The following is a 57671-nucleotide window of genomic DNA, read 5'->3' as shown; positions in this document are numbered from 1 at the left end:
CAGGAACACGGTGAGCACGCTCGTCGAATAGACGGAGCACGCCCAGTCGTAGAAGTACCAGCCGCGCTGCTCGCGCCTCAGCTCCGCGGCCCCGTCGGCCGGCGGTGTGCGCACGGTGCCGTTGCCCACCCGTGCCCTCGCTTCCCCGTGAACGCGCAGAGGGACGGGTGCGGGGCCTCAGACCCAGACGCCGCGGTCCTCCATGACCTTGCGCAACGTGTCGATGTGATCGGTCATGATGCCATCCACGCCCAGGCCGAGAAGCCGGTGCATGCTCTCCGCGTCGTTGACGGTCCACACGTGCACCTGGAGCCCGCGCGCGTGGGCGGCGTGCAGGAAGCGGCGGTCCACGACCCGGACGCCGCAGTGGATCTCGGGGACCTGCGCGGCCACCGCCGAGCGGCGCACCGCCGCCGGCAGCCCCCAGGAGCGCAGCCGCAGGCCGAACACGCCCCGTGTGCCGTACGACGTGGCCAGGCGGGGGCCGGCCAGCCGCCGGGCGCGCACCACACGCGCCTCGGAGAACGAGCCGAGGCAGATCCGGTCCCAGGAGTCCGTCCACCCGGCCAGGTCGAGGAAGGGCAGCAGAGCGGCCTCCGCCTTGACGTCCACGTTCCAGCGCACGTCGGGGAAGGTCTCCAGGAGTTCCTCGAAGAGGGGCAGCGGTTCCTCGCCCGCCACCCGCGCCTGCCGTACCTCCCGCCAGGGCAGGTCGGCGATCCGGCCCGCGCCGTCCGTCACCCGGTCCAGGGTCGCGTCGTGGAAGGCGACGAGTTTCCCGTCCCGGGTGGTGTGGACGTCGGTCTCGATGTACCGGTAGCCGGCCTCCACGGCACACCGGAACTGCCGCACGGTGTTCTCCAGGCCGTCCGCGGCCCCACCCCGGTGGGCGAAGGCGATCGGGCCGGGGTGGTCGAGGTAGGGATGGCGTATCCGCGGGGTCACGGACGCAGTATCGCCCCTCGGGGCCGACCGGCGGCAACGGCCGTGCTGACGCCGGCTGCCGGGGGGACGGCGAACACGCGCAGGAACGCCTGGGCGAGGGGGCCGATCGCCAGGGCGTACAGGAGGGTGCCGATCCCGACGGTGCCACCGAGGGCGAAGCCGGTCGCCACCACCGTGAGCTCGATGCCCGTACGGACCAGGCGGATCGAGACGCCCGTGAGCTGGTGGAGGCCGGTCATGAGGCCGTCCCGGGGGCCCGGGCCGAAGCGTGCCGCGATGTACAGGCCGGTCGCCGCGCCGTTCAGGACGATGCCCGCCGCCATCAGCGTCACGCGCGTCGCCCAGCCGTGAGCGGCGGGCATCAGGGCCAGCGTCGCGTCCATGGCCATGCCGATGACCAGCACGTTGGAGATCGTGCCCAGGCCCGGCCGCTGGCGCAGCGGGATCCACGCGAGGAGTACGGCGGCGCCCAAGAGGGTCAGCACGACGCCGATGGACAGCCCGGTCCGCTCGGACAGACCCTGGTGCAGCACGTTCCACGGCTCCAGTCCGAGCCCCGACCGGACGAGCAGCGCCGAACTCGCGCCGTACAGCGCGAGTCCGCCGTAGAGCTGGATGAGCCGTCGGGTGAGATGCCCCCGCGTGGACATGATGTGCCCCCCTGGTGGTAGTGGACTGCTGCATGACACCCTGTGGCTTGGATGGAGAGGCCATCCATGGCCAATCCGGGGAAGGTGGACTGATTTCGATGGCGGAATGGACCTCGGCTGTGGGAGCGGCGCAACTCGCCCGGCTCCTCAGCTCCCAGCAGGACCGCCCGGCGGGGGCCGGCACGCGCCGGCCGCCGGCCTACCGCGCGCTCGCCGACGGCATCCGTCTGCTGGTGCTCGAAGGACGGGTCCCGGTGGCCGCCCGGCTGCCCGCCGAGCGCGAACTCGCCCTCTCCCTGTCCGTCAGCCGCACGACGGTCGCCGCCGCGTACGAGGCACTGCGCGGCGAGGGCTTCCTGGAGTCCCGGCGCGGTGCGGGCAGCTGGACCGCCGTCCCGGCCGGGAACCCGCTGCCCGCGCGCGGGCTGGAGCCCCTTCCGCCGGAGGCCCTCGGCTCGGTGATCGACCTCGGCTGCGCCGCGCTGCCCGCCCCCGAGCCCTGGCTCACCCGGGCCGTCCAGGGAGCCCTGGAGGAACTGCCGCCGTATGCGCACACGCACGGTGACTACCCCGCCGGGCTGCCCGCGCTGCGGGCGATGATCGCCGAGCGGTACACCGCGCGCGGGATCCCGACCATGCCCGAGCAGATCATGGTGACGACCGGGGCGATGGGCGCGATCGACGCCATCTGTCATCTGTTCGCCGGGCGGGGCGAGCGCATCGCCGTCGAGTCCCCCTCGTACGCCAACATCCTTCAGCTGATGCGGGAGGCCGGGGCCCGGCTGGTGCCCGTCGCCATGGCCGAGGGGCTCACCGGGTGGGACATGGACCGCTGGCGGCAGGTCCTGCGGGACGCCGCGCCCCGCATCGCGTACGTCGTCGCCGACTTCCACAACCCGACCGGGGCGCTCGCCGACGAGGACCAGCGGCGGCGCCTGGTGGACGCGGCGCGGTCCGCGGGGACGGTGCTGATCGCCGACGAGACGATGAGCGAGCTGTGGCTCGATCCGGAGGTGCGCATGCCGCGGCCGGTGTGCGCGTTCGACCCGGCCGGGTCCACGGTGATCACGGTGGGGTCGGCGAGCAAGGCGTTCTGGGCCGGGATGCGCATCGGATGGGTGCGGGCCGCGCCGGACGTGATCCGCAGTCTGGTCGCCGCCCGGGCCTACGCCGATCTCGGTACGCCGGTGCTGGAGCAGCTGGCGGTGAACTGGCTGTTCGGGACCGGGGGCTGGGAGCAGGCCGTGGAGGTGCGGCGGGAGCAGGCGCGGGCGAACCGGGACGACCTGGTGGCCGCGGTGCGGCGGGAGCTGCCCGGCTGGGAGTTCGAGGTGCCCCGGGGTGGTCTGACGCTGTGGGTGCGCACGGGCGGTCTGTCCGGGTCGCGGCTGGCCGAGGCGGGGGAGCGCGTGGGAGTGCGGGTGCCGTCCGGGCCGCGGTTCGGGGTGGACGGGGCGTTCGAGGGGTACGTGCGCTTGCCGTTCACCGTGGGCGGGCCGGTGGCCGAGGAGGCGGCGACGCGGTTGGCCGCGGCGGCGAGGCTGGTGGAGAGCGGCGCGGTGGGAGGTGCGGAGGCGCCGCGCACGTTCGTGGCGTGAGGACCGGGCGTGGTCGCCGGGGGCTGCGCGCCCCCGGCGACCACGCACCTCCGGCTATGTCTCCTTGGTGAGGACCGGCACCGGGTTCGGCAGGGGCTCCCTGGTCAGGACGGGCACCGCTGCCGGCTCTGGAGCCGGCGCTTCCGGCGTCACCGGGACCGGCGCCGCTTCCTGCTCCCGTTCCTGTTCCATCGGTACCGGCTCCGGCTCGCCCGCCGACTGGTCCTGCTCCGGGATCGTCTCCCCGTCCGCCGGGGTCGTGCGCGGCGGGAGAAGGTCCAGGACCGCCTGGCGCAGGGCGTCGGGCGTCGCGTCGTCGTAGGGGTTCGGGGTGGCCGGCACCTGGAGGCGGTGGACCGGGCCCGTGCCCAGGCGGGCGTATCCGCGGCCGGGCGGGAGCTCGTCGATCGGAGTGGTGTGCGGCGGTGCGCCCAGGACCGACTCGAGCTGGTGCGGCGTCGCCGGGCCCAGGACCACACGGGCGCGGGTGTGCCGGCGTACCGGATCGCTCAGGGCGTCCATGGCGTCCAGCTGGTCGGCCACGACCACCGTCACGTTCGCCGGGCGGCCGTGCCGGAGGGGGACCTGGAGGAGGGACTGCGGGTCCTTGCGGCCGTCCGCCGCGGCCAGGTGGGTGAACGCCGTCGGGCGGTCGAGGAGGATCCACAGCGGTCGCTTGGTGTCGTCGGGCGGCGGGCGGCCCGCCTGGTGGGCGCGGTTGGCGGCGATGAGTCGGCGCTCGGTCTCGGTCGCGGCCCACTCCAGGCTGGCCGTGACCCCGGCGAGGCCCGCCTCGACCGCCAGGACACCGTCCCGGCCGGTCAGGCAGGCGTACTCGCCGGTGCCGCCGCCGTCCACGATCACCACGTCGCCGTGCTGCAGGGCCTGCAGCGCGATGGACCGCAGCAGAGTGGAGGTGCCGCTGCCCGGCTGGCCGAGAGCCAGCAGATGCGGCTCGGTGGAGCGCAGGCCCGTGCGCCAGACGACCGGCGGTACGTCCCGCTGCCGTTCCCCGTAGGTGAGGGGCAGGGTGCGCTGGACCCGGGTGAGGTCGGTGACGCCGAGGACCGTCTCGCCGGGGGTGGTGACGAACCGCTGGGCGGTGATGTCCACGGGTAGCGGCTGGAGCACGCCCACCGTCAACTCGTTGCCCTCCTCGTCCCACATGAAGTGGTATTCGCGGCCCCGGCCCGACTTGGCCGCGAGGACGTGCTCGATCCGGGCGCGGGCCTCGGCCTCGCCGTCGGTGAAGTACGCCGGGTAGCGGACCACCAGCTGCGAGATCCGGCCCCCGCCGTCGAACGCGTAGGTGGGGAAGACCTTGTCCCACGCGCCGCCGTGGGAATACAGCGGCTCGGGGTCCTCGGCGGCGGAGAAGTACGGTACGAGCGCCTCGTACAGCGACTTCAGCCGCTGGCTCTGCGACTCGTCGGGCCCGTCGGAAGCCGCCGGAGAGCGGTCCCGGCCCTGCCAGGCCGCAGCCGCCATCAGGGTGATGGCGGCCAGCAGCGGTCCGTACGGCACCAGCGCCACGACCAGGATCACGGAGGCCACCAGGAACAGCAGCGCCCCCCGTCGTTCCTTGGGGGTCTCGGTCCATCTGCGCCGCCCGGCGGCTGCCAGCCGGCGCAGACCCCGCGCGATCGTGATCAGCGGGTGGAGGACGTCGGTGGCGCTGTCGGCGGCCGTCCGGGCCAGCTCCCGGCTCCGGGCGAGCTGTGTGCTGCCGCTGCTCAGAATGCGGGGGAGGGGGCGCCGGGCCACTACTGCCTCCAGTGAGTGCGTACGGGCGGGATGCGTACGGGGGCGGGGCGTCAGAACTTGATTCCGCCGAGGAGGCTCGCCAGGCTCTCCCCGCCCGCCTTGATGCTCGGGGCGATGGCCGTACTCGCCAGATAGAAGCCGAACAGCATGGCGACCACGGCATGCGACGCCTTCAGCCCGTCCTTGCGGAAGAAGATGAAGACGACGATGCCGAGCAGGACCACGCCTGAGATGGAGAGGATCATTTGGGTTCTCCTGGTTCGCGGGGACAGTCACCATGAGTACTTCCAGGCTCACAGGATGTATCCATACGATAAAAGGTGCAACTGGGTGAAATTCGGACGATTTCCCCCGCGTGGCGGCGTGGTCCCGGGCCCGGTGGAGCCGGGCTGTTGCGCTTGTCCGGGTCTGTGCTGATCTTTACCTCGGGCACTTCGGGTCATGTGCCGCGAGAGCCAGTACCCTGGCGATTCACTCGTACGGCTGCGTCTCCGCAGGCGTACGCCCTGAGGAGACGCGAAGTGGAGAGGCGGTCCGGCCGATGACCGAAGTCCCCGACCCCGAGGTCGTGGAGCTGGCGACCAAGATCTTCGATCTGGCCCGGCGGGGACAGACCGAGGCGCTCGTGGCGTACGTCGACGCGGGTGTTCCGGCCAACCTCACCAACGACCGCGGCGACTCACTCGTGATGCTCGCCGCCTATCACGGCCACTCCGGCGCGGTCCGTGCGCTGCTGGAGCGTGGCGCCGAGGCCGACCGGATCAACGACCGGGGCCAGACCCCGCTCGCCGGAGCGGTCTTCAAGGGCGAGACGGACGTGATCAAAGCCCTTCTGGAGGGCGGCGCCGACCCGTCCGCCGGCACGCCCTCAGCGGTCGACACCGCTCGGATGTTCGGCCGGACGGAATTGCTCGAACTGTTCGGCGAGCACTGAGCCGACCGGTCTGACCAGCAACGACACGGAAAACGGGGGAGGCGGTACAGGGCCGCCGAAATTTCGGTCGCGGCAGACGAGAGTGCCGAGTCATCATGACGACGTGGTTCACGGACGTGATGGTTGGGCAGGTGTTGCCGCACCGCGCGGGCCGTGACGCGGTCCGCAAGGGCCACCGACGAGAGGCAGAGGAAGATGGTCTACAGCAAGCAGGAAACGGCGGGCACTCCGACGTGTTGTCGCGCGGCCAGGTAGTACACGTCCCCGGTTGCGTCGACGCTTGATGTGAGGCTGTTTCCCATGTTCGATCCGGTCATAGCGCCCAGCGGTACGCTGCTCGGCCTGCTCCAACGGGGCCGCGGTGACGGCACACTGCACGCGCTCACCGCCCCGCGCCCCGAGGCGCTGGCGGCGCTGAACCACTGTGTGCTGAACGATCCCCGCCACGACTGGCAGGTGGAGAACCGCTCCCTCTACTACGCCCGCCTCTACCTCGACCTCAACGGCGAGCTGGACGAGGTCGAGGCCCATCTCTTCTGCGCCGAGGACGTCCTCGACGCAGAAGAGTCACGCACCGGGCTCGCCCTCGCCGTCCTCGGGCACCTCGCCTCCTACGGCAGGCGGGACGCGCTCGAACTGCTGCGCAGGTACGCCGCCCACGGCTCCAACTGGGCCTGGGCCCTCGACGAGCTGGCCCTCAGGGACGACGACGCGGGCCTGCGCGCCCTCGCCGCGCCCGTCCTCGCCCGGTTCCCCGCCGATCCGGAGGGCGACGCCGAACTGGCCGCCACCGTCCGGGACGCCTTCGAGCCCCGGCCGTGGCGCCTGTGGGCCGAGGATCCGCGCGAATCCGTCGCCACACGGGTGCGCGCCGCTCACGAAACGGGCTGTTTCGACCGCTGGCAGCGGCAGATGCGGCCCTCCGGCCCCCGCCCGGGGTGGAGCGTGCAGGCCGTCTTCGAGTGGGCTCAGCAGGGCATCGAGCGGGGCGCCGCCCTCCATGTGCCGGCCGCCCGCTGCCTCACCGCCGTGGCGGGCCCCGAGGACCGGGCCGAGATCGTCCGGGCGGCGAAGGACGGCAGCGACGGGGCCCGGTGCACGGCTCTCAGGTACCTCGCCGACGGCAACGATCCGGAGGCCCTCGCTCTGATCGAGGGCGCCGTGGCCAACGGCTCGACGCTCGTCGTGGATGCGGCCGTCGACGCCTTCGAGCGCATGCGCTCACTGGCGGCCGTGGACCGGGCGCGCGGGTGGGCCCGGCGGCCGGACGCCCTGGGCGCCGCCGCCGGACGCGTCCTCGCCTGCCGCGGCGGGGTGCAGGACCGCGACCTGGTCCTCGCGGCGGTACGGGAGGCCGTACGGGGCGAAGGCCCCGACGCGCCGACCCTGTGGACGCTCGTCGACGGCACCGGACGCCTCGGCATCGCCTGTGCCGCACCCGTGCTCCGCCACGTCTACCGCGAGACCGCCTCCTCCCATCTGCGCGGCCGGGCCGCCCGAGCCCTCGCCGCCACCGACCCCTCCTTCGCCACGGGCTTCGCCGTCGAGTGCCTGTGGGACTGCGAGGAGACCACCCGGGAGATCGCCGCCCGGCACGCCGAGACCGGAGACACCCGCGTCGTCGAACGGCTGCGCCGGCTCGCCGCCGACCCGGCCGAGGAGGCCGAGGTGCAGACGGCCGTACGCAGCCGGATCGGTCCCGAGGAGACCGCCGTGTGACCCCCTGGGAGAACTCACCGGGGCCGCCCCAGGCCGCGTGGGTGAACGCCGGATGGCACGCGGGTCAGGAGTGCATGGACACCGCCTGACCTGCGCGGGTGCGCCTCGGAACGCTCATAGGACGTTCCTCGTCCGGAAAGATCCACGTTGACCCGGCCACGTCCGGCACGGCGACAACACAGGTATGCGTGTCGTCATCGTGACCGAATCCTTTCCCCCCGACGTGAACGGCGTGGCCCACTGCGCGCTCCAGACCGCCCGGCACCTCGTCGATCGCGGTCACGCCCCCGTCGTCGTCGCCCCGGCCCCCTCCCCCGAGGTCTCGGCTTCGCTCAAGCAGGGCGGACCCCCATCCGGCGACAAGCCCGACGCCCTCGCGCCGTGCCCCGTCGTCCATGTCCCCTCCCTCCCGCTCCCCGGCTACCCCCAGGTCCGCGTCGCCCTCCCCAGCCGGCGCCTGACCGCCACCCTCATCGAGCACCGTGCCGATGTGGTCCACCTCGCCAGTCCCTTCGTCCTCGGCGTGCGCGGCATGGCCGCCGCCGCCCGGCTCGGCATCCCGGCCGTCGCCGTCTACCAGACCGACCTGGCGGGCTACGCCCGTACGTACATGGGAGCCGGAGAAGCCGCCGCCTGGCGGCGCATCCGCTCCGTCCACGGCGCCGCCGACCTCACCCTCGCCCCGTCCAGCGCGGCCCTGCACGACCTGGAGACACACGGGGTGCCCCGGGTGGAACTCTGGCCGCGCGGCGTGGACACCGAGCGCTTCCGGCCCGGCCGGCGCGACGAGGCCCTGCGCCGCGAACTCGCCCCGAACGGCGAGCTGATCATCGGCTACGTCGGCCGGCTCGCCCCCGAGAAGCAGGTCGAACTCCTCGCCGGAGCCTGCGGTCTGGAGGGCGTCCGGGTCGTGATCGTCGGCGACGGACCCAGCCGGCCCGGCCTGGAGCAGGCGCTGCCCGGCGCCGTCTTCCTCGGCCGGCGCACCGGTGACGACCTCGCCCGGGTCTTCGCCTCGCTGGACGCCTTCGTGCACACGGGCCCCTTCGAGACGTTCTGCCAGACGGTCCAGGAGGCCATGGCCAGCGGCCTGCCGGTGGTGGCGCCCGCCGCCGGCGGACCGCTCGACCTGGTCGCCCACGGGCGCACCGGGCTGCTGGTGCCGCCGCGCGACCCGGCCGCCGTACGGGACGCGGTGCGGTCCCTGGCCGCCGACGCCGGGCTGCGGGCCGCCTTCGGCGCCGCCGGACGGGCCATGGTCGAGGGCCGCACCTGGGCGGCCGTCGGGGACCAGCTGATCGGGCACTACGCGACGGTGCTCGCCGGGCGCCGGACGGCGGTGGCGGCATGAGCGGCCCCCACTCCGGCGGCAGCGGCCGCCCGCCGCTGCGGATCGTCCGGCTCGCCAACTTCGTCGCGCCCTCGTCCGGCGGACTGCGCACTGCGCTGCGCGAACTGGGCAAGGGCTTCAAGGCGGCGGGGCACGAACCCGTCCTCGTGATCCCCGGCGAGCGTGGGAGCGACCGCGAGACCGAGCAGGGGCGGGTGATCACCCTCCCCGGGCCGCTGCTGCCCGGCACCGGGGGCTACCGCGTCCTCGCCGACAAGCGGCGGGTGGCCCGGCTTCTGGAGGAGCTCGCGCCGGACCGGCTGGAGGTGTCCGACCGGACGACCCTGAGGTGGACCGGCAGGTGGGCGCGGCGCGCCCGGGTCCCGGCCGTGATGGTCTCCCACGAGACGGCCGACGGGGTGCTGCGCACCTGGGGCGTGCCCGAGGGGGCCGCCCGCCGTGCCGCCGACGCCCTGAACGTGCGGACGGCCCACACCTACTCGCGCGTGGTGTGCACCACCGAGTTCGCCGAGCGGGAGTTCGTGCGGATCGGGGCGCGCAACGTCGTCCGGGCCCCGCTCGGCGTCGACCTGGTGCAGCGGCACCCGGCGCTGCGCGACCCGGAGGTACGGGCCCGGCACGCGCGCGTGGAGGAGACGCTGCTCGTGATGTGCTCGCGGCTCTCCGTGGAGAAACGGCCCGGCACGGCGCTGGACGCCCTGGAGGCGCTGCTGCGGCGTGGTCGCCGGGCGGTGCTGGTGGTGGCCGGGGACGGTCCGCTGCGCGCGCGGCTCGAACAGCGGGCGCGGGAGAGCGGCCTGCCGGTCACCTTCCTCGGGCACGTCTCCGACCGAGGGCTGCTCGGCGCGCTCCAGGCGTCCGCCGACGTGGCCCTGGCACCGGGGCCCGCCGAGACCTTCGGGCTCGCCGCGCTGGAGGCCATGGCCTGCGGCACGCCCGTGGTCGCGAGCGCGTCGTCGGCGCTGCCGGAGGTGATCGGCTCCGCCGGTGCCGTCGCGGCGGACCACGGGGAAGCCTTCGCGGACGCCGTGGACCTGCTGCTGGAACGGCTGGAGGCGGACCGGCGCGAGGGGGCACGCGCGCGTGCGGAGGGCTTCGGGTGGGACGCGGCGGTCGACGCGTTCCTCGCCGCGCACGACGCGGCTGTCCCCGTGCGTCCCGCTCGGCCGTTCGTGCCCGGGGGTGCGGCGTGAGGCTCCTGAGGTTCGAGGGGCCTTCGAGGTTCGACGGGCCCCCGAGGTTCGTGACCCTTGGTGACTCGCTCACCGAGGGCGTCGGGGATCCCGTCGGCGAGGGCTGTGGCGCGGCTGGGCCGCGCTGCTCGCGGGCGGGCTCACCGAGGAGCCGGTCGGGCTCACCGGCCTCGCGGTGAGTGGGTCGCGGACGTCTCTGCGTGCTTGAGCGGTGACCGGTCGGTCAGCGGCGTCGTACGGCCACGAAGCGGACCGGCGTACCGGGGGCCGCCTGGGCGGCGGCCGGGAGGTCGGCGGCGCGGACCACGGCGATCACCGGGTAGCCCCCGGTGGTCGGGTGGTCGGCCAGGAACACCACCGGCCTGCCGTCCGGCGGGACCTGCACGGCGCCCAGCACCATGCCCTCGCTGGGGAGCTCGCCCGGCCGGGCCCGCTCCAGGGCGGGTCCCTCCGTGCGCAGGCCGATGCGGTTGCTCGCGGGGGACACCCGGTAGGGCCGGGAGACGAAGGTACGTACGGCCTCGGGAGTGAACCAGCCGTCGCGCGGGCCGAGGGTCACCCGCAGCACGAGCTCGGCCGGCGGCGCCGGCTGCGGGGCGACGTCCACGCGCGGGTGCACGTCGGACGGCCGGCCCAGGGACAGCACCGTCCCGTCCGCGAGAGGGGGCGGGCCCAGCCCCGACAGCAGGTCCGTCGACCGGCTGCCGAGCACCGGCTCGACCGCGATGCCCCCGCAGACTCCCACGTAAGCGCGGAGGCCCGACACAGCGGGACCGACGTCGAGCAGCGCCCCCCCGGGCACGCGCACCGGCGCGCCCCAGGCGACGGGCCGTCCGTCCACCGTGACCGGGCAGGGCGCGCCCGCGACCGCCACGGTGACGGTGGAGCGGGGGCGCAGAGCGCAGCCGGTGAGGGTCGTCTCCAGCACGGCCGTCTCCGGCGGATTGCCGACGAGCCTGTTGACGAGGTCGGCGGCGGGCCGGTCCAGCGCCCCGGAGCGGGGGACACCGAGATGGGCGTGACCGGGGCGCCCGCGGTCCTGCACCGTGGTGAGGGCCCCGGCGCGTACGACGGCGAGCGCGCGGTCTGTCATGGACCCGCCTCGGGGACGAACCGCACGCGCGTGCCCGGCGACAGCAGTGCGGCCGGCACGCGCGCGTGGTCCCACAGCACGGCGTCCGTCGTGCCGATCAGCTGCCAGCCGCCGGGCGACGAGCGCGGGTACACGCCCGTGTACGGGCCCGCCAGGGCCACCGACCCCGCCGGGACGGCCGTACGCGGGGTGGCCCGGCGCGGGACGTCGTAGCGCGGCGGCAGCCCGGTGAGGTATCCGAAGCCGGGTGCGAAGCCGCAGAAGGCGACCCGGAACTCGGTGTCGCCGTGGATGCGGGCGACCTCGTGTTCCGGCACACCCCAGTGGGCGGCGACGTCGGCCAGGTCCGGGCCGTCGTAGCGCACCGGGATCTCCACGACGTCCCCCGCGCGTGGGGGAGCGTGCGGGAGGTCGGCGCGGGTCAGTTCGGCGGCCAGCCGGGCGGGGGCGTCGAGACCGTCGAGGAGGACCGTGCGGGCCGCGGGCACGATCTCGCGGGCCGACAGCGAGCCCTCCGCGCGGCGCCGCAGCAGCTCCGCGTGCAGGGCCTGGGCCTCGTCGCCCGAGGAGACCTCGACGAGCAGGGCGTCCTCGCCGACGGGCAGCACGTTCATGCGAAGGCCTCCACCCGGACCCCCGACGCCTCGAGCCGCTCCCGCACCCGGCGCGCCAGCTCCACCGCGCCGGGGGTGTCGCCGTGCAGGCACAGGGAACGTGCGCGCACCTCGATGCGCACCCCCGTGTGGGAGACCACCTCGCCCGAGCGGGCCAGGCTCAGGGAGCGCTCCACGACGGTGTCCGGGTCGGTGACCACGGCGCCTTCTCGGGCCCGCGGCACCAGGGTGCCCGCGTCGGTGTAGGCCCGGTCCGCGAACGCCTCGGTGACCGCCGGCAGCCCGGCCTTCCCGGCCAGCTCCAGCAGGCGCGAGCCGGGCAGGCCGAGGACGGGCAGGGCGGCGTCCGCGAGGAGTACGCCGTCGACGACCGCGGCGGCCTGTTCCTCGTCGTGCACGACCCGGTTGTAGAGCGCGCCGTGCGGTTTGACGTAGGCCACGCGGGCGCCGGCAGCGCGTGCGAACACCTCCAGGGCGCCGATCTGGTAGGCGACCTCGGCGGCCAGCTCGGCGGGCGGCACGTCCATCGCGCGCCGCCCGAAGCCGGCCAGGTCCCGGTAGGACACCTGGGCGCCGATCCGGACCCCGCGCTCGGCCGCCAGCTCGCACACCCTGCGCATGGTGACCGCGTCCCCGGCGTGGAAACCGCACGCCACGTTGGCGCTGGTGACGACGGACAGCAGCCGTTCGTCGTCGGTGAGCCGCCAGCGGCCGAAGCCCTCGCCGAGGTCGGCGTTCAGATCGATGCAGGCCATGAATCCAGTGTCTCCTGTCAGGCCACGCGGTACTGCTCGTCGCGGGCGTCGGTGAGGAACATCTGCCCCGGGGCGTGCGTGAGGGCGAACGGCGGCCGCGAGGCCATCACGGCCGCCTGCGGGGTCACCCCGCAGGCCCAGAAGACCGGGATGTCGTCCGGCTCGGCGTCCACCGCGTCCCCGAAGTCGGGGCGGCCGAGGTCGTCGATGCCGAGCCCCGCGGGATCGCCGCAGTGCACGGGGCTGCCGTGCACCGCCGGCATGAGGCTGCTCTCCCGGATCGCCGCGGCCAGCTGCCGGGGCGGCACCGGCCGCATGGACACCACCAGCGGTCCGTGCAGCCGCCCCGCCGGACGGCACCGGCGGCCGGTCACGTACATCGGGACGTTGCGGCCCTGATCGACATGACGGATCGGTACGCCCGCCTCGCCCAGCGCCCACTCGAAGGTGAAGCTGCACCCGATCAGGAACGACACCAGGTCGTCCCGCCAGTACGCGCGCACGTCCGTCGGCTCGTCCACCAGCTCGCCGTCCCGCCACACGCGGTACCGCGGCAGGTCGGTGCGCAGGTCGGCGCCGTCGGCCAGCACGGTCGTCCAGGAGCCGGCGTCCGTGACGTCCAGGACCGGGCAGGGCTTGGGATTGCGCTGGCAGAACAGCAGCATGTCGTAGGCCCAGTCGGCGGGCACCGAGATCAGGTTGACCTGGGTGTGGCCCGCCGCGACCCCGGCCGTGGGGCCCGTCAGGCCCTCCCGGAAGCGGGCCCGGGCCGTTTCGGGGCTCCACGCGTGCGCGTGCTCGTCGAGAAGGAGCAGGGGGCGGTCCTCGGTGCTCGTGCGGTTCACGCGAGCTCCTTTCCACGCGTCTCCGGCAGCCCCAGCAGCGCCAGCGCCGCGATGCCGTAGCCGATCGCGCCGAAGACCAGCGCGCCGCCGATGCCCCAGCTGTCGGCCAGGAACCCGACCGTCGTCGGGAACACGGCGCCCACCGCGCGGCCGGTGTTGTATGTGAAGCCCTGCCCCGTCCCGCGCACCGCCGTCGGGTACAGCTCGCTCAGGTAGGACCCGAAGCCGCTGAAGATCGCCGACATGCAGAACCCGAGCGGGAAGCCGAGCACCAGCAGCAGGCTGTTGGCGCCGCTCGGGATGTTCGCGTACGCCAGGATGCAGAGCGCCGACAGCAGGGCGAAGAGCCAGATGTTGCGCCGCCGGCCCAGCTTGTCGGTGAGGTAGCCGCCGGTCAGGTAGCCGATGAACGCGCCCGATATGAGGAACGTCAGATAGCCGCCGGTGCCGACGACCGACAGGTCGCGCTCGGACTTCAGATAGGCCGGCACCCAGGTGGCCAGCGTGTAGTAGCCGCCCTGGACACCGGTCGACAGCAGCCCGGCGAAGATCGTGACCCGCAGCAGACCTGGCTTGAAGATCGCCGTGAACGAGCCCTTCTGAGTGCTCTGTTCGCGCGCGGCGGCTGCCTCGGGGGCGTCGTGCACACTGCGCCGCAGCCAGACGACGAGCAGCGCGGGCAGCGCCCCGGTCCAGAACATGATGCGCCAGGCCAGATCGTCGCCGGCCACCGAGAAGGTGACCGTGTAGGCGATTACGGCCATGCCCCAGCCCACCGCCCAGGAGCTCTGGATCGCGCCGAGCGTGCGGCCCCGGTGCTTGGCGCTCGCGTACTCGGCGACCAGGATCGCCCCGACCGCCCACTCGCCGCCGAAACCGAGACCCTGGAGGGCGCGGAAGACCAGCAGCGTCTCGTAGTTGGGCGCGAAACCGCAGGCGGCGGTGAACACCGCGTAGGTGATGACCGTGACCATCAGCGCCTTCACCCGGCCGACACGGTCCGCGAGCACGCCCGCGAGGGCGCCGCCGATCGCGGAGACGACCAGCGTGACGGTCGTGAAGAGGCCGGTCTGGCCGCTGTTCAGGCCGAAGTAGGCGGACAGCGCGACCATGCTCAGCGGCAGCGTGAAGTAGTCGTACGAGTCCAGGGCATAGCCGCCGAAGGCACCGGTGAAGGCGCGGCGGCCGCGCGGGCCCAGTGCGCGCAGCCAGCCGAACGCGCCGTCGTCCGAGGTGCGTTCAGTGGTCGCGGGGCGTGTGCCGTCGGTCAGGGCCTGCGGTGGAGGGGTCGTGCTCATGGGCACCTCGCAGAGGGAGGACGGAGGGTGCTTCGGGGTGAGCCGTGCCTACGAGCCGCTGTGGGGGAGGCGGCGCCATGACAGCACCGTAGAGGATTGTTCAACGATCCCTCAATACCCATGTTGGTTCGTTCTTGTGATCTGCGATTGAATTCCGGCATGGCAGAGCAGCTGAAGGACCTCGCCGACGACCGGGCTCTCCTGGGGCGCACCAGCACCGCGGAACGGGTCTCGGACATCCTCAGGAGCCGGATCGCCGAAGGCTACTTCCCGCCCGGCACCCGCCTGTCGGAGGACAGCATCGGCGGCGCGCTCGGCGTCTCCCGCAACACGCTGCGTGAGGCGTTCCGGCTGCTCACACACGAACGCCTGCTCGTCCACGAGCTGAACCGGGGCGTCTTCGTACGGGTCCTGACCGTGGAGGACGTCGAGGACATCTACCGCACGCGCAGGCTCGTCGAGTGTGCGGTCGTCCGCGGCCTCGGCGAGCCGCCGTACCGGCTCGACGGGCTGGCCGGGGCGGTCGCGGAGGGGCGGGCGGCGGCCCGGGAGGGTGACTGGAAGGCGGTGGGTACGGCAAACATCCACTTCCACCGGGAACTGGTCGCGCTGGCCGCGAGCGAGCGCACGGAAGAGCTGATGCGGAGCGTCTTCGCGGAACTGCGCCTCGCCTTCCATGTGGTGGACGAACCGCAGCGGCTGCACGAACCCTATATCGCGCGAAATGTCGCCGTCCTGAAGGCTCTTCAGGACGGGGACCGCGAGCAGGCCGAAAGCCTCCTCGCCGGTTACCTCGACGACTCGCTGGAGCGGGTGGTCGAGGTGTACCGCCGTCGCGTCGGTGAGGACGGCTGAGGAGCCGCACCGCGCCGTTTGGGCCGATGTCAGACCCAGGACCTAGTCTGTGCACCGTGACTTCGCCTGCATCGACGGACAGCGTTCCGCCCCAGCTCAGCGCGGGGCCGCGCCCCGCGCCGGGGCCGGCCGCCGACGAGGGCCTGGCGCGGCGCCTGCGCGCGCTCGCCTGCACCGCGCCGCTGCACGACCTGGACGCGCGCAAGGCCAACCTGGCCGGCGAGTACTCGGTGTACGGCATGGCGGAGGTCGCCCTCGCGGCCATCGACCTGGTCACCCTGAACATGGACTTCGACACGGGCGCGGACCACGACCAGATCGTCGCCCGCCTCATCCCGCGCATCGCCGCCCAGGCCGAGCGGCGGCCGGCCGCCGAGCACGAGCGGGTGGCCCGCTGGGTCCTGGAGAACCTGATCAACGTCGGCAGCGTCGACCGTGGCTTCCGCGCCGTGTACGGCACGTTCGGGGCGGACGGCACCTATGTGCGCCGCGACTACGACTTCAAGCTGATCGAGGAGGTCCCCGGCCCCGGAGGCACGGTCTACCTCCGTACGACGGACGAGGCGGTCAACGTCCTCGTCGGCGCCCTCGACACGGACGTCACCAGCGCGCAGATCGCCGCCGAGGTCAAGCTGGAGGTGCTGATCAGCCGAGGCCGGCTCGCCGACGCCCAGCTCGCTGCCGAACAGGCCCGCTACCGCACCGTGCAGTACTCGGAGACCCTGCGCCGCGCCCTGGACGCGACCCGGCGCAACGTGCGCGCGGTGGACTGGCTCTCCACCGTGCCCGACATGATCGCAGAGGCGCTGGAGCACGTCGCCGACCGCTACCGCCACGAGAACGCGATCCTCACCAACATCCGCAAGGCGCGGGACGAGTCCGAGGACCCCGAGCAAAAGCGCCGCGCGGCCGAGCTCGTCGACATCGTCAAGGACTGCATCCGCCGGCACACACAGTTGCAGTCCCGGCTGCTGGAGGCCGGGCCGCTGTTCCGCGCCGAACAGGACCGGCAGGCCTTCGCCACCCCGATGACGACCTCGGGCACAGACCTGTACGGCCATCTCCTCTCGCCCGTGCTGCCACTGCCGCTGGAGCAGGCCGTCCGCGTCACCGACGCCTTCTTCGGCCGCGGCACCGGGCTGCGCACACCGGTGTCCGTCCGGGTCGGGGACCTGGTCGACATACTGCTGACGCCGCCGGTGGAGCGGGAGCATCTGGGCGCGGAGATGCCCGAGCCGGACCTCATCGCCACGCCGGACGACAGCCGGTTCAGCGAGGAGCAGATGGCGGCGGCGCAGGAACTGCTCGACCTCCCGGCTGACGCGCCGCGCCGGTTGTCGGGGCTGCTGGCGCAGGCCCGGCGGCAGGATCCCGAGCTGCCCTATCTGGTGGCCCTACTGGCGGTGCACGCCGCCAGCCCGCCGGTCGGCACGGCCTATCGGCAGGGCGAGCAGAAGCTGCTGTTCGCCGTGGACGACGGGACCGAGCTCGACGATCCGGAGTTCGGCGGTGCGGATCTGATCGTCGGCACCGCCTTGCTGGACGCGGCGGGGATGGCGGCGGACCGGACGGAAGCAGCATGAGTCAGTACGAGTGGCACAAGGAGTCCCGACCGTGAGCGAGCATGTCGAGTGGAGCGAGCCGGACGGGCCGGCCCCCGCGGCCGGTGCCGCCGTCACTCCCGCCGACGCCGCCGACGCGGCCCGGCTCGTGTCCTTCGGGCTGCAGCCCAAGCTGCAGCCCGCCCGCGACCAGGAGTACGCGGACCTGCTGCGGCGCTACCGGGAGGACCCGCCCTTCGCGCGCCTCGCGGACGCCGTGGCGACCGGTCTGGGGCTGATCGTCCTGGAGGTGTCCCCGCGCGCGGGCATGGCCGTGACCGCCGCCGAGGACTCGGTGTTCGCCGTCCGCATGGGCGACTACGCGCGTCGTACGTCCGCCGACGGCGGCGACCGGTTCCTGCACGGGCTCGCCCATCTCGCTGTCGCCGCCATGGCGTTCCCGCGCCCCGAGGACCTCGCCGACGACGGCTACATCGGCCGGGTCACGGTCAACGGCGTCGACGCCTTCGTGCGCCAGGCCTGCCGCCGCCTGGAGGAGCGCGCCGAGGAACAGGGCGAGAACACCGACCCGGCCACCGACGCCCCCGGCCTGGAGGCCGCCTGGCGGATCTGGGTGCGGCGCAGCGCCACCGGCGCCACCAAGGACGCGCGCCGGCTCGCCGGTTCGACCACCGGCATCGTCGCCAAGGCCGTCACCTTCCTCACCGAATCCGGATTCCTGCAGCGCACCGGCGACGACCACGGCGGCACGTACCGCACGACCGCCCGCTACCAGCTCCAGGTCCGCGACATGGCGGGCAGCGCCGCCCTGGCCGAGCTGCTGGAACTGGGCGTCGTCCCCGTCACCGACGGCACACCGACGCTGCTGCCCCCGGAGGAGAGCGACGACCTGGAGCTGGTCGCCGACGCCGGGCTGCCGTTCCACTCCTCCTGAACTCCCCCCACTTCACGAAGACTTACGAGAGTCCGCCATGTACGAGCTGTCCCGGGTCCGCCTCTACTCGATCGGGCCCGCCGGTGCGCGCTACGCCGACACCGTGCTTGACCTGCGGGGAGTCGGCGAGATCGTGCCCGACCCCGCGCCCACGCAGGCGGAGTTCTTCGAGGAGGAGCCGGTCGGCCCGCCGCGCCGGCCCGCGCCCGCGGGCGTGCTCTTCCTGGAGAACGGCGGCGGCAAGTCGGTGCTGCTCAAGCTGATCTTCTCCGTGATGCTGCCCGGCCACCGCAACACCCTCGGCGGCGCCAGCTCCGGTGTACTGCGCAAGTTCCTCCTCGCCGACGACTGCGGACACGTCGCCCTGGAGTGGCAGCACGTCCTGACCGGCGAGTGCGTCGTCGTCGGCAAGGTCAGTGAGTGGCGCGGGCGGCAGATCTCCAACGACCCGCGGAAGTTCGCCGAGGCCTGGTACTCCTTCCGTCCCGGGCCCGGACTCAGCCTCGACAACCTCCCCGTGGCGGAGGCCACCGCCGTACGGGCCCCGGCCGAGGGCCAGTCCAGCGCGCGCGGGCGGCGCCGCACCATGAAGGGCTTCCGGGACGCCCTCACGGAGGCGGGCAAGACCTACCCGCACCTGGAGGTGCACTGGGAGGAGACCCACGACCGCTGGATCGAGCACCTCGGCGACCTCGGCCTCGACCCCGAACTCTTCCGCTACCAGCGCGAGATGAACGCCGACGAGGGTGAGGCCGCCGGTCTCTTCGCGGTCAAGAAGGACGCCGACTTCACCGACCTGCTGCTGCGCGCCGTCACCGACACCCGCGACACCGACGGGCTCGCCGACCTGGTCAGCGGCTTCGGCAACAAGCTGGGACGACGCGCCGAGCTGATCGCCGAACGCGACTTCACCGCCGGCTCCGTCGACCTCCTCGGACGGATCGTCGAGGCCGCCGAGGCCCGCTCACGCGCGCGTGACGTCCACACCGGAGCCGAGCGCCGTACCCGGACCCTGGCCCGCAGGCTGTCCGCACGCGGTGCGCGGGAACGGGTCCGGGCCGCCGACCTGGCCCAGCGGGTCACCGCCGCCGCGTACGCCGTCACACACGCCGAGGGGGCCCGCGAGCGCAGCGCGCTGATCTCCGCCGAACTCGCCTACCGACACGCCTCGCTGGCGCTCGCCGGTGCCGAGAAGTCCGCCGCCGCGCAGAAGCGCGAGCTCGCCGACGCCCGCACGCTCCACTCGGCGTGGCAGGCCGCCGAGGCCGTACTGCGCCACCGCGCCGCCTCCGACCGGGTCACCCGCGTGTCCGCCGCGATCCAGGAGGCCGAGCGGGACGCGGCGCCCGCGCTGGCCGCCCGCTCCAAGGCCGCCGTCGACCTCGTGCGCGCCCTGCACGCGGCCGCGGAGAAGGCGGAGAGCCACGCCAACGAGGAGGAGGAGCGCTCCGCCGCCCTCCAGGAGGTCAGCGACGCGGCCTACCGCGACTCCACTGCGGCCGCCACGCAGGCGCAGCGCGCCCGCAGCGAGATCGGGCACCTCAAGCAGCGCCTCGCGGAGGTCGAGCAGGAGACCGCCGAGGCGGTACGAGCCGGCTGGCTGGACGACTCCGCGCCGGACGCCGACCCGGCCCGTGCGGCCCTCGCCGCCAGCGACGCCGAGAAGAGCGCCGTCGCGGCCTGGGACTCGGCCCGCGAGGCGTCCCGCCGGGCCACGGAGCACGCGCGCGAAGCCGCTTCCGCCGAGAGCCGCGCGGAACTGACCGCGGCCCGCGCGGCCGACGCGGCGACAGCGGCGGAGCGGTCGTACGAGGCCGAGCGCCGCACCGCCGAGGCACTGGCGGGGGAGGAGCGGCTGGCGGAGCTGCTCAGCCTGACCCCGGAGCCCCGCCCGGGCATCCCGCAGCCCCGCCACGGCACGGACCGCGAGCCGATCGCGCCGGCAGCCTCCGGCGGGCAAGGGCTCACCGCCGAGGAGCTCGACCGCTTCGCCGACGACCTGCGCGATCTGCTCGACGACGCCGTCTCCTCCGCCGAGCGGCAGCTGTTCGAGCTGCGTACGGCCGCCGCCGACGACTCCCGGATCCTCGGCGCGCTCGGTGACGGCGGGCTGCTGCCGCCCGGCCCGGACGTGCTCGCCACGGTCGAGTTCCTCGGCGAGCACGGCATCCCCGCCCTGCCCGGCTGGCGCTATCTCGCCCAGGCCGTCGACCCGGCCGACCACGCACGCGTGCTGGCCGCCCGGCCCGAGCTCGTCGACGGCGTCATCATCACCGACCCCGACTCCCACGCCCGGGCCCGGGAGGCGCTGGGCGACGCGGCCCTGCTGCCCCGTTCCGCCGTGGCCGTCGGCACCGCCGCCGCCCTGCTCGCCCCGACCCCGGCCCCGGGCACCGACAGCGGTGAGGTGTTCCTCGTGCCGCCGAACCCCGCCATGCACGACGAGCACGCCGCCGACGAGGAGCGGCAGGCACTGCGCGCCCGGGCGACCGAGCGGGACGAGGAGATCCGCACGCTCGCCGCCCGGCTCGGCAAGGACCGCGAGCTGGCCGCCCGGCTCACCTCCTGGCGCACCGGCTGCCCCGCCGGCCGGCTCACCGAACTGGCCCGGGCGGCGCACGACACACGCGAGTTCGCCGAGGAGTCGGAGGCCGAGCTGGCCGAGGCCCGGACCGTGCGGGCCGAGGCCGACGAGACCGCCGCCGAGGCCGCGCGCGTCCGGGACGAACGGCAGGAGGCCGCCCAGAAGACCCGCCGCTCCGCCGACGCCCTCGCCGGGCTCGCCTTCCGGCTGCGCGAGCGGGCCGGCTGGCAGGTCAAGCTGCGCGAACTCGCCGACGAGGCGGCCGAGTCCGAGGCGAGTGCCCAGGCCTGCCTGGACCGGGCCCGGGCCGCCGACGAGGACCGGCGCGCCGCCCAGCGAGCCGCCGACGACACCCGCCGCACCGCCCGTACGCTGCGCGCCGAGCGCTCCGAGATCGCGGGCGCCCCCGACGACGTACCCGAGGACGAGGCTCAGCTCCCCAAGGCCTCCCTGCCCGCCCTGCGAGAGGCCTACCGGGCCGCGTCCCAGCTGTACGAGAAGGTCGGCGTGGGCGCCGACCTGCGCGCCGAGCAGGCCCGCGCCGAGAGCGACGAGAGCGCGGCCCGCGCGGAGCTGGACCGGCTGAGCAACAAGGTCCGCACGCGCGCGGCGCAGCTCCTCGAATCCCCCGACGGCTCCGACGGGCCCAGCCGCCAGGCCGCCGCCGCCCGCGCCGAGGAGCTGGTGCAGCTCCTGGAGACCCGGATGTCGACCGCGAGCGAGCAGCTCGGGCGGCTGCGCGGCGAGGCCGAACGGCTCGCACCCGAGGACGGCGAGGCCCACACCGACCTCCCCCAGGACATTCAGCCGCGCGACGCCGAGCATGCGCAGACCCTGCTGCGCACCGCCACGGCCGAACTCGCCTCCCGCACCGAGGCGCTCAACCAGGCCAGGGAGGCGCACGCCGAACTCCTCGGCGCCCACCGCGCCGCCGAGGACGCGGCGAGCGGCTTCGACGAGATCGCCGCCATGCTCCGCGATCTGCTGCGCGAGCACGGCACCGAGGAGGAGCAGGAGGAGACGGAGCCGTACCCCGGCAGCCCGGAGGAGGCCCGGCAGTCCGCCGCCGAGGCCCGCCGGTCGCTGCGCGGCTGCGCCGCCGATCTGTCCGCCGCCGAGTCCGCCGTCCGCGAGGCCAGCGACATCCTCGTCCGGCACGCCAACTCCACACGCTACGAGCAGGTCCGCACGCCGGCCCGGCAGCAGATCCGCGAACTGCCCGCCGCGGCGCTGCCCGAGCACGCCCAGAAGTGGGCAGACGCCTTCGCGCCCCGCCTGCGTGTCCTGACCGACGAGCTGGAGCAGCTGGAGCGCAACCGCGACTCGATCGTGGACCGGCTGCGCGGCCTGGTCGAGTCGGCCCTGGCGACCCTGCGCTCCGCCCAGCGGCTCTCCCGGCTGCCGGAGGGCCTCGGGGAGTGGTCGGGGCAGGAGTTCCTGCGCATCCGCTTCGAGGAGCCCGACCAGGCCACTCTCACCGAGCGGCTCGGCGAGGTCATCGACGAGGCGACCCGCGCCGCCGTCAAGAAGAACTCCGATCTGCGCCGCGACGGCATGTCCCTGCTGCTGCGGGGCGTCGCCGCCGCCCTCCAGCCCAAGGGCGTCGCCGTCGAGATCCTCAAGCCCGACGCCGTGCTGCGCGCCGAGCGGGTCCCCGTCGGGCAGATGGGCGACGTCTTCTCCGGCGGCCAGCTCCTCACCGCCGCCATCGCCCTCTACTGCACGATGGCCGCGCTGCGCTCGAACGACCGGGGCCGTGACAAGCACCGGCACGCCGGCACGCTGTTCCTCGACAACCCCATCGGGCGCGCCAACGCCACGTACCTGCTGGAACTCCAGCGGGCGGTGTCGGACGCCCTGGGTGTGCAGCTGCTGTACACCACGGGCCTGTTCGACACCACCGCGCTGGCCGAGTTCCCCCTGGTCATCCGCATGCGCAACGACGCCGACCTGAGGGCGGGCCTCAAGTACATCAGCGTCGAGGAACACCTCCGCCCGGGCCTGCCGCGTGAGGCTCCCGACGGGGAGGCCGTACACAGCGAGATCACGGCGACCAGGATGTACAAACGCCCGGTTTCCTAGATCCGGGCGTCCTCCCGCAGGAGGTCGGCGCACTTCTCGCCGATCATCATGGTGGTGATACAGGGGTTGACGGTGACGAGGTGGGGCATGACCGACCCGTCCGCGACCCGCAGCCCCTCCACTCCCTTGACCCGCAGTCGTGCGTCCAGGGGCGCGGAGCGGTCGTCGTCCGCCCCCATCTTCACGGTGCAGGACGGGTGATAGACGGTGTTGTGCGTCTTGTGGACGTAGTCGAGCAGTTCGTCATCCGTCCGCGCCTCCGGCCCGGGCGCCAGCTCGGCCCCCGCCCAGCCGCTCAACGCGGGCTGCTCGGCGATCCGCCGGGCCAGCCTCAGCCCGTACGTCATCACCCGCACGTCGTGCTCGTGGGTGAAGTACCGCGGATCGACCCTGGGCTTGTCCCGGTAGTCCCGGGTCCGCAGTCTTACCGTCCCCCGTGACCTCGCCCGCGTCACGTTGGGCGTGAGACAGAACGCGTTCTCGGAGGTGGGGTAGCCGTGCCGGGCGGTGTTCATGTCGAACGGCACGGACCCGTAGTGGAACATCAGGTCCGGCCGGTCGAGCCCGGGCTCGGTGTCGTAGAAGATGCCCGCCTCCCACCACTGGCTGGACGTGGTGGTCATGGGCTGCCGGGCCTCCCACATGATCACGCCCTCGGGGTGGTCCTGGAGGTTCTCGCCGACGCCGGGTGCGTCCATGACCACCTCGACGCCGGTCTCGCGCAGATGCCCGGCCGGCCCGATGCCCGACAGCATCAGCAACTTCGGCGAGTCGATCGCCCCGCAGGAGACGATCACCTCGCGCCGGGCCCGTACCGTCCGGGTGTGGATCAGGTCCGGGTCGAGGTATTCGGCGCCCACGCAGCGCCGCCCCTCGAGCACCAGCTTCTTGGCGCGTACGCCCGTCCGAACCTCCAGGTTGGGGCGTTTGCCGAGGATCGGATGCAGATAGGCGACCGAGGACGACTGGCGGATGTTGTTCTCGTCGGAGTTGATCTGGAACCAGTTGGCGCCCCGGAGCACCGTGCGGCCCGTGTTGAAGGGGACCGTGGGGATGCCCGCCTGCGCGCACGCCTCCAGCAGGGCCGTGCCGCACGGGTCGTCGCTCTTCAGCGTGCGCAGCTTCACCGGGCCGGTGCGGCCGTGGTGGTCGCCGGGCGCGTCGTTGTTCTCCAGCCGCCGGTACAGCGGGAACAGGTCGGCCGCGCTCCAGCCCGTGCAGCCCGCGGCCGCCCAGTCGTCGAGGTCCTCGGCCGGGGCCCAGAAGGCGATGCAGGAGTTGTGGGAGGAGCAGCCGCCGAGCACTTTCGCCCGGGCGTGCCGCATGAAGCTGTTGCCGCTGGCCTGCGGCTCGACCGGATAGTCCCAGTCGTAGCCGGACTCCAGCAGGCCCATCCAGCGCTCCAGCCGCAGGACGTCGTCGTCGCCGACGTCACTCGGGCCGGCCTCCAGCACGCACACCGTGACGGAGGGGTCCTCGGAGAGCCGGGAGGCCACCACGTTGCCCGCGGTGCCACCGCCGACCACGACGTAGTCGAACTCATGTGTACTCATGGGTTCTCCCTCAGCCTTCAGTCGGCCGCCGGGGCGGCGACGGGAGCGGCGTCCGTGACCTGCGAGCGGTGCTCGGCGAGCACGCCGGTGCGGTGCCGCTGGACGAACCAGTAGTAGGCGAAGCCGCCGCCGGCGATGACGGCGACGAACAGCACCGCGCCCCAGCGCAGGTACCAGTGGTAGGGAGCCGCGGCGTTGTAGACCGCGGCCCGGGGCCAGATCAGGTTGAGCGTCATGGCGGCGCCCCACAGGACGGCCAGGATGTTGACCGGCAGGCCCCAGCGGCCCAGGGAGAAGCGGCCCTCTCCCGCGGGCTGCCACTTGCCGCGCAGCCGGGCGACCAGCAGCGGCACCGTGACGCCCAGGTAGGCGAGGTAGATCATGATGATGCCGATGCTGGTGACGACCGTGAAGATCTGCGGCTGGCGGATGTTGACCACCAGGATCGCCAGCGCCAGGATCCCGATGATCACGGTCGGCAGGACCGGCGTCTGGAACCGCGGGTGGCACTTGGCCAGCTTCGAGGACGCGGGCAGGTTGTTGTCACGGGCCATCGCGAACGCCAGCCGGACCGCCGCCGTGTGCACCGCCAGGGCGCACACCGTCACCGCGATCAGCACGCACCACAGCATCGCCTTGCCGGCCGTCGGGCCGAGCACGTCCAGCACGATGTACTGCAGGCCGTCAGTGGAGAGCTTCTCGCCCTTCAGACTGGACACGCTCATCAGGGCGAGCAGGAGGATGAGGCCGCCGAGGACGAAGGACGCCACGATCGCCCGGATGATGGCGCGCGGCGCGTTCCGGGTCGGGTCCAGGGACTCCTCGCCGAGCGAGGCGGCGGTGTCGAAGCCGTACATGACGTACGCCGAGGCCAGCGAGGCCACCAGGAAGGCACCCAGGTAGCCGTTCCCGTACCCCGCGCCGGTGCCGTGCGTTTCCACGACGACCTGTGGACCACGCGTGATGTGGACCGCGAACATGATGATCAATACGACCGTGGCGATCAACTCGATGAACACGCCCGCCGTGTTGATCCTTGCCATCAGCTTGACGCCGAAGGCGTTCACGAGGGTCGTGAACAGGATCAACACCGCGGCCAGGATGACCGCGTTGGTCGCCACGTCGTACGTACCGGTGCCGTCGCCCACGAACTGGAAGAACGACGAGATCTGCGGCAGCGTCAACTGGTAGGCCAGTGCGACGGCCGATATGGACACGATCGAGGCGATCAGCATCATCCAGCCGGCGAGCCAGCCCAGATGCGGGTTGCCTATCTTCTTCGACCAGTTGTAGACGGAGCCCGCCACGGGATAGCGGGCGGCGAGCTCCGCGAAGCACAGGGCGACCATGAACTGGCCGGCGAAGACCATCGGCCACGACCACCAGTAGGCGGGGCCGCCGCTGCCGTAGCCGAAGTAGAACAGCTGGAAGGTGCCGGTCAGGATGGAGATGTAGCTGATCCCGGCGGCGAAGGTGTGGAAGTTGCCGAGGGTGCGTTTGAGCTCGGGTCTGTAGCCGAACTCGGTGAGTTCGGCGTCGTCCCGGCTGTCTCGGTCGGTCGACTCCGCGGTTGTCTTCATGGGCGGTTCCTCAATGGGTGTGCCTCGGGGCGAGGTGGATCAGTCGAACCAACCCTGGGGTGTGGGACGGGTGTTGCGCCAGATGTGCTTCGTCTCGCGATACTCGGCGAGCCCCGCGGGCCCGAGTTCGCGGCCGAAGCCGGACTGCTTGAATCCGCCCCACTCCGCCTGCGGGACGTAGGGGTGGTAGTCGTTGATCCAGACGGTGCCGAGCCGCAGCCGGGCCGCGACCCGGGCCGCGCGGGCCTCGTCGCTCGTCCACACGGCGCCGGCCAGGCCGTAGACCGTGTCGTTGGCGAGGCGTACGGCCTCCTCCTCGCTGCTGAACCGTTCGACCGTGAGGACCGGCCCGAAGGATTCCTCCTGGACCACCGACATCCCCGCGACGCACTCGTCCAGCACCGTGGGCAGGTAGTAGAAGCCGTCCGCGAGGTCCGGCCGGTCCGGGCGCGAGCCGCCGCAGCGCAGCACCGCGCCCTCCGCCAGGCCCTTCGCCACGTACGCCTCGACCTTGGCGCGGTGCGCGGCCGAGATCAGCGGCCCGGTCCGCGCCCGTTCGTCGAACGGCCCGCCCAGCCGGATGGACTGCGCCCGGCGTACGACCTCGTCGACGAACCGGTCGTGCAGGGAGTCCTCGACGAGCAGCCGCGCCCCGGCCGAGCACACCTGGCCCGAGTGCAGGAACACGGCGGTCAGCGCCATGTCGACGGCCGCCTCGAACCCGGCGTCGGTGAAGACGATGTTCGGGTTCTTGCCGCCGAGTTCCAGGGCCACCTTCTTCACCGTCCCGGCGGCCGCCGCCATCAGCCGGCGGCCGGTCTCCAGGCCGCCGGTGAACGAGACGAGGTCCACGTCCAGGTGGTCGGCGAGCGGGGCGCCCGCCTCCGGACCGGCGCCCAGGACCAGGTTGCCGGCGCCTGACGGAAGACCGGCTTCCGCCAGCAGCCGCAGAAGGCGGATCGCGGTGTGCGGGGTCAGTTCGCTCGGCTTCAGCACGAAGGTGTTGCCCGCCGCGAGGGCCGGGGCGACCTTCCAGGCCGTCTGCAGCAGCGGGTAGTTCCAGGGCGTGATCAGCCCGCACACGCCGACCGGTTCGTGCACCACCCGGCTGTCGACGTCGTCCCGGCCGGTGTCGACGACCCGGCCGTGCTCGCTCGCCACCAGCCGCCCGAAGTATCGGAAGCAGATCGCGATGTCGTCGATGTCGTACGCGCTCTCGACGAGCCGCTTGCCCGTGTCCAGGGACTCCGCGCGGGCGAGGGCGTCCTTGTCCCGTACGAGCAGCTCCGCGACGCGCAGCAGCAGGTCGCCGCGCTCCTGGGCCGGGGTCCGCGGCCAGGGCCCTTCGTCGAAGGCGCGGCGGGCCGCCGTGATCGCGTCCACCGTGTCCTTGCCGCCCGCCTCGTCCACGACCCCCACCAGGGAGCCGTCGGCCGGGCAGTGGATCTCACGCGTGCGCTCGTCGACCGCCCCCCGCCACTCACCGTCAATGAACAGGTCCGGCATGCGCGCCTCCCAGCCGCTCGACGAGCCATTCGTGGAAGATCTGGATGTGGTGCTCGTTGGGGACCAGCACACCGCCCTCGCGGTACGCGCGGGAAGCCATCGCCGGCTGTGTCCGTTCACAGGCGGCGAAGTCCTGGACGTTGACCCGGTGAAAGAGCTCTACGGACTTGGTCACGTCGGTCCCGGACTGCACCACGTCGGGCGCGTACAGCCAGTCGCACTCGACGACCGTGCGGTCCTCGGCGAGCGGGAACATGCGGTGCAGGACGACGTGGTCCGGGACGAGGTTGACGAAGACGGTCGGCTTGACCGTGATGGCGTAGTAGCGGCGGTCCTGCTCGGCGCTCACCTCGGGCAGCCTGCCGAAGCCCTCGCTGCCGTCGACCGTGAAGCCCTTGACCTCGTCCCCGAACCGGGCGCCGTGTCCCACGTAGTACTGGGCGGCGTAACCGTCGGCGAACTCGGGCAGCACCTCGGTCAGCTCGGGGTGGATCGTCGCACAGTGGTAGCACTCCATGAAGTTCTCGACGATCAGTTTCCAGTTCGCCTGCACGTCATAGGTGATGCGTTTGCCGAGCGCGAGGTTCTCCGTGCCGTAATGATCGATCGCGGCCACGTCGCCGAGCCGCTCGACGGCCGCGTGCAGGACCGTGTCCTCGAAGGAGGGCGGGTCGTCCGCGAGGCACACCCAGGCGTAGCCGAGCCACTCGCGCAGGGCGACATTGATCAATCCGTATGCGACGCGATCGACGTCCGGCATCTTGATCAAGTTGGGTGCGGCGATCAACTTGCCGTCGAGGTCGTACGTCCACGCGTGGTACGGGCATTGCAGTGTGCGGCGGATCTCGCCCGACTCCTCCGTGCACAGGCGCGCCCCGCGGTGCCGGCACACGTTGAGGAAGGCGCGCAGTTCGCCCTTGCGGGTACGGGTGATGATGACGCTCTCGCGACCGACCTGGACGGTGCGGAAGGCGCCGGGCCGGTCCAGGTCGGAGCTGCGGACCGCGCAGAACCACATCGACTCGAAGACGCGTTCCTGCTCCTGCCGGAAGACGTCCGGGTCGGTGTAGTAGGGCCCGGGGAGGGTGGCGATCAGGCTCGTGGTGATCGGGGTCGTCGTCACGTGCGTGCTCCTCGGAGGGGAGAAGGCATGGGGTGCTAGCGGCGGATGCGTGTCATCTTCGGGTCGAACAGCGGCTCGTCGGCGACCGTGGCCGGGACCTTCTCGCCGAAGTACTCGATGTGCACGCCCGTGCCCGTGGGAAGACCGGCGGGCAGCCAGGCGTACGCGACGCAGCGGCCGAGCGTGTAGCCGTACGACGCGCTGGTGACGTAGCCGGCCGGGGTGCCGTCCACGAAGACCGGCTCCTTGCCGAGGACGACGGATGCGGGATCGTCGAGGAGAAGGGGCGTGAGGCGGCGGGCGGGCTCGCCGGCCCGGGCCAGGGCCGCCTTGCCGACGAAGTCCTCCCGGTCCATGCGCACCGCGAAGCCGACGCCCGTCTCGAACGGGTCGTGCTCGTCGGTCATGTCGACGCCCCAGGCGCGGTAGCCCTTCTCCAGGCGCAGGGAGTTGAACGCCGAGCGCCCGGCCGCGATCACGCCGAGCTCCCGGCCGGCCTCCCACAGCGTGTCCCAGAGCCGGAGCCCCAGGTCGGCGGTGGTGTACAGCTCCCAGCCGAGCTCGCCGACGTAGCTCAGCCGCATGGCCGTCACCGGGACGTGCCCGATGTACGTCTCCTTCGCGCGGAAGTAGCCGAACGCCTCGTGCGAGAAGTCGTCCGGGGTGAGCGGCTGGACGAGGTCGCGGGCGAGCGGGCCCCAGACGCCGACACAGCACGTGCCGGAGGTGACGTCCCGGATGTGGACGTCGGCGGGGGCGTGGCGCAGCAGCCGGTCCAGGTCGGCGGGGGAGTTGGCGCCGACCTGGAAGCGGTCGGGGGCGAGACGGGCCACGGTGAGGTCGGAGCGGATGCCGCCCCACTCGTCGAGGAGCAGCGTGTAGGTGACCGCGCCGGGCTTCTTGCGGAGGTTGTTGCTGGTCATGCGGTCGAGGAAGCCGAGGGCTCCGGGGCCGGTGACTTCGAGGCGACGCAGGGGCGTCATGTCGTAGAGGGCGACGCCCTCGCGGGTCGCCTTCGCCTCGGCCGCCGCGATGGGGGACCAGTGGCGGGCCGCCCAGGGATCCCGCTCGGGGAGGGGCCCGAGGGTGTCCACGAGCGGGGCGTTCGCCTCGTACCAGTGCGGGCGCTCCCAGCCGCCGCCCTCCAGGAAGTAGGCGCCGAGCTGCTGCTGCCGGGCGTGGAAGGGGCTGACGCGCAGGGGCCGTGGCCGCTCCATCGGCTGGAGGGGGTGGATGACGTCGTACACCTCGATGAACTGCCGCGCACCGCGCTCGAGGACGTACGACGGTGAGCGCTGTGCCTCCTCGAACCGCGTGAGGTCGCACTCGTGCAGATCGACCGACGGCCGCCCGTCCACCATCCACTCGGCGACGGCCCTCGCGACACCGGCGGAGTGCGTGACCCAGACGGCCTCCGCCAGCCAGAAGCCGCGCAGCCGCCGGGACTCACCGAGGACCGGCATGCCGTCCGGGGTGAAGGAGAAGACACCGTTGAAGCCGGCCTCGATCTCCGCGTCGCGCAGGGCGGGCATGAGCTGCCGGCAGTCGGCCCAGCTGGGGGCCCAGTCCTCCTCGGTGAAGGGGTACGAGGACGGCATGTCCATGCTCCGGGCACGGGCCTCGTCGTACGGCAGGACCGCGAACGGGTCGACGGGCAGGGGCCGGTGGGCGTAGGAGCCGATGCCGATGCGGTCGGTGTGCTCGCGGAAGTACAGGTCCCGGTCCTGGAAGCGGAGGATGGGCTTCGAGGCCTCCACGGTGGCGCCGCTCAGCTCGGGAAGCGGCCCGGTCCTTGCGTACTGGTGGGCGAGCGGTTGCAGAGGGACGTCGACACCGGCCATGCGGCCGATGACCGGACCCCAGAATCCGGCCGCCGAGACGACATGGTCGGCCGGGAAGGTGCCCCGGTCGGTGACGACGGCGGTGACCCGGCCGTCCGCCTGCTCGATGCCGGTGACCGTGTGCCGGTCCAGGAAGCGGGCGCCCCGTGCCGTGGCCCGGCTCATCTGGGCGCGGGCGGCGAGCAGGGCCCGGGCGAGGCCGTCGTCCGGGGTGTGGAAGCCGCCGAGGACCATCGACTCGTCGATCAGCGGCCACAGTTCCTTGCAGCGTGCGGCGCTGACGATCTCGCCGCGCACGCCCCAGGAGGCGGCGTAGCCGGCCCTGCGGTGCAACTCGGCGAGGCGCTCGGGGCTGGTGGCCAGCTCCAGGCCGCCGACCTGGTGGAAGCAGGAGACGCCGTCGACGTCGAGGGAGCCGAACTTCTCGACGGTGTACCGGGCGAGGGCGGTGAGGGTTTTCGAGGGGCTGGTCTGGAAGACGAGGCCGGGCGCGTGCGAGGTGGAGCCGCCGGGGGCGGGCAGGGGCCCCTGTTCGAGGACGGTGATGCCGGTCCAGCCGCGCGCGGTGAGTTCGTCGGCGAGGGAGCAGCCGACGATGCCGGCACCGATGACGACCACGCGGGGGTTTTCGGGTGTGCTGGACATGCCCCTCCTTGCCGGGACGGTTGAACGCGTTGGGGGAGTGGGGCGTTGGGGGCCGCGGGGAGGTACGGGGGAGCCGTTGTCCGAAGGTTGCGAGGTGCGTGAGACCGCAGGCTCAGGGGGTGGGGTGTGTGCTCACAGCACGACCACCGAGCGCAGCACCTCGCCCCGGTGCATCTTCGCGAACGCCGCCTCCACCTGGTCCAGGGCGATGGTCTCGCTGACGAACGCGTTCAGGTCCAGCAGCCCGTACAGGTACTGGTCGATGAGGAACGGGAAGTCCCGGCTCGGCAGACAGTCGCCGTACCAGGACGACTTGATCGCGCCGCCCCGCGAGAACACGTCGATCAGCGGAAGTTCCACCTTCATCTCGGGGGACGGCACGCCGACCTGGACCAGCAGACCCGCGTGATCGCGCATGTAGAAGGCCTGCCGGAAGGTCTCGGGCCGGCCCACCGCGTCGATCGCGATGTCGACTCCGAAGCCGCCGGTGAGTTCCCGCACCGCTTCGACCGGGTCCGTGCCCCGCGAGTTGACGGTGTGGGTCGCGCCGAACTTCTCCGCCTGGTCGAGCTTCCTGTCGTCGATGTCGACGGCGATGACCTTCATGGCACCGTTGAGACAGGCGCCCGCGATGGCCGCGTCGCCCACCCCGCCACAGCCGATCACCGCGACCGAGTCGCCCCGGCCGACGTTGCCGGTGTTGACCGCCGCGCCGTATCCGGCCATCACGCCGCAGCCGATGAGTCCGGCTGCCTCCGGGCGCGCCGCCGGGTCGATCTTCACCGCCTGCCCCGCCGCGACCAGCGTCTTCTCGGCGAACGCCCCGATGCCGAGCGCGTTGGAGAGCGGTGTGCCGTCCGGCAGGGTCATCGGCTGGGCCGCGTTGCGGGAGCCGAAGCAGTACCAGGGGCGGCCGCGGCGACAGGAGCGGCAACCGCCGCAGGGGGCACGCCAGGCCAGCACCACGTAGTCGCCGGACCGGAGCTCGGTGACTCCCTCGCCGACCGCCTCGATCGTGCCCGCCGCCTCATGGCCCAGCAGGAAGGGGAAGTCGTCGTTGATCGCGCCCTGACGGTAGTGCAGATCCGTGTGGCAGACCCCGCAGGCCTGCACACCGACGAGGACCTCCCCGGGCCCGGGATCAGGCACCACGATCGTCTGCACCCGGACGGGTGCACCCTTCTCGACAGCGACTACGGCACGGACCTCGTGTGGCACGACCACGCTCCTCTGCTGTTGCGCAGTGCACGATGGGTTGCGCGATGGGAAACATAGTGGGAACGCCATCGAGGAGCCGTCAAGAGGTGCGGGCCATGGTTCGGGTCAACCCTTGGAAAACGGAACGGGAGGGGCGAAAGGCCCCGGACACGCAACAGCGCGGGACCAGGGATTCTCCTGATCCCGCGCTGTGCTCCCGCGCCTGCCGGTGACGGCCGGGGCTACGTCAGAAGCCGTACCCCATACGACGGGACAGCTCGATGGCGGCCGCTTCCGTGCGCTTGGCGACCTCGGGCAGCCGCTCCGGGGTCAGTCGGTACACCGGCCCCGAGACGCTGAGCGACGCGATGACCTTGCCGTCGTGCGCCCGCACCGGAGACGCCGCCGCCGCCAGCCCGATCTCCAGCTCCTCCCTCGTGATCGCGTACCCCTGCTGCACCACGGTGTCCAACTCGCCGCGCAGCAGGGACGCGACCGTCGTGGTCCGCTCGGTGAAGCGGTGCAGCGGGCGCGCCAGCAGGCCCTCGCGCAGGGTCGGCGGCAGATGGGCGAGCAGCACCTTTCCGCTGGCGGTGGCATGCAGCGGGGTGCGCCGGCCGAGCCAGTTCTGCGCGGTGACGGACGCGGTGCCGCGGGCCTGCATGATGTTGACCGCCGCGTCGTCGTCCAGGACCGCGATGTTGACCGTCTCGCCCAGCTCGTCGGCGAGCTCCCGGCACACCGGGACGCCCTCCTGCGAGACGTCCAGCCGCACTGCCGCCGCCCCCGCGAGGCGCAGTACGCCGGCGCCCAGGTAGTACTTGCCGCGGTCCTTCGCCTGGGCCACCAGGCCGCGGTTCTCCAGCACCCCGAGCAGCCGGAACGCCGTGGACTTGTGCACGTCCAGCTCGTCGGCGATCTCGGTCACCCCCGCCTCGCCGTGCCGGGCGAGGATCTCCAGCACACTCACGGCGCGATCCACCGACTGGACGGCACTCGCCGCGCCTCTGCCGCTCCTGGCTCCGCTCTCCGTGTGATTCTCCTCCTGGCCGGACTGCTTCTGCGTGCGGGTCATGGCTGAACACTCACCACCTGTCGGCCCTGTTTGGGCCGCATCTGCGGGAACCCCTTGACGCGGCGGTCGCCCCGCCCGGATTCTGTTGCGTATGGCGCTTGCTCATGCGCCATGTGAAACATCATGTTACCGAAGCGTCCGGATCTCGGTAGGGGTCCAGCTCCCGGCAGGGGACTCGCCCCGAGCGCTGGAACGGATGACGTGCACCAACACCTTCCCGTGCCCGGACCCGCCACGGTCCGGCACTCCCTGGAACTGCCTACAGTCTGGCCGAACTGGTCCGGACCATGTGTCCCGGACCGAGAGGGGGGCCCGTGATTCCCGTCTGCCGCCTCGAAGACCTCCCCAAGGGTGAGTCCTTCCGCGTCGAGACGACCCCGCCCGTCGCCGTGTTTCACACCGACGACGGCGATCTCTACGCCATCGACGACACCTGCACCCACCAGGACGCCTCCCTCTCCGAGGGCTGGCTGGAGGGCTGCCTCGTCGAATGCCCGCTGCACGCCGCCTCGTTCGACCTGCGCACCGGCGCCCCGACCTGTCTCCCGGCCCGCCGCTCCGTCCGCACCCACCGCGTCACCGTCGACGACGGCCTCATCCACGTCCACCTCGCGGCGAAGGAAGGAACGGCGGCGTGAACGCGCAGCGCACAGCAGACACGAGCGGCGAGGCCACGCCCCTGCTGTGCCGCACCGGGGTCTGCGACGACGAGGGGCCGAGGGCCCGAGGATGCCGTACCCGGGCCGGTGAGAGGGGGCACCCCGCATGCGAACCGTGACCATCGTCGGCGCCTCGCTCTCCGGTCTCTACGCCGCCCGGGAACTGCGCGCCCAGGGCTTCGACGGACGTCTCGTGATCATCGGTGACGAACCCCACGCCCCGTACGACCGACCACCTCTCTCGAAGGACTTCCTCACGGGCCGGGCCGACGAGACCCAACTCGCCCTCACCGACGCCGAAGAGACCGCAGAACTCGGCGCCGAGTGGATCCTCGGCGTCCGTGCCCGCGCCCTCGACGCCCGAGGCCGGACCGTGCTGCTGGACGACGGCCGCACCGTCTCCACCGACGGCGTCGTCATCGCCACCGGCGCCTCGGCCCGGCGCCTGCCCGGCGACACCCTGGCCGGAGTGCACACGCTGCGCACCCTCGACGACGCCCGGGCCCTGCGCGAGGAACTCGCCCGGGGTCCGCGCCGGGTCGTCGTCATCGGCGGCGGCTTCATCGGCGCCGAGACCGCGTCGTCGTGTTCCTCCCTCGGCCACTCCGTCAGGGTCGTCGAGGCCGCCCCGCTCCCACTGGTGCCCCAGCTGGGCGCGGAGATGGCCGCCGTGTGTGCCGCGCTGCACCGCCGCGCCGGCGTGGACCTGGTCACCGGCACCGGCGTGGCCGGACTGCGAGGTACCGCCGCCGTCACCGGAGTGGACCTCACCGACGGCCGTACCCTCCCCGCGGACATCGTGATCGTCGGCATCGGCGCCGTCCCCAACACCGCCTGGCTGGCCGGCTCCACCCTGGCCCTGCGGGACGGCGTCCTGTGCGACGACGGCTGTGTGTCGGCCCTGCCGCAGGTCGTCGCCGTGGGCGACGTCGCCAGCGTCGGCGGCCACCGCGCCGAGCACTGGACGTCCGCCACCCGGCAGCCGAAGGTCGCCGTGACCAACCTGCTCGCCGGATGCACCGCCGAGACCGCCGTGGCGGTGCCCTACTTCTGGTCCGACCAGTACGGCGCCCGCATCCAGTTCGCCGGCCGGCACAGGGACGGCGACACCGTCCGCGTCACCGAGGGCGAACTCTCCGACGGCGCACCGGCCGAAGGCGGCTTCCTCGCCCGGTACGAGCGGGACGGCCGTACGACGGCCGTACTCGCCGTGGACCGCCCGCGTCCCTTCATGCGCGCAAGACGCGAACTCACGCGGAGCGCGGGGGAGGGGCGGGCACAGTCGGTCCTACGCTGAGGAGGTGCCGGCTCGGGGCCCCGGCCCGGCGGCCGCACGCGCATCCGGTCACCGGGCCCGCCGCGCCCCACCCCTCACGAGTGGGACAACTGCCCGGCTCCACCCCGCCGGCGTATCCGCTCCTGCGCCCGCTCGGCGGCCCGCTCCTGCCGCCGGGTCCGGCGCCGCTCGCGCCGCAGGGCCCGCGCCGTGCTGCTCGGCACGGACACCACCCCGTGGCGCTGGTTCCAGACCTGGCGCGTCACCCACACGTCGAGCGCACCCCATGTGGCCGCGATCGTGCTCACCACACTGCTGATCACCATCGGGAACGCCAGCCAGGACCCGGCCATCGTGCACAGGAAGGCCACCATCGCCTGAATCAGCGTCACGGCTATGAGGAGGACCGCCCGTACGGCCGCCGTCCGCACCGGATCCGGCATGCGCCGCCGCCGCGCGGGCTCCTCGACCCACAAGGGCCGGTAGTACCGCTGCGCCCGGGCGCCGCGATCCACCTCGTGAGCCTGAACCTCCGTCTGTCCCGAAGGCTCCGCCACGCCCTCGGGTATGTCGCGATCGGTCGCCCCGGGATCCCGATGCCCCGTCAGCTGCGCCCCATCAACCCTGGGCGCACCGCGCCGTTCCGCCGTGCCCATCACCGTGTCACTCCCCACCGCCAGCAGACCGCTCGCTCGCATCCGAAGACCCGTGCTCCCCAGTGGCTGCCCGGCTTGCGCTGTTTTACGCCGCCCAGGTGCGGGACGCGGCTCCTGTGGCCGATTCCGCCCCCGTTTCCCAAAGAGAAGGACGAACGACTCCTCGTGAAGATTCCCGAAAACCGAAAAATTTCAGCCAACCGCCCTGGCGGAGTTCGAGGATTGAGTCACGTCGCGACCACCGGTTTCGGGGAGACAACTCCCGCAATGCCCGGACAACTCGCCATGCCTCGTGGCTGGCGCGGAAGTTCAGGTTCCGGACCGGTCTTCGAGTTCCCTGTGGGTCGGTAGTAGGCTCGCGCCGTTTGTTGACGCACATGTGTACCCCCGGTAGCCGGGGGCCCGAGCTGGGGGAGGCCATGCGCTTTCGCGGGAAGTCCATCCGCCGGAAGATCGTGGCGCTGCTTCTCGTGCCGCTGGTGTCCCTGACCGCGATCTGGGCTTTCGCCACGGTGCTCACGGGACGTGAGGCGGGCGACCTGTTCAACGTGTCGTCCGTGGTGGAGAAGATCGGCTACCCCATCGAGGACACCGTTCGCTTCCTCCAGGAGGAACGCCGCCAGACCCTCGTCTACCTCGCCGACCCCCGCGCCTCCGACGGGCTCGCCGCGCTCCGGCGCAGCCGGACCGCCACCGACGAGGCCGTCGGCAGCATCCGCGAGAACGCCCGGAACCCGGACGTGCGCGACGCGATGGGCGCGGACACCGACGAGCGGCTGACCGCGGTCCTGGACGCCTTCGACGGTATCGAGTCGCTGCGCCGCAGCGTCGAGGACGGCACCGTCAACCGCACCCAGGCCCTCGACCTCTACAACCGGCTCGTCGACCCCTGCTACGTCCTCCTGGCCAACCTGCACGTCGTCGACAACGTCGAACTGGACAAGCAGTACCGCGCGCTGGTCAATCTGGCCCGTGCCCGCGAACTGCTGTCCCGCGAGGACGCCCTCCTCGGCTCCGCCCTGATCGTCGGCAGGATCTCCCACTCCGAAGAGCGGGACATCTCCGACCTCGTGGCCCAGCGCACCCTGATGTACGACGTCAACCTGCCGCTGCTGCCCGTGGCCGAACGTGACCGCTACCAGAGCTTCTGGAAGAACGCCTCCTCCGCTCCCCTGCGCGTGGCCGAGGAAGCCGCCGTCTCCTCCGGGGCCGGAGCCCCCCGCGGCGTCTCCGCCAAGAGCTGGGACAGCGCCGCCGGCAACGTGCTCGACGAGCTCGGCACCCTCAACGACCAGGCGAACGACCGCTACCAGGACCGCGTCCACCCCGTCGCCGTCGGCGTCATCGCCAAGGCGGTCATCGCCGGCGCACTCGGCCTGATCGCGCTCCTGCTCTCCCTCTTCCTGTCCGTACGCGTCGGCCGCACCCTCATCCGCGATCTGCGGCAGCTGCGTCTGGACGCCCACGAGGCCTCCGGAGTGCGCCTGCCCAGCGTCATGCGCCGCCTCTCCGCGGGCGAGCAGGTCGACGTCGAGACCGAGGTCCCGCGCCTCGAGTACGACAAGAACGAGATGGGCGAGGTCGGCCAGGCCCTCAACACCCTGCAGCGCGCCGCCGTCGAGGCCGCCGTCAAGCAGGCCGAGCTGCGCGCAGGCGTCTCCGAGGTCTTCGTCAACCTCGCGCGCCGCAGCCAGGTCCTGCTCCACAAGCAGCTCACCCTCCTCGACGCCATGGAGCGCCGGACCGAGGACACCGAGGAACTGGCGGACCTGTTCCGCCTGGACCACTTGACGACCCGTATGCGCCGGCACGCCGAGGGCCTGGTGATCCTCTCCGGCGCCGCGCCCTCCCGTCAGTGGCGCAAGCCCGTCCAGCTCATGGACGTCGTACGCGCCGCCGTCGCCGAGGTCGAGGACTACGAGCGCATCGAGGTCCGCCGCCTTCCGCGGATCGCCGTCACCGGCCCGGCCGTCGCCGACCTCACGCATCTCGTGGCCGAACTCCTGGAGAACGCCACGGTCTTCTCGCCGCCGCACACCGCCGTGCAGGTGCTCGGCGAGCGGGTTGCCAACGGCTTTACCCTGGAGATCCACGACCGCGGCCTCGGCATGGCCGCCGAAGCGCTGCTGGACGCCAACCTCCGGCTCGCCGAGACGCCGGAGTTCGAGCTCTCCGACACCGACCGGCTCGGCCTGTTCGTGGTCAGCCGACTCGCCCAGCGCCAGAACGTCCGGGTCTCCCTGCAGCCCTCCCCGTACGGCGGCACGACCGCTGTGGTCTTCGTCCCCGACGCGCTGCTGACCGACGACGTCCCGGACACCAACGGCCTCGGATTCCGGCTCGACCGCCCCCAGCTGGCCTCGGGGAGCGAGCCGCAGGGCAGCCGCCGCGCCGCCCTGTCCCAGGCTCCCGCACAGCGCCCCGGCCTGCCCGCCTCGCTGCTGGATGGTCCGGTCGAGCTGGAGGCCCCGGTCGACCTGGACGCCGTCGAAGACTTCCCCGGCGCCATCCAGGACGAGGACAGTGAGCACGGCGGCCTGTTCCGCCCCCGCCACTCCCTCACCCGCGCCCCGGAGGAGACCGCGGGCCGCCGCACCGATCCGCGCCGGCAGACCACCGACGCCCGCAGCGAGGGAGAGCGGGCCGACAGCGACGACGAGCTGAGTGCTCCGGTCTCGCTGCCCCGCCGCCACACTCCCAAGCTGGTCAGCTCGCACGGGCGCCCCGTCACCGACCAGCGCCCCCGGCGGGGAAGGACGGACGAGGAGACCGCCCCGGGCACCGGCCGAACGGAGCCGAGTCCCACCGCAGCGCTCCCGCAACGCCGCCGGGGCGAGGAGCCCGCGGACGGCCCGGCCGCCGGCCGGCCGGGTCCCGAGCCCGCGTCCGCCCTTCCGGCCCGGCGCCGCGGCGAGAGCTCCTCGGCCGGCAGCCGGCGGGGCGACGCCCAGCCGGACGCACCGCCGCCGCTGCCGGCACGCCGTCGCGGGACGGACTCCGCCCGCCGTGGCATCGGCACGACCGGCCGCGACGAGGACCACACCGGTTCCCCGGCCCCGCCCGGCAGCGCCGCCGGCGACCGGCCGGAACCCTTTACGCTCCCGAGGCGGACCCGCCGCGTGGAGATCGCATCGGGCGGCCCGGACGGGCCCGAGCACGGCTCCGGCTCCACGCCGGAGACCACCGGCGGGCCCGCGCGCCGACAGACCGGCTCCGGCACCGCGCCGCTGCCCCGTCGCGTCCGGCAGGCCAGCCTGGCCCCGCAGCTGAAGCGGAGCTCGGAGCCGCGTACCGACGCGGCCGAGCCCGTCGAGCGCGACGCCGATGAAGTACGCAGCCGCATGGCATCGCTCCAGCGTGGCTGGCAGCGCGGCCGTGAGGAGAACGCCGAGGGCGATGCCGCCCACAGCGGCGCAGCACCACAAGGAACGACAGAGGGGGACGGTCGATGACCGCACCGAAGGCGACCGGCCACACGACCAACACGGGCGAGCTGAACTGGCTCCTCGACGACCTGGTGGACCGTGTCGCGAGCATTCGCAAGGCCCTCGTGCTCTCCGGCGACGGTTTGCCGACGGGCGTGTCCAAGGACCTGACCAGGGAGGACAGTGAGCATCTGGCCGCCGTCGCCTCCGGGTTCCACAGCCTCGCCAAGGGCGTGGGGCGCCATTTCGAGGCCGGCAACGTCCGCCAGACGGTCGTCGAGCTCGATGACGCCTTCCTGTTCGTGACGGCCGCCGGCGACGGCAGCTGCCTGGCCGTCCTCTCGGCCGCCGACTCGGACGTCGGCCAGGTCGCCTACGAGATGACGCTCCTCGTGAAGCGGGTGGGCGTGCATCTGGCTGCCGCTCCGCGCACCGATCTGCCCGCAGGCGGGTAGTGGGATGACATGAGCGCTGACGGTCAGGGAAGAAGCCACTGGTTCGACGACGAGGCCGGGCCGGTCGTCCGTCCGTACGCCATGACCCGCGGCCGCACGAGCAGCCAGGGCCAGCACCGCCTGGACCTGATCGCGGTCGTGGTCGCGGAGCCGCACGCGGACGATCCGGAAGCGGACCACATGCTCTCCCCTGAGCACGTGGACATCGTCGAACTGTGCCGCGACATCCCGCAGTCGGTCGCCGAACTCGCAGCGGAACTCGACCTGCCGATCGGGGTGGTACGGGTCCTTGTCGGAGATCTCGTGGACGCGGAGTTCGTCCATGTGAACCGGCCCGTACCCCCCGCCGAGCTGCCGGACGAGAGCATTCTGCGCGACGTGATCAACGGCCTCCGGGCGCTGTGAGCAGCGTGGAAGCGGGGTACTGACGTGACTGGACGGCAGTTCCCGGTGGACCGGGACTTCACCTGCACCGACGTGCCCGCCAGGCGCCCGGACGGCCGGCTGCTCACGCCCAACCGCCGCCCGAGCGTCTTCGCCCGCCGCATCGATCTGCCCGAGCCGCTGTACGGGCGGGTCTTCGAGGTCCACGAGCGTGTCGCCGCCGACGGCGCGGACCTCGTCACCGGCGACGTATTCGTCATCGCACCCCCAGGCGGCGGAGGCTATGGCCCGCCGTCGCCCGACCCCCATCAAGCAGGAGAAGAGATCGATGATCTTCGGGCGTTCTGAGCGCGGCAAGCCTCCGGTCGAGCCCGTCACGCTCAAGATCCTCGTGGCCGGCGGCTTCGGCGTGGGCAAGACCACGCTCGTCGGCGCGGTCAGTGAGATCAGGCCGCTGCGCACCGAGGAACTGCTCACCGAGGCCGGGCGCCCGGTCGACGACACCAGCGGCGTGGAAGGCAAGAACACCACGACCGTGGCCATGGACTTCGGTCGTATCACCCTCCGTGAGGACCTCGTGCTGTATCTCTTCGGCACGCCCGGTCAGGAGCGGTTCTGGTTCATGTGGGACGAGCTCTCCGAGGGAGCGCTCGGTGCGGTCGTCCTTGCCGACACCCGACGCCTGGAGGACTGCTTCGCCGCCGTCGACTACTTCGAACGGCGCTCGATCCCCTTCCTGGTCGGCGTCAACTGCTTCGAGGGCGCTCCCCGTTACCCGATCGAGGACGTCCGCCAGGCCCTCGACCTCGACGAGGGAGTCCCGCTCATGATGTGCGACGCCCGCGACCGCGAGTCGGTCAAGGAGGCGCTCATCGGCGTCGTCCAGCACGCCATGGCGTACGCGGCCGACCGCCGCGAGGCCGTGACCGGCTGACATCGTCTCGGCGTACGCGGCCCGTACCCCCGCCGACCGGGGTACGGGTCGCGGTCGAAGCGACGCTCCACGCGCACGTGGTCAGTTGTCGCCGCCCTCCTCCCAGCCGAAGCTCTTCTCCACGGCCTTGCGCCAGTTGTGGTACTCGCGGTCCCGAACCGACGCCTCCATGTCCGGCGTCCACTCGACGTCCTTCTGCCAGTGCGCCTTGAGCTCGTCCAGGTCGTTCCACACACCGGTGGCCAGACCGGCCGCGTAGGCGGCGCCCAGGCAGGTCGTCTCGGAGACCTTGGGCCGCACCACCGGCACGTCGAGCACGTCCGCCTGGTGCTGCATGAGCAGGTTGTTCTTCGTCATGCCGCCGTCGACCTTCAGGGTGGTGATGTGCACCCCGGAGTCCTGGTACATGGCGTCCACGACCTCGCGTGTCTGCCAGCTCGTCGCCTCCAGCACCGCGCGCGCGAGGTGCGCCTTGGTGACATAGCGGGTCAGGCCGGTGACCACGCCGCGCGCGTCGGAGCGCCAGTAGGGCGCGAACAGGCCCGAGAACGCCGGCACGATGTACGCGCCGCCGTTGTCCTCCACGCTCGCCGCCAGGGGTTCGATCTCGTCGGCGGTACGGATGATGCCGAGCTGGTCGCGGAACCACTGCACCAGCGCGCCCGTTATGGCGATCGACCCCTCCAGGCAGTACACCGGCGCCTCACTGCCGATCTTGTACCCCATCGTCGTCAGCAGGCCGCTCTTCGACGCCACCGGGCGGGTGCCCGTGTTGAGCAGCAGGAAGCTTCCCGTGCCGTAGGTGTTCTTCGCCGTGCCCACGTCGTAGCAGGCCTGACCGAACACAGCCGCCTGCTGGTCACCCAGCGCCGAGGCCACCGGCACACCGGCGAGCTGGCCGACGGCGGTGCCGTACACCTCGGCCGAGGAGCGGATCTCGGGCAGCATGGCCTCGGGGATGTTCATCGCGGCGCAGATCGAGGAGTCCCACTGGAGGGTCTCCAGGTTCATCAGCATGGTGCGTCCGGCGTTGGTCACGTCGGTGACGTGCTGCCCGCCGTCCGTGCCGCCGGTGAGGTTCCAGATCAGCCAGGAGTCCATCGTGCCGAAGGCGATCTCACCGCGCTCGGCACGCGCCCGGAGACCGGGCACGTTGTCGAGCAGCCAGGCCGCCTTGGGCCCGGAGAAGTAGGTGGCCAGCGGCAGGCCCGTCTGCTCACGGAAGCGGTTCTGCCCCTCCGAGCCGCCCAGCTGATTGCACAGCGCCGCCGTCCGCGTGTCCTGCCAGACGATGGCGTTGTGCACCGGCTTTCCCGTGGCCCGGTCCCACAGGAGGGTCGTCTCGCGCTGGTTGGTGATCCCCATCGCGCTCAGCTGGTCGGCCCTCAGGCCGGCCTTCGCGATCGCCCCCGCCACCACCGCCTGCACCTTGGACCAGATCTCGGTGGCGTCGTGCTCCACCCAGCCGGGTTTCGGGAAGATCTGGCGGTGCTCACGCTGGTCCACGGCGACGATGGCGCCGTCCTGGTCGAAGACGATGCAGCGGCTCGACGTGGTGCCCTGGTCGATGGCTGCGACGTACTTCGCGGAGTTGTCCGTCATGGCTGTCCCTTCGGCTGGTCAGAAGGCTGCGTTGTAGATGAGGGCCCCGAGGATTCCGCCGACAGCAGGTCCCACCACCGGGACCCATGCGTACCCCCAGTCGGATGCTCCCTTGTGGGGGATCGGGAGGAACTGGTGCACGATGCGCGGGCCGAGATCACGTGCCGGGTTGATCGCATAGCCTGTGGGGCCACCGAGGGAGAGACCGATCCCTACGACCAACAGGGACACCAACAAGATCGAGATGCCGGAACCATAGATACCGGCTCCCTCGCCCGGGATCGGGCCGATGCCGACGCCCTGGACGACCCTGTTGTCGCCGACCAGGGCAAGGATGGGCAGCACCAGGGCGATGGTCGCGAGGATCTCCGTCATCAGGTTGGCGACCGGGTTCCTGATCTCAGGGATGGTGGCGAAGATGCCGAGCGTGGGTACCGGCTCGTCCTCTGTGCCTTCCGTGGTGCCCGTCTTCCGCACGTTGGCCTGGAACTGGGCGAAGTAGAGCAGGTACGCGAGGACGGCGCCCAGCATCGCCCCCACGATCTGCCCGAGCAGGTAGATCCACACCTTGTCCCACACGCCTGTGTCGACGGCCAGACCGAGCGTGACGGCGGGGTTGATGTGGCCTCCCGACAGCGGGGCGGCGGTGTACGCGCCGGCCAGGACACCGAATCCCCAGCCGAACGCGATGACGATCCAGCCTGACGCCCTGGCCTTCGAGAATCTCAGGGTGACGGCGGCGCACACGCCGGCACCGAACAGGATCAGAATCGCCGTGCCGATCATCTCGCCGACGAAAATGTCTCCGTTACTCATGGCGGCTCCTCAGCCCTGGCCCGGGACGATCGGCCCCGGTTCTCACCTGCAGGGTGCGTTTCCCGTGGCTACTTCAGCCGAAGGCGGAGACCGCGCCCCGCCCGGCATCCGTGACGAGCGTGCCGTCGCAGCCAGTCGCCCGTGAGGAGCAGGCCTTGGCGCAGGCGCGTCCACGCGCCGCAGTGCCGGGATACGCCGCCTATGTACGGTGATGTCGACTGACACGGGAAGTGTTCACCGGCACCCAGAGAGCGTCAAGGTCGCCGACCGCAACGGTTGACGGCCATTCGACGGCCGCCGGGCTCGCGGTGGGCCGGCGGGCCGGTTGCTCGGCCACGGCGCGCCCGGTCGGGTCGTTGTTCAGATCTGTTCAGGACCCGCGCGGGCCTGGGTGAGCCGCGCGAGGCTTGGCTGATGGTGTCCGGCCTCCGCCGGGCTCCGCCTGGGGCGAAAGCCCAGCCGCACCTGACTCCTCGCTTGCTAGTGTCCAGGATTCACCTGACCTGGCGGTTTCTCAACCGCAGGAGTTCCGCGGGGCTGTGGCCACCACGGAAGGGCCCTGGCGGCCGCTGCCGGCCGCGTCCGCGCACGACGTCGGCAGCACCGCAACCCAGCGTGCGCTGCCGACCAGGAACCCGCTGATGCGGTCCGTCGCCCAGGACCCCGTCGGGTCCGCCGGCCAGGAGCCCGTCGGTCAGGAGCCCGTCGGTCAGGAGCCCGTCGGTCAGGAGCCCGCCGGCCAGGAGCCCGTCGGCAGGAATCCGGCACCCGCGCCCCGAGCACGGTCGCGTCACCGCGGCTCAGCCGTTCCCACGCGTCTCAGACGCCGTGCGCGCCCCGCTCGACCGCCGCCCCGCACCCCGCTGACGCCGGTGTCGGTGCCGGTTGCGAGCCCCGGAGGGTTTCGTGGCCAGGCATCCCCGCCCGGCCCAGTACCCAACTCGCCCCGTGCAGCGCTTTCGCCGCCTTCTTCAACGGAGCCAGGCAGGCCGCGGCCTGCCGGTGGCCGGTCACGCTGCCCGGCGCGCACACCACCGTCGCGAGCGACAGCGTGACCGGCCGGCCTCCCGCCGACCAGGAAGCGTCCAGCACCGAGGCGGCCAGCGGATCGATACCGTCCGGATCGGCGAGCACCAGGAAGTCGTCCCCGCCGATGTGCCCCACGCGCGCGCCGTCCGTCGCGGCTTGTTGCAGCGCCCGGCCCACCGCCCGGATCAGATCGTCGCCCGCAGCGAATCCGGCCCCGTCGTTGACCTGCTTGAAGTGGTCGACGTCCAGCCAGCTCAACGCGAACGCCCGCCCCGCAGCGATCCGCCGGTCCACCTCGGCGGTGATCGCGTCCGAGCCGGGCAGACGCGTCAGCGGGTTCAGCCCTGCCGCTTCCTCCACCCGTGTTTCGGCCAGCGCTCGCACGAGGTCCGCGAGCCGCACGGCTCCCACGCACCGCCCGCACTCGTCCACCACGGCCACGTCGTCCGAGGTGCGGTCCCGTCCTCCGACCGCGACCACGTCCAGCACTTCCCACGCCGTGGCGTCGACGCCCACCGTCCGCGGCGGGTCCCCGAGCTTGGCCGCGGGCCGGTCGGCGTACAGGGCATGCCCGTAGCGGCCCGACATCGACAGCAGGAAGCGGGAGCGGTGCAACGACCGGACCGGCAGGCCGGTGCTGTCCACGAGCAGCACCCCGGACACGTCGGGCGCCCCCGTCAGCAGGGCTCGCACCTGTCCAGCGGAGGCGGTGGCCGGCAGCAGAGCGGCGGGCCGGACGAATTCGCGCACCGACGGCCCGGTCCGCGGTGCGGCCGCATCGGCGGGGGAGCGGGGCGGGACGTAGACGTCGGTGGCGGGCAGGCGCGCCGGCGGCGCGAACAGCTCGCCCTGGGCGAGCTGCGCCCCGCCCGCGAGTGCCGCCGCGCACTGCCCTTCGGTCTCCACGCCCTCGACGGCCAGGAGCGCCCCCAGCTCGTCGCACAGCGTCCGCATCGACCGCACCACCGCCGGCCGGGCCAGCAGCGACGCGTCCAGCTTCACCAGGCCGGGCGAGAGGTCCGAGAGCAGCCGCAGGGGCATATCCCCGTCCCCGACTCCGTCCGCGCAGATCCGGAAGCCCTGCCCGCGCAGCGAGGCCACCGCGTCCAGCAGAGCCTGCTGCGGCACATGTGTGTACGGCGGGCAGAGGTCGAGCGTCACCTCCCAGGGAAGCCGCCCTGCCCCGCGCACGGCATCGTGCAGTGACGGCAGCCCGCCGAGGTCCGCGAGGGTCCCGGCGAACACGTTGACGAACAGCGGAAGCAGGGTCTCCTTGCGTACCGCCGCGCGGATCGCCGACACCGCCAGCCGACCGTCGAGTTCGGGATCCCGGCGGGCCTCGGCGAGGATGTCGCCGGTCTCCGGGCGGGCGAGTATCTCCAGCCCCGCGACCGCGCCGGTCGTCAGATTGACCACCGGCTGGAAGGCGAAGCGGAGAGTATCCGTCCAGGAGAGCACGGGAGCATGATTGACGCCACCGGCGCACGCCCAAGCCCAGTTCATGAGACGTTCACGCAGGATTCCCGTGCGATCACACAGCGTAAGACCAAGGGCTCGGGCCCGGGCCTGATGCGTCATTACGACGGGCACCAGTTCGCACCAGCCGCGGTGCCGGTCCAGGGCCACTGGGGCTCACCGCACCGCGATCACCGCCGACCCGTGCCCGAACAGCCCCTGGTTCGCGGTGATACCCACACGTGCTCCCACGACCTGCCGGTCGCCCGCCTCACCCCTCAACTGTCGGACCAGCTCGCAGACCTGGGCTATCGCCTGTGCCGGAACGGCCTCGCCGAAGGAGGCCAGTCCACCGCTGACGTTCACCGGTACGCGACCGCCCAGGGCCGTCGCCCCGTCCCGCAACAGCTTCACGCCCTCACCCTCACCGCACAGCCCCAAGTCCTCGTACCACTGCAACTCGAGGGCGGTGGACAGGTCGTAGACCTCGGCCAGCGACAGGTCCTCCGGCCCGGTGCCCGCCTCTTCGTAGGCCGTGCGGGCGATCGATCTCCGGAATGTCTCCTCGGGCGGATCCACGGCCACCGCGGAGTCCGTGGCGATCTCCGGCAGGTCCAGCACGGCATTCGGGTAACGCGGTGTCACTGTGGACACGGCTCGGATCCGCACCGGCTCCGGCCGGCCGTGCCCGCGCGCGAACTCCATGCTCGAGAGCACCACCGCCGCGCCGCCGTCGGAGGTCGCGCAGATGTCGAGCAGCCGCAGCGGGTCGGCGACGACGGCGGAGCCGGCGACCTCCTCGGCGGTGACGCGGCTGCGGTAACGAGCGAAGGGGTTCAGCGCGCCCATCGCCGAGTTCTTCACCTTCACCTGTGCGAAGTCGTCCGGTGTGTCGCCGTGCAGCGCCATGCGTCTGCGGGCGTAGAGCCCGAAGTACACGGGGTTGGTCGCCCCGAGGATCCGGAACCGGAGCCAGTCGGGATCGTCCGGTCTGTCGCCGCCCGCAGGACGGAAGAATCCCTTGGGAGCGGCATCTGCCCCCACTACGAGCACCACATCGGCGAGCCCGGCGAGGATCTGGGCCCGTGCGGCGTCGACGGCGTGCGCGCCGGACGCGCACGCCGCGTACACGCTGGCGACCCGGGCCCCCTGCCAGCCCAGTGCCTTCGCGAACGTCGCCCCGGCGACATACCCGGGGTAGCCGCCCCGCACCGTGTCCGCGCCGATGATCGCGCCGATGTCCCGCCATTCCAGCCCGGCATCGGTGAGAGCCGCGCGGGCCGCTGCGGCGCCGTACTCCGCGAAGTTGCGCCCCCACTTGCCCCACGGGTGCATGCCGGCGCCGAGCACCGCCACTTCTTCCGTCATGCCGTCACCCCCGTCGGCCGCCAATACCACGTCGTCCAGGTCGTCTCCGCGTCCTCGTGGAGCACACCGGGCACGACCTCAACCTCCAGGCCCACCGCCAGATCCTTGACGGTGATCCCGGGAGCCGCCTGTCCCAGCACCACCATCCGCTCGGCCTCCAGCTCCACAGCGATGAACGCGCACGGCTCCCACGAAAGTTCCGGATCGGTCACGTAGGGTGACGGTGGCCGGTATCGGCTGTCCGTGAACGACCAGATGCGTCCCCGCCGCGACAGCGGGGTCGGCGCCAACTCGCCGCCCGCACAGTCGGGGTTGCGGCAGTGATGGTCCTCGCGGGGGAAGAAGACCGAGGCGCACGCCGAACAGCGTGTGCCGAGCAGCCGGAAGTCATCCCCTTCCCCGGCGAACCACCCTGCCGCCACAGGTGTTCGTGCACGCGCCACAGCGCCCTCCCCAGACGGAATCTGACGGAACGTCAGAAGTGTGTCACGGCCGGTCGGAGATCGGCAGCCCACGAGAGCGGAAGCGCCGGGTGGTCGCCACGCCGCACGCGATCCCTTTCCACGGTGCCCCCGCTCCTGATAGACGCAAGGGCATGACACGACTCACCACCGTGGCACGCGTCCTGATCACCGCGTTCGCCGCCTTGCTGGCATCGACCGCCCCCACCGCGACCGCCCGGGCCGGAACCGACCCCAAGGCGCCGAAGGACTTCGTGGCGCTGAGAAGCGTGGACCCGACGATCATCCAGGAGATGCGCTACGTCACCCCGCACAACTTCGTGGGCGAGCGCATCGACGGCTACCGGCAGCCCAGCTGCATCCTCACCCGCCCCGCCGCCGAAGCCCTCCACAAGGCCCAGCGGAAGCTCCTGCGCCAGGGCTACACGCTCAAGGTGTACGACTGCTACCGGCCACAGCGGGCGGTGGACCACTTCGTCCGCTGGGCCGAGGACCTCGACGACGAGGCGATGAAGGGCGAGTTCTACCCGAACGTCGACAAGACCCGGCTCTTCGCCGACGGCTACATCGCGGCGAAGTCCGGCCACAGTCGCGGTTCGACCCTGGACGTCACGCTCGTCAGGCTCCCGGCGAAGCCGACCCGGCCCTACCGTCCCGGGGAGCCCTTGGCGCCGTGCTTCGCTCCCCAGGGCGAGCGGTTCCCCGACAACTCGATCGACATGGGTACCGGTTTCGACTGCTTCGACACCCTCTCGCACACCCTCGACCCCCGCGTCCAGGGCCAACAGCGTGCCAACCGGTCGCTGCTCAAGAGCACCCTGGAAGGCCTCGGATTCGTGAACCTGCCAGAGGAGTGGTGGCACTACACCTTCAAGCCCGAGACCTATCCGGACACGTACTTCGACTTCCCGGTGTCCAGGGAGTCGCTCAGCGGCGCTCACTGAGCAGCCTGCTCGAGGCGCCCCCTCCGTGATCGGCTACAGTCCGCCGCGTGTCCGAAACCCAACACCCCGCTTCCAACTCCGCGCCGAATTCCCACTGTTCGCACTGTGGCGCGCCCTACGCAAAGGGCGTCACCGGCTGGCCCCGCACCTGCCCGGCGTGCGGGGCCGTGGCCTACCGCAATCCGCTCCCGGTCGCGGTGGCCCTCCAGCCCGTGTACGACACCGACGGCACCGCCCTGGTCGTCATCACCCGAACCATCCCTCCCGCGCGCGGGGGCACCGCCCTGCCCGGCGGCTACATCGACGACCGGGAGGACTGGCGGCAGGCCGTCATACGCGAACTCAGGGAGGAGACGGGCATCGACGCGGCCGGCCGTGACGTACGGCTGGTCGATGCGATGAGCTCACCCGACGGACACCTGCTGCTGTTCGGTCTCCTCCCGGAGCGCCCGGCCGAGGGCCTGCCCTCCTCCGCCGCCACGGACGAAACAGAGGGCTGGCACCTCCTGCGCAGACCCGAGGAACTCGCCTTCCCCCTGCACACCCTTGCCGTACGGGCCTGGTTCGAGGGCCGGTACATCTGAGCTCAGAGCTCCCCGGCCCCGCGGACGCGCACCGGGTAGGGCGGCGCGCCCCCGTCGTCCTCACCCTCCCGCTCCACGACCACCCGCGAGCCCATCCACCGAGCGGTGTAGCGCTCGATCTCCGGTTCGTCCCACCCGTCGCCCCTGTCGGGTACGACCAGCCCGCCCCCGGCCCGTCCCCGGGCGGGCGCCCACACCTCCAGCTCCAGCCCGCCGTCCTCCCCGCGTACGGGAAGCACCGCACCCGCGCGGGCGAACACCGGTATCCGCGACAGAGGCGCGTCGACGAGCACCTGCGCCGCCCCCTCGTAGGCCTGCCCTGTCGCGGTGTCGTACCAGCGCCCCCGCGGCAGCTGCACGGCACGCCGGTCGGTGCCCGGGTCCAGCACCGGCGCCACCAGCAGGCTGTCACCCAGCAGAAAGGCGTCCCCACAGTCACGCAGCGCCCGCTCCTCCGGCGCCGCCCACCACAGAGGCCGCACATAGGGCGCTCCGGTACGCCGTGCCAGATGCGCCAGCGTCACGAAGTAGGGCAGCAGCCGCCGGCGCTCGACGAGCGCCACGCGCGCGTGCTCCAGCACCTCGCCACCGAACTCCCACGGCTCCCTGCGTCCCGCCCGCAGACTCGCGTGCGTACGGAACAGCGGCAGATAGGCGCCCAGCTGGAACCACCGCAGATACAGCTCGGGGGACGGATCCCCGTCGAAGCCCCCGATGTCCGGCCCCGAGTAAGGGACGCCGCACAGCCCCAGCCCCATCACCAGCGCCAAGGACGCCCGCAGCCCCGGCCAGCCGCTGGCCACGTCCCCCGACCACGTCCCCCCGTAGCGCTGCATGCCGGCCCACCCGGAGCGGGAGAACACGAACGGCCGTTCCTCGGGCAGGAGCTTCCGCAGCCCTTCGAAGCCGGCCCTTGCCATACACAGCGCGTACACGTTGTGCGCCTCGCGGTGGTCACCGCCCCGCCCCTCCAGGGAGTGCCGGGCCGAACGAGGCAGCGTCGACTCCCCGAAGGCGGTGAACGACGTGGGCTCGTTCATGTCATGCCAGAAACCCGAGAAGCCCTGGGCGAGCCGCTCCTCGTAGAGACCACCCCACCACTCACGCACGCGCGCGTGCGTGAAATCGGGAAACACCGCCTCCCCGGGCCACACGACACCCTCCACCACCTCACCCGAGGCGTCCCGCACGAAAGCGTCCTCGGCCGCCCCGCCGTCGTACACCGCTCGGCCGGGCAAGGCCTTCACGGCCGGGTCGACGACCGACACCAGCCGGATGCCGTCCCGCCGGAGCTCCTCCGCCAGCACGGGCAGCTTGGGGAAGCGGTCCTGGTCGACGGTGAACACCTGATGTGCCTCGAGGTGGTCGATGTCCAGGTGCACGGCGTCCAGCGGCAGACCGTGCTCCAGGTACCCCGCGACGACCCGCCGCACCTCCTGCTCGCTGCCGAACCCCCACCGCGCGTGATGGTGCCCGAGCGCCCACGCGGGCGGCAGTGCGGGCGCACCGGTGAGCGACGCCCAGGCGAGCAGCACGCGCCCGGGAGTCCCCACCATCACCCAGCAGCGCAGCGGACCGCCGTCCATCCGCAGCTGGCTCGTCCCGGCCCGGTCGTGCCCGGAACCCGCGCCCTCCTCACCCTCCCGCAGCGTCACCGTGCCGTCCCACGAGCTGTCGTGGAACGCCAGATGCGTACCGCCGTCGGACACCACCAGCTGCACCGGCATCGTGATGTACAGCGGGTCGTCCCCAGGCGCGAAGGCACGGCCGGGATCGGTGTTCCACAGCCGGTACGTCCCGTCCGGCAGCCGAGGACCCGAGGTGCGCCCACCAAGCCCGAAGAACCGCGCGTCGGCGCCCACCTCCGACCGCTGCATCCACCGCGCCGGGCCGCCGCCGACCGGCTCCCACCACCGCGGCGGCAGATCACGCCGCAGGGTCACGCCACCCGGAGTGCGTACCTCCACCGCGCCGTGCCGCGAGATCACGACCGTCACCCGCTCGGCCACCACGCGCCAGCCGCCGTCCTTGTCCGGCTCCAGGACCGCCCGCGGATCCGGCTCCGGACAACGGCCGGCCAGCGCGTACGACGGCTCGGGCTCCGCCCCGTCCCAGCCCCAGAACACGGCCCCGTTCACGGCCACCAGGATCCGCAGCTCAGACCGGCTGAACCGGATGACCCCGCCTCCGGGCCCCGGCTCCGCGTCCTCCACGGGCCCGGGCACCCGCGCACGCTCCGCCCCCCGCGCCGGCAGCCCGGTGGCGTCGGCCCGGCGCCTGCGCCACGCTGCTCGTACGGTTCGCACACCCTGCGCCGCCCCCACCGAAGCCACCGCTTTCACCGAACGCACCAGGTCACGACCGTTCATGCTGCTCACCCTGCCACTGACAGCCCCGCGCACGGGTGTCGTTCAACTGCCGTTCACCCGTGCCAGGACCACATCTTCACGACACGGACTATGTGGGGCGCACCCTGGTGTCGAAGTCGATCACATGGCATTGTCCGTGCCAGCCGCTCACGCGCACACCCCAGCCCGTGCGCGGAGGACGCACACGACGCGCACAGTCCGGGAGCCGACCATGTCGACCGACAGTTTCCAGCCGCTCTGGCAGCCCGACCCCGAGCGCATCGCCCGGGCACGGATCACCAGGTTCCAGGCCTGGGCCGCCGAACACCACGGCGCCCCCGCCGAGGGCGGCTACGCGGCCCTGCAGCGCTGGTCCGTCGACGACCTGGACACCTTCTGGAAAGCCGTCACCCAGTGGTTCGACGTCCGCTTCTCGACCCCCTACGCGCGCGTGCTCGGCGACCGCTCGATGCCGGGCGCCCAGTGGTTCCCCGAAGCGACCCTCAACTACGCCGAACACGCCCTGCGCGCGGCCGAGACCCGCGCCGACGAACCAGCCCTCCTGCACGTCGACGAGACACACGAACCCCGCCCCGTCACCTGGGCCGAGCTGCGCCGCCAGGTCGGCTCCCTGGCTGCCGAGCTGCGCGCTCTCGGCGTACGTCCCGGGGACCGCGTCAGCGGCTACCTCCCCAACGTCCCGCAGGCCGTGGTCGCCCTCCTCGCCACAGCCGCCGTGGGCGGCGTCTGGACCTCCTGCGCGCCCGACTTCGGCGCCCGAAGCGTCCTCGACCGGTTCCAGCAGGTCGAACCCGTCGTGCTCTTCACGGTCGACGGCTACCGCTACGGCGGCAAGGAACACGACCGACGCGAGACCGTCGCCGAACTGCGCCGCGAACTGCCCACGCTGCGCGCCGTGATCCACATCCCGCTCCTCGGCACCGAGGCACCCGAGGGCGCCCTGGACTGGTCGGCCCTGACCTCGGCCGACATGGACCCCGTCTTCGAGCAGGTGCCCTTCGACCACCCCTTGTGGGTGCTCTACTCCTCCGGCACGACCGGCCTTCCCAAGGCCATCGTCCAGTCGCAGGGCGGCATCCTCGTCGAACACCTCAAGCAACTCGGCCTGCACTGCGACCTCGGCCCCGAGGACCGCTTCTTCTGGTACACCTCGACCGGCTGGATGATGTGGAACTTCCTCGTCTCCGGCCTGCTCACCGGCACCACGATCGTCCTCTACGACGGCAGCCCCGGCTACCCCGACACCGGCGCCCAGTGGCGGATCGCCGAACGCACCCAGGCCACCCTTTACGGCACCTCCGCCGCCTACGTCATGGCCTGCCGCAAGGCCGGCGTGCACCCGGCCCGCGACTTCGACCTCTCTTCCGTCCAGTGCGTCGCCACCACCGGCTCGCCCCTGCCGCCCGACGGCTTCCGCTGGCTGCACGACGAGGTCCGCCACGACCTGTGGATCGCGTCCGTCAGCGGTGGCACCGACGTGTGCTCCTGCTTCGCCGGAGCCGTACCGACCCTCCCGGTCCACGTCGGCGAGCTCCAGGCCCCGTGCCTCGGCACCGACCTGCAGTCCTGGGACCCGAGCGGCAGCCCCCTCGTCGACGAGGTCGGGGAACTGGTCGTCACCAACCCCATGCCGTCGATGCCCATCCACTTCTGGAACGACCCCGACGGCAGCCGCTACCACGACAGCTACTTCGACACCTACCCCGGCGTATGGCGGCACGGCGACTGGATCACCGTCACCTCCCGCGGATCCGTCGTCATCCACGGCCGCTCCGACTCCACGCTCAACCGCCAGGGCGTCCGCATGGGATCCGCCGACATCTACGAAGCAGTGGAACGCCTCCCCGAGATCAGGGAGTCCCTCGTCATCGGCATCGAGCAGCCCGACGGCGGCTACTGGATGCCCCTCTTCGTTCACCTTGCCCCCGGCCACGCCCTCGACGAGTCCCTGCTGAACCGCATCAAGCAGACGATCCGCGAGCAGCTCTCACCGCGCCACGTCCCCGACGAGATCATCGAAGTGCCCGGCGTCCCGCACACCCTCACCGGCAAGCGCATCGAGGTCCCCGTCAAGCGACTCCTCCAAGGCACCCCGCTGGAGAAGGCGGTCAACCCGGGCTCCATCGACAACCTCGATCTGCTCGGCTTCTACGAGGACCTGGCCCGCAAACGAGCCTGACCGCGACTACCCCCAGCACACAACTCCCTGTCATCAGGGCTCAAGGCGCAGGAGACGCATCGGATATCCCCCTGACCTGCGCCTTCCTCCCTCGGCCGACTGTGCGATCACCGGGCGAGGGACACGTTGTCAGTGCCGCCGGTTACTGTGAGTGAGCATTGATCGACCGTGCACAGGGGGAAACAATGGCGCACACCGACAACCGGACCATGCGACGCGTCCTGCACCGCGAAATCGCCGGCACCATCGGCCTGCTGACCGACGAGCACGACTTCCGGGCCATGCGTCGCTACCGCAGTTTCACCTTCGCCGACCACGCGACCTACCTGAAACAGGTGGAGGCCCTCCTCAGGACCCGCTCCCTGCAGGGCAGCCACACCACGGTGGCCCTCTTCGACCCCGAGGAGTACGCCGAGTTCTGCGCACAAAAGGGCCTGAACCCCGACAACCCGTCGAGCCGCACACGCTTCACCGCACAGATCGCGCTCACGGGCCCGACCCTCCCCTACGACGGCCGCCCGCTCGCCGACCTGCTCCCCGCCCTCGTCGACGAAGCCGTACGGCAGGCCACCTGGGAGTACGCGACCACCCTCCTCGCCCGACTGGGCGCCTGCACCTCCTGCGGCGAGGACATCGGACGCGCCGCCTTCACCCGAGCCACGGACCTCCTCGTCCGCATCCTCGACACGGCGCCACCCGGCAACCGCCACCTCGTCTGCAGCGTCACCGGACCGCCCGAAAGCCTCATCGCCGCCCTCCACATCACCGACGACGGGGCCGCCCTGGAACTGGACGAGAGCGAAGCCCTCGAGTTCACCACGGTCCTGGCCCTCGGCCTGGCCACCGAAAGCCCCGGGGGACTCGTCATCCGCGTCAGCGCCCCGGACACCCCCGACCGCGTCTACGGCTGGCGCCTGCGCGCCCACGGACTCGAACCCCTCACCGCGGGAGAGGTCTTCGACGCCTACTGCACCGACGTGGAATCGGGAGACCTGATCTCACCGGAATCCAACGTCGACTACTGCGCGCCGCCCGACCTCCGGGAGGGCAAACCGACCCCAGGGCACCAGCACTGAAAATGCTGGAGGGGCGCCCCACCTCCGTGGAGCGCCCCTCCAGATAAGCCGTCGTCGCGGGCAAGGACCTGCCTACTCGCCCGACAACACCGCCTGCGCAGCGCTGCGCGCGGCCTCGGCGCTGTCCGTCGCCCGCGCCGCCGCCGCGGCCCGCTCGCACTGCGCCAGCGTGTACTTCGCCAGCGTCGCCCGGACGTAGGGAATCGACGCAGCACCCATGGAGAGAGAGGTGACGCCCAGACCGGTCAGCACACACGCGAGCAGCGGGTCGGACGCGGCCTCACCACAGACACCACAGCTCTTGCCCTCGGCCTTCGCCGCCTCGGCGGACAGCTCCACCAGGTCGAGCAGAGCGGGCTGCCACGGATCCTGCAGACGGGACACCGCGCCCACCTGACGGTCGGCGGCGAAGGTGTACTGAGCGAGGTCGTTCGTCCCCAGCGACAGGAACTCGACCTCCTGCAGGATCGAGCGAGCCCGCAGTGCGGCAGAAGGGATCTCGACCATCGCGCCGAACTTCGCCCGCAGCCCGGCCTCACGGCAGGCGTCCGCGAAGGCCCGGGCGTCCGTACGGTCCGCCACCATCGGGGCCATGACCTCGAGGTAGACCGGCAGTCCCTCCGCCGCCTTCGCGAGCGCGGTCAGCTGGGTGCGCAGGACCTCAGGGTGGTCGAGCAGTGTCCGCAGACCTCGCACGCCCAGCGCCGGATTCGGCTCGTCGCCCGGCGTGAGGAAGTCGAGCGGCTTGTCCGCACCCGCGTCCAGCACCCGCACCACGACACGCCCCTCGGGGAACGCCTCGAGCACCTGCCGGTACGCAGCGACCTGCTTCTCCTCGGACGGCGCCTGCTTGCTGTCGTCCAGGAAGAGGAACTCGGTACGGAAGAGACCCACTCCCTCGGCACCGGCCTCGACGGCGGCCGCCACATCAGCGGGACCACCGATGTTCGCGAGCAGCGGCACCTTGTGACCGTCCGCCGTGGCACCGGGCCCGGTCGACGCCGCCAACGCGGCCTTCCGCTCAGCGGCCGCTGCCTCGAGCTGAGACTTCTTCTCGTCGCTCGGGTCCACGAAGATCTCTCCCGTGCTGCCGTCGACGGCGATCATCGTGCCCTCAGCGAGCTCACCGGCACCCGGCAGTGCCACCACGGCCGGCACCCCGAGCGCCCGGGCCAGAATCGCGCTGTGGCTGGTCGGACCGCCCTCCTCGGTGACGAAGCCGAGCACCAGAGTCGGGTCCAGCAGCGCTGTGTCGGCCGGAGCAAGATCACGGGCAACCAGGACGTAGGGCTCGTCGCTGTCGGGGACGCCCGGCATCGGCACCCCCAGCAGACGGGCGACAATACGATTCCGCACGTCGTCGAGGTCGGCCACGCGACCAGCGAGGTATTCACCCGCCCCCGCCAGCAGCTCGCGGTAGGAGGCGAACGCGTCGTACACCCCGCGCTCCGCCGTGCTGCCCACGGCAATCCGCCGCTCCACGTCGGCCATCAGCTCGGGGTCCTGGGCCATCATGGCCTGCGCCTCAAGCACCGCCTGGGCTTCGCCGCCGGCCAGGTTGCCGCGTGCCATCAGGTCCGCCGCCACCGCCTCCACGGCCTTGCGGGCGCGCCCCTGCTCACGCTCCGCCTCGTCCGCCGGGATCTGCTTCGCGGGCGGCTCGAGCACCGCCGTTCCCATGTGCCGAACCTCGCCGATGGCCACACCGTGGCTCACGCCGACGCCTCGCAGCGTTGTCTCCATCTCACCCGTCTCCGATAGAGCGGCGGGCCCCGCCGCCGCGTTGGTTGTCGTTCTCGCCGTCATAGGACGGCACTGACGTCACTTCCAGAGGAAGAGACTGTCGCCGGCCTTCACTTCGCCGTCGATGCGAAGATCGGAGAGAGCTTCGGCCGTGGCCTCCAGTGCCACGACCGGGCAGACCGCGGACTTGCCGGCCGCCTCGACTGCGGCCGGGTTCCAGCGCACCACGCCCTGACCGCGCCTGACGGTGTCGCCCTTGTTCACGAGCAGCTCGAAACCCTCGCCGTTGAGTTGCACGGTGTCGATGCCGAGGTGGGTGAGCACGCCGTGTCCGCTCTCGTCGACGACGACGAACGCGTGCGGGTGCAGGGAGACGATGACGCCGTCCACGGGCGAGACGGCCTCGGAAGGCTCACGTACGGGGTCGATCGCTGTGCCCGGGCCGACCATGGCCCCGGAGAAGACGGGATCCGGCACGGCTGCCAGTCCGATGGCGCGTCCTGCGAGCGGGGACGTCACGGTGGTCATGGGAAGCCTCCCAGGGGTGGAGATCGATATGGCCGTCCCTGTAGGTACCGGGCGGCACACTGTTCAGCAGCGTATGTCACCTGAAGTGCCGGTTCCGCGTGAGCACCCCGAAGTGGTCTAGACCATACCCCAAATCGATTTGCACCCGCTCCGCAGCCGCGTGTACAGTCGTACTCCTGCTTGGGGCTGAGCGACGCAACTTCGTGTCCTGGCCGGGCAGCAACCAACTTGTCAGATCCTATCTTCGGATCGCCTTCTGCATGCCTGCAGGACGGTGGTTCGGAGGGCCGGAAAAACACTGATAGAGTTTGGAACACCGAAGGGAAGCGCCCAGAGGAAAGCCCGAGAGGGTGAGTACAAAGGAAGCGACCGTTCCTTGAGAACTCAACAGCGTGCCAAAAGTCAACGCCAGATATGTTGATACCCCGTCTC

45 protein-coding genes and 2 pseudogenes (1 of these 47 running past the window's edge) are annotated in these 57671 nt (G+C 72.2%); 21 read left to right on the top strand and 26 right to left on the bottom strand.

The annotated features are described in order from the left end of the window. The 3 genes in view from IO24_RS0124405 to yczE are tightly spaced (at most 48 nt apart) and all read right to left on the bottom strand, a layout consistent with a single transcriptional unit that may run on beyond the window. Positions 1–129: the beginning of an MFS transporter gene (locus IO24_RS0124405; protein WP_031138851.1), read on the bottom strand. It extends 1218 nt beyond the left edge of the window; 129 of the gene's 1347 nt are visible here — the first part of the coding sequence; it begins with the start codon at positions 127–129; the stop codon falls past the left edge of the window. A gap of 48 nt (positions 130–177) precedes the next feature. Continuing rightward, positions 178–945, bottom strand: a complete 768-nt coding sequence (locus IO24_RS0124400) for a glycerophosphodiester phosphodiesterase family protein (protein ID WP_031138849.1) — start codon at positions 943–945, stop codon at positions 178–180. Then, the gene (yczE, locus tag IO24_RS0124395; protein WP_031138847.1) at positions 942–1595 is read right to left on the bottom strand and encodes a membrane protein YczE; all 654 of its coding nucleotides are present in this window, start codon (positions 1593–1595) and stop codon (positions 942–944) included. Before yczE ends, IO24_RS0124400 begins: the two co-directional genes overlap by 4 nt. Before the next feature lie 98 nt (positions 1596–1693). Here yczE and IO24_RS0124390 point away from each other — a divergent pair, with 98 nt between their 5' ends. Continuing rightward, the gene (locus IO24_RS0124390) at positions 1694–3193 is read left to right on the top strand and encodes an SCO1417 family PLP biosynthesis transcription factor (RefSeq protein WP_031138845.1); all 1500 of its coding nucleotides are present in this window, start codon (positions 1694–1696) and stop codon (positions 3191–3193) included. Positions 3194–3247: 54 nt separating this feature from the next. Here the strand turns inward: IO24_RS0124390 and IO24_RS0124385 are convergent, their stop codons facing one another. Both IO24_RS0124385 and IO24_RS0124380 read right to left on the bottom strand, forming a co-directional pair. Then, a complete protein-coding gene (locus IO24_RS0124385) occupies positions 3248–4957 on the bottom strand; it encodes an ATP-binding protein (protein WP_045296481.1) in 1710 nt (569 codons plus the stop codon). A gap of 50 nt (positions 4958–5007) precedes the next feature. Further along, the gene (locus IO24_RS0124380) at positions 5008–5202 is read right to left on the bottom strand and encodes a hypothetical protein (protein ID WP_030843336.1); all 195 of its coding nucleotides are present in this window, start codon (positions 5200–5202) and stop codon (positions 5008–5010) included. Between the two features lie 296 nt (positions 5203–5498). On the opposite strand from IO24_RS0124380, the gene IO24_RS0124375 reads away from it, so the two are divergent. From IO24_RS0124375 to IO24_RS46665, 5 genes and pseudogenes are all read left to right on the top strand, one after another. Beyond that, entirely contained in the window at positions 5499–5891 is a 393-nt protein-coding gene (locus IO24_RS0124375) for an ankyrin repeat domain-containing protein (protein WP_031138841.1), read from the top strand. Positions 5892–6191: 300 nt separating this feature from the next. Continuing rightward, positions 6192–7610 carry a hypothetical protein gene (locus IO24_RS0124370; RefSeq protein ID WP_031138839.1) on the top strand — a complete coding sequence of 473 codons (1419 nt, stop codon included), beginning with the start codon at positions 6192–6194 and terminating at the stop codon, positions 7608–7610. 184 nt (positions 7611–7794) lie between these two features. Further along, positions 7795–8961 (top strand): glycosyltransferase family 4 protein, encoded by a 1167-nt coding sequence (locus IO24_RS0124365; protein ID WP_031138837.1) that lies wholly within the window; start codon positions 7795–7797, stop codon positions 8959–8961. Next, entirely contained in the window at positions 8958–10154 is a 1197-nt protein-coding gene (locus tag IO24_RS0124360) for a glycosyltransferase (protein ID WP_031138835.1), read from the top strand. Before IO24_RS0124365 ends, IO24_RS0124360 begins: the two co-directional genes overlap by 4 nt. Before the next feature lie 50 nt (positions 10155–10204). Continuing rightward, positions 10205–10347: pseudogene (locus IO24_RS46665) on the top strand (SGNH/GDSL hydrolase family protein); the annotation flags it as partial. Positions 10348–10377: 30 nt separating this feature from the next. Here IO24_RS46665 and IO24_RS0124355 read toward each other — a convergent pair. Genes IO24_RS0124355 through IO24_RS0124335 form a run of 5 tightly spaced genes read right to left on the bottom strand, consistent with a single transcriptional unit; the run spans position 10378 to position 14759 of the window. Then, entirely contained in the window at positions 10378–11247 is an 870-nt protein-coding gene (locus tag IO24_RS0124355; protein WP_031138833.1) for a 5-oxoprolinase subunit C family protein, read from the bottom strand. Beyond that, positions 11244–11861, bottom strand: a complete 618-nt coding sequence (locus IO24_RS0124350; protein ID WP_031138832.1) for a 5-oxoprolinase subunit B family protein — start codon at positions 11859–11861, stop codon at positions 11244–11246. Before IO24_RS0124350 ends, IO24_RS0124355 begins: the two co-directional genes overlap by 4 nt. Further along, positions 11858–12616 (bottom strand): LamB/YcsF family protein, encoded by a 759-nt coding sequence (locus IO24_RS0124345; protein WP_031138830.1) that lies wholly within the window; start codon positions 12614–12616, stop codon positions 11858–11860. The genes IO24_RS0124350 and IO24_RS0124345 overlap by 4 nt, the downstream gene beginning before the upstream one ends. A 17-nt stretch (positions 12617–12633) precedes the next feature. Next, the gene (locus tag IO24_RS0124340; protein ID WP_031138828.1) at positions 12634–13461 is read right to left on the bottom strand and encodes a putative hydro-lyase; all 828 of its coding nucleotides are present in this window, start codon (positions 13459–13461) and stop codon (positions 12634–12636) included. Continuing rightward, positions 13458–14759, bottom strand: a complete 1302-nt coding sequence (locus IO24_RS0124335) for an MFS transporter (RefSeq protein ID WP_031138826.1) — start codon at positions 14757–14759, stop codon at positions 13458–13460. The genes IO24_RS0124340 and IO24_RS0124335 overlap by 4 nt, the downstream gene beginning before the upstream one ends. 159 nt (positions 14760–14918) lie before the next feature. On the opposite strand from IO24_RS0124335, the gene IO24_RS0124330 reads away from it, so the two are divergent. From IO24_RS0124330 to IO24_RS0124315, 4 genes are read left to right on the top strand one after another with little or no spacing between them, the layout of a single operon-like run. Further along, positions 14919–15614 (top strand): GntR family transcriptional regulator, encoded by a 696-nt coding sequence (locus IO24_RS0124330; RefSeq protein ID WP_031138824.1) that lies wholly within the window; start codon positions 14919–14921, stop codon positions 15612–15614. 56 nt (positions 15615–15670) lie between these two features. Then, complete coding sequence (locus IO24_RS0124325) at positions 15671–17197, top strand: hypothetical protein (protein WP_031138822.1); 1527 nt, start codon at positions 15671–15673, stop codon at positions 17195–17197. Positions 17198–17228: 31 nt separating this feature from the next. Further along, positions 17229–18110 carry a hypothetical protein gene (locus IO24_RS0124320; protein ID WP_031138819.1) on the top strand — a complete coding sequence of 294 codons (882 nt, stop codon included), beginning with the start codon at positions 17229–17231 and terminating at the stop codon, positions 18108–18110. Between the two features lie 37 nt (positions 18111–18147). Beyond that, positions 18148–22776 carry a coiled-coil domain-containing protein gene (locus tag IO24_RS0124315; protein ID WP_031138817.1) on the top strand — a complete coding sequence of 1543 codons (4629 nt, stop codon included), beginning with the start codon at positions 18148–18150 and terminating at the stop codon, positions 22774–22776. Here the strand turns inward: IO24_RS0124315 and IO24_RS0124310 are convergent. The 7 genes from IO24_RS0124310 to IO24_RS0124280 form a co-directional block, all read right to left on the bottom strand. After that, positions 22773–24329, bottom strand: a complete 1557-nt coding sequence (locus IO24_RS0124310) for a GMC family oxidoreductase (protein ID WP_031138816.1) — start codon at positions 24327–24329, stop codon at positions 22773–22775. The two genes, IO24_RS0124315 and IO24_RS0124310, sit on opposite strands and share 4 nt — an antisense overlap. Before the next feature lie 17 nt (positions 24330–24346). Further along, positions 24347–25909 carry an APC family permease gene (locus tag IO24_RS0124305; RefSeq protein WP_031138814.1) on the bottom strand — a complete coding sequence of 521 codons (1563 nt, stop codon included), beginning with the start codon at positions 25907–25909 and terminating at the stop codon, positions 24347–24349. 39 nt (positions 25910–25948) lie between these two features. Then, a complete protein-coding gene (locus IO24_RS0124300) occupies positions 25949–27415 on the bottom strand; it encodes an aldehyde dehydrogenase family protein (RefSeq protein WP_031138812.1) in 1467 nt (488 codons plus the stop codon). After that, entirely contained in the window at positions 27396–28538 is a 1143-nt protein-coding gene (locus tag IO24_RS0124295) for an aromatic ring-hydroxylating oxygenase subunit alpha (protein ID WP_031138810.1), read from the bottom strand. Before IO24_RS0124295 ends, IO24_RS0124300 begins: the two co-directional genes overlap by 20 nt. A 35-nt stretch (positions 28539–28573) precedes the next feature. After that, positions 28574–31024 carry a GcvT family protein gene (locus tag IO24_RS0124290; protein ID WP_031138808.1) on the bottom strand — a complete coding sequence of 817 codons (2451 nt, stop codon included), beginning with the start codon at positions 31022–31024 and terminating at the stop codon, positions 28574–28576. A 132-nt stretch (positions 31025–31156) separates the two neighbouring features. Beyond that, positions 31157–32242: an S-(hydroxymethyl)mycothiol dehydrogenase gene (locus tag IO24_RS0124285; RefSeq protein WP_031138806.1), complete on the bottom strand. Its 1086-nt coding sequence runs from the start codon at positions 32240–32242 to the stop codon at positions 31157–31159. 226 nt (positions 32243–32468) lie between these two features. Further along, the gene (locus IO24_RS0124280; protein WP_031138803.1) at positions 32469–33296 is read right to left on the bottom strand and encodes an IclR family transcriptional regulator; all 828 of its coding nucleotides are present in this window, start codon (positions 33294–33296) and stop codon (positions 32469–32471) included. A 314-nt stretch (positions 33297–33610) separates the two neighbouring features. On the opposite strand from IO24_RS0124280, the gene IO24_RS0124275 reads away from it, so the two are divergent. Together IO24_RS0124275 and IO24_RS0124270 are read left to right on the top strand one after the other, a co-directional pair. Then, entirely contained in the window at positions 33611–33934 is a 324-nt protein-coding gene (locus IO24_RS0124275; RefSeq protein WP_031138801.1) for a bifunctional 3-phenylpropionate/cinnamic acid dioxygenase ferredoxin subunit, read from the top strand. Between the two features lie 127 nt (positions 33935–34061). Then, the gene (locus tag IO24_RS0124270; RefSeq protein ID WP_031138799.1) at positions 34062–35252 is read left to right on the top strand and encodes an NAD(P)/FAD-dependent oxidoreductase; all 1191 of its coding nucleotides are present in this window, start codon (positions 34062–34064) and stop codon (positions 35250–35252) included. Between the two features lie 74 nt (positions 35253–35326). Here IO24_RS0124270 and IO24_RS0124265 read toward each other — a convergent pair. Beyond that, a pseudogene (locus IO24_RS0124265) lies at positions 35327–35728 on the bottom strand (hypothetical protein); the annotation flags it as partial. 578 nt (positions 35729–36306) lie between these two features. Between IO24_RS0124265 and IO24_RS0124260 the strand changes: the two are divergent. The 5 genes from IO24_RS0124260 to IO24_RS0124240 are packed head-to-tail and all read left to right on the top strand — an operon-like array spanning position 36307 to position 41085. After that, entirely contained in the window at positions 36307–39339 is a 3033-nt protein-coding gene (locus IO24_RS0124260) for a nitrate- and nitrite sensing domain-containing protein (protein WP_031138795.1), read from the top strand. After that, the gene (locus IO24_RS0124255; protein WP_031138792.1) at positions 39336–39767 is read left to right on the top strand and encodes a roadblock/LC7 domain-containing protein; all 432 of its coding nucleotides are present in this window, start codon (positions 39336–39338) and stop codon (positions 39765–39767) included. Before IO24_RS0124260 ends, IO24_RS0124255 begins: the two co-directional genes overlap by 4 nt. Positions 39768–39776: 9 nt before the next feature. After that, positions 39777–40172, top strand: coding sequence for a DUF742 domain-containing protein (locus IO24_RS0124250; RefSeq protein ID WP_031138790.1), 396 nt, complete (start codon positions 39777–39779; stop codon positions 40170–40172). Positions 40173–40196: 24 nt separating this feature from the next. Then, positions 40197–40499 (top strand): hypothetical protein, encoded by a 303-nt coding sequence (locus IO24_RS46660; RefSeq protein ID WP_107063009.1) that lies wholly within the window; start codon positions 40197–40199, stop codon positions 40497–40499. Beyond that, a complete protein-coding gene (locus tag IO24_RS0124240) occupies positions 40480–41085 on the top strand; it encodes a GTP-binding protein (RefSeq protein WP_031138786.1) in 606 nt (201 codons plus the stop codon). The genes IO24_RS46660 and IO24_RS0124240 overlap by 20 nt, the downstream gene beginning before the upstream one ends. An 81-nt stretch (positions 41086–41166) precedes the next feature. Here IO24_RS0124240 and glpK read toward each other — a convergent pair whose 3' ends face one another. The 5 genes from glpK to IO24_RS0124215 form a co-directional block, all read right to left on the bottom strand. Further along, entirely contained in the window at positions 41167–42687 is a 1521-nt protein-coding gene (glpK, locus tag IO24_RS0124235; RefSeq protein WP_031138784.1) for a glycerol kinase GlpK, read from the bottom strand. Positions 42688–42705: 18 nt separating this feature from the next. After that, the gene (locus tag IO24_RS0124230) at positions 42706–43503 is read right to left on the bottom strand and encodes an MIP/aquaporin family protein (RefSeq protein ID WP_031138782.1); all 798 of its coding nucleotides are present in this window, start codon (positions 43501–43503) and stop codon (positions 42706–42708) included. Between the two features lie 819 nt (positions 43504–44322). Next, positions 44323–45990, bottom strand: a complete 1668-nt coding sequence (locus tag IO24_RS0124225) for a bifunctional diguanylate cyclase/phosphodiesterase (RefSeq protein ID WP_037668350.1) — start codon at positions 45988–45990, stop codon at positions 44323–44325. A gap of 174 nt (positions 45991–46164) precedes the next feature. After that, a complete protein-coding gene (locus IO24_RS0124220) occupies positions 46165–47355 on the bottom strand; it encodes a lipid-transfer protein (protein ID WP_031138778.1) in 1191 nt (396 codons plus the stop codon). Next, a complete protein-coding gene (locus IO24_RS0124215) occupies positions 47352–47777 on the bottom strand; it encodes a Zn-ribbon domain-containing OB-fold protein (protein ID WP_031138776.1) in 426 nt (141 codons plus the stop codon). Before IO24_RS0124215 ends, IO24_RS0124220 begins: the two co-directional genes overlap by 4 nt. 173 nt (positions 47778–47950) lie before the next feature. On the opposite strand from IO24_RS0124215, the gene IO24_RS0124210 reads away from it, so the two are divergent. Further along, positions 47951–48760 (top strand): M15 family metallopeptidase, encoded by an 810-nt coding sequence (locus tag IO24_RS0124210; RefSeq protein ID WP_031138774.1) that lies wholly within the window; start codon positions 47951–47953, stop codon positions 48758–48760. A 47-nt stretch (positions 48761–48807) separates the two neighbouring features. Then, a complete protein-coding gene (locus IO24_RS0124205; RefSeq protein ID WP_031138772.1) occupies positions 48808–49344 on the top strand; it encodes an NUDIX domain-containing protein in 537 nt (178 codons plus the stop codon). A 2-nt stretch (positions 49345–49346) separates the two neighbouring features. Here the strand turns inward: IO24_RS0124205 and IO24_RS0124200 are convergent, their stop codons facing one another. Beyond that, positions 49347–51713 (bottom strand): glycoside hydrolase family 31 protein, encoded by a 2367-nt coding sequence (locus IO24_RS0124200; protein WP_031138770.1) that lies wholly within the window; start codon positions 51711–51713, stop codon positions 49347–49349. A 211-nt stretch (positions 51714–51924) separates the two neighbouring features. On the opposite strand from IO24_RS0124200, the gene IO24_RS0124195 reads away from it, so the two are divergent. Together IO24_RS0124195 and IO24_RS0124190 are read left to right on the top strand one after the other, a co-directional pair. Further along, positions 51925–53892: an acetoacetate--CoA ligase gene (locus tag IO24_RS0124195; protein WP_031138768.1), complete on the top strand. Its 1968-nt coding sequence runs from the start codon at positions 51925–51927 to the stop codon at positions 53890–53892. 185 nt (positions 53893–54077) lie between these two features. Next, entirely contained in the window at positions 54078–54968 is an 891-nt protein-coding gene (locus tag IO24_RS0124190) for a hypothetical protein (RefSeq protein WP_031138766.1), read from the top strand. Between the two features lie 72 nt (positions 54969–55040). Here IO24_RS0124190 and ptsP read toward each other — a convergent pair whose 3' ends face one another. Further along, a complete protein-coding gene (gene ptsP, locus IO24_RS0124185; protein WP_031138764.1) occupies positions 55041–56711 on the bottom strand; it encodes a phosphoenolpyruvate--protein phosphotransferase in 1671 nt (556 codons plus the stop codon). Between the two features lie 78 nt (positions 56712–56789). Further along, positions 56790–57239, bottom strand: a complete 450-nt coding sequence (locus IO24_RS0124180) for a PTS sugar transporter subunit IIA (protein ID WP_031138762.1) — start codon at positions 57237–57239, stop codon at positions 56790–56792. Positions 57240–57671 lie beyond the last annotated feature (432 nt).

Origin of the sequence: Streptomyces flavovariabilis (genome assembly GCF_000725785.1) — a bacterium.
GTDB classification, from domain to species: domain Bacteria; phylum Actinomycetota; class Actinomycetes; order Streptomycetales; family Streptomycetaceae; genus Streptomyces; species Streptomyces hawaiiensis.
This window is presented reverse-complemented; position numbering and strand designations above follow the sequence as displayed.

Coding starts and splice junctions, on each gene's coding strand:
- IO24_RS0124180 (WP_031138762.1), bottom strand. CDS start 57,239: ATGACCACCGTGACGTCCCCGCTCGCAGGACGCGCCATCGGACTGGCA.
- IO24_RS0124370 (WP_031138839.1), top strand. CDS start 6,192: ATGTTCGATCCGGTCATAGCGCCCAGCGGTACGCTGCTCGGCCTGCTC.
- IO24_RS0124260 (WP_031138795.1), top strand. CDS start 36,307: ATGCGCTTTCGCGGGAAGTCCATCCGCCGGAAGATCGTGGCGCTGCTT.
- IO24_RS0124210 (WP_031138774.1), top strand. CDS start 47,951: ATGACACGACTCACCACCGTGGCACGCGTCCTGATCACCGCGTTCGCC.
- IO24_RS0124255 (WP_031138792.1), top strand. CDS start 39,336: ATGACCGCACCGAAGGCGACCGGCCACACGACCAACACGGGCGAGCTG.
- IO24_RS0124365 (WP_031138837.1), top strand. CDS start 7,795: ATGCGTGTCGTCATCGTGACCGAATCCTTTCCCCCCGACGTGAACGGC.
- IO24_RS0124220 (WP_031138778.1), bottom strand. CDS start 47,355: ATGACGGAAGAAGTGGCGGTGCTCGGCGCCGGCATGCACCCGTGGGGC.
- IO24_RS0124355 (WP_031138833.1), bottom strand. CDS start 11,247: ATGACAGACCGCGCGCTCGCCGTCGTACGCGCCGGGGCCCTCACCACG.
- IO24_RS0124375 (WP_031138841.1), top strand. CDS start 5,499: ATGACCGAAGTCCCCGACCCCGAGGTCGTGGAGCTGGCGACCAAGATC.
- IO24_RS0124300 (WP_031138812.1), bottom strand. CDS start 27,415: ATGCCGGACCTGTTCATTGACGGTGAGTGGCGGGGGGCGGTCGACGAG.
- IO24_RS0124310 (WP_031138816.1), bottom strand. CDS start 24,329: ATGAGTACACATGAGTTCGACTACGTCGTGGTCGGCGGTGGCACCGCG.
- IO24_RS0124190 (WP_031138766.1), top strand. CDS start 54,078: ATGGCGCACACCGACAACCGGACCATGCGACGCGTCCTGCACCGCGAA.
- IO24_RS0124360 (WP_031138835.1), top strand. CDS start 8,958: ATGAGCGGCCCCCACTCCGGCGGCAGCGGCCGCCCGCCGCTGCGGATC.
- ptsP (WP_031138764.1), bottom strand. CDS start 56,711: ATGGAGACAACGCTGCGAGGCGTCGGCGTGAGCCACGGTGTGGCCATC.
- IO24_RS0124250 (WP_031138790.1), top strand. CDS start 39,777: ATGAGCGCTGACGGTCAGGGAAGAAGCCACTGGTTCGACGACGAGGCC.
- IO24_RS0124240 (WP_031138786.1), top strand. CDS start 40,480: ATGATCTTCGGGCGTTCTGAGCGCGGCAAGCCTCCGGTCGAGCCCGTC.
- IO24_RS0124195 (WP_031138768.1), top strand. CDS start 51,925: ATGTCGACCGACAGTTTCCAGCCGCTCTGGCAGCCCGACCCCGAGCGC.
- IO24_RS0124200 (WP_031138770.1), bottom strand. CDS start 51,713: ATGAACGGTCGTGACCTGGTGCGTTCGGTGAAAGCGGTGGCTTCGGTG.
- IO24_RS0124380 (WP_030843336.1), bottom strand. CDS start 5,202: ATGATCCTCTCCATCTCAGGCGTGGTCCTGCTCGGCATCGTCGTCTTC.
- IO24_RS0124390 (WP_031138845.1), top strand. CDS start 1,694: ATGGCGGAATGGACCTCGGCTGTGGGAGCGGCGCAACTCGCCCGGCTC.
- IO24_RS0124305 (WP_031138814.1), bottom strand. CDS start 25,909: ATGAAGACAACCGCGGAGTCGACCGACCGAGACAGCCGGGACGACGCC.
- IO24_RS0124270 (WP_031138799.1), top strand. CDS start 34,062: ATGCGAACCGTGACCATCGTCGGCGCCTCGCTCTCCGGTCTCTACGCC.
- IO24_RS0124345 (WP_031138830.1), bottom strand. CDS start 12,616: ATGGCCTGCATCGATCTGAACGCCGACCTCGGCGAGGGCTTCGGCCGC.
- IO24_RS0124280 (WP_031138803.1), bottom strand. CDS start 33,296: ATGACCCGCACGCAGAAGCAGTCCGGCCAGGAGGAGAATCACACGGAG.
- IO24_RS0124350 (WP_031138832.1), bottom strand. CDS start 11,861: ATGAACGTGCTGCCCGTCGGCGAGGACGCCCTGCTCGTCGAGGTCTCC.
- IO24_RS0124330 (WP_031138824.1), top strand. CDS start 14,919: ATGGCAGAGCAGCTGAAGGACCTCGCCGACGACCGGGCTCTCCTGGGG.
- glpK (WP_031138784.1), bottom strand. CDS start 42,687: ATGACGGACAACTCCGCGAAGTACGTCGCAGCCATCGACCAGGGCACC.
- IO24_RS0124315 (WP_031138817.1), top strand. CDS start 18,148: ATGTACGAGCTGTCCCGGGTCCGCCTCTACTCGATCGGGCCCGCCGGT.
- IO24_RS0124290 (WP_031138808.1), bottom strand. CDS start 31,024: ATGTCCAGCACACCCGAAAACCCCCGCGTGGTCGTCATCGGTGCCGGC.
- IO24_RS0124335 (WP_031138826.1), bottom strand. CDS start 14,759: ATGAGCACGACCCCTCCACCGCAGGCCCTGACCGACGGCACACGCCCC.
- IO24_RS0124230 (WP_031138782.1), bottom strand. CDS start 43,503: ATGAGTAACGGAGACATTTTCGTCGGCGAGATGATCGGCACGGCGATT.
- yczE (WP_031138847.1), bottom strand. CDS start 1,595: ATGTCCACGCGGGGGCATCTCACCCGACGGCTCATCCAGCTCTACGGC.